We start from the raw sequence: 57,368 nt of genomic DNA on the forward strand, positions 1-57,368 counted from the left end.
CGGACCTGCCACCAGCCGCGTTTGAGACACTGCACCAAGCCCGCCTCACCGAGGCAGGCCCCCAACCCGTTTAGCCGCTACCAAACCCGGGGCGGTTCAGGACGACCCCACCATCATGGCGTGGGAGCTCATGAACGAGCCCCGCTACGAGAACCAGACCCCGAACGAGAACGTCAGCGGCACCACCCTGCGCGCCTGGGTCGACGAGATGGGCGCGTTCGTCAAGGGCATCGACCCCAACCACCTGCTCGGCACCGGCCTGGAGGGCCACGAGACCCGCTACGGCTTCGGCGGCGACGACGGCAACCCCTTCGTGTACATCCACCAGTCGCCGTACATCGACTTCACCCCGGCGCACCCGTACCCGTCGGAGTCGTGGGCGAACCTCAGTCTGGAGCAGACCAAGACCCTGGTCCGGGCCTGAATCAACGACTCGCACAACGTCGTCGGCAAGCCCTTCTTCGTGGGCGAGTTCAACGTCCACAACGTCGACCGCACCGCCTGGTTCAGCGCCCTGTTTCAGCGACTTCGAGGCCGCCGGCGGCGACGGCAGCGCCTTCCGGTGGTACTCCGACACCAACGTCGACGGCAAGTTCGGCGTCATGAAGGGCGCCCCCGAGCTCGCCCCGTTCCGCACCCACTCCACCAACATGATCGCCAAGAGCGGCGGCGTCCTGCCCAGCGCGTCGGTGTCGCCCTCGACCGGCACTTCCCCAAGCGCGTCGGCCTCGGCTTCGGGCAGTCCCGTTCCGCCGGGTGCCTGCAGTGTCCATTATGGACTTTCCGGCTGGGGCACCACCTTCAACGGTGACGTCACGATCCGCAACACCGGCACCACCCCGATCACCGGCTGGGCGTTGCGCTGGACCTTCCCCGGCAACCAGGTCGTGACGAACATGTGGAACGCCGTGCCCACCCAGTCCGGCAAGCAGGTGACCGCCACCAACCCGGCCGGCTACGACACCACCATCGCGGCCGGCGGCAGCCTCAACTTCGGCTTCAGCGCCACCTCGGTCCCCGGCACCAACGGCATCCCGGCCACGTTCACTCTGAACGGGCCGCGCCCGCCCGCCTGCGCGACGACGGGGCGCCACGGCTGCTCGCGCGGCGCCCCGCCCGAGCCCTCGACCGGCGCCACCGGCGCGCGGTCGCAGGACGACAGGCCACGCGGTCGCCTGCGTCCCTCACCGTCGACGCGCCCGGGCACCCTCACCACAGCCGGCACGCCCGGCCGGAGCCGGCGGCAGGTGGGGCGTCGCGGTGCGGGGCGCGACGGGTGTCAGGGGCCGAGGACCTCGGTCAGGTCGCGGAGCAGCTCCGACGCGGTGATGTCGTCGAGTGCGGCGAACGTGCGGCTCAGCTGCCGCGGCCGCCAGTCGCCCCAGGGGCGGTCGTTGAGCCAGACGGTGGTGACCTCCTGGTCGGGGGCGTACTGGTGGGCGCCGATCGGGATGCCCGGGTTGAGGTCGAGCACGACGGCGTGGCCGGTCGGGGTGGCGCGCCAGATCCAGCCCTGGACGCCGGCGTCCTGCGGGGTGCCGCGCTGCCAGCCGCGGCGCTCCAGGCCCAGCAGGGTCGTCGTGGGGACCTTCCGGCCGGCGAAGCGGGCCAGCTCCGGCGCGGCCTGCTCGTCGGCGGTCAGCTCGTGCACGGGGCGGCCCAGCTGGGTGAACGGCTGCAGGATCTCGTAGTCGGCGAACACCGCGGACCAGGTGGCCAGCGAGGCGCCGAGCCGGCGGGGGTGGGCGACGCCGACCATGGCGTCCGGTGGCAGCTCGTAGGTGTCGTCGTCGGCGTCGGCGTAGGTGCCGTCCTCGGCGACCCGGAACGCGACCGGTGCGACATCCGCGGCGGCGCCCGAGGCCGAGTCCCGCACGGTGGCGGTCCAGACCAGGCGCCGGACGATCTGGCCGAGCAGCGGATGCGTGACCAGGTGGTCGTGGAACGACGAGGCGGTCCAGCGGCGCTGGGTGACCATCGCGGTCTCCAGGCGGTGGATCTGGTCGGCGGCGATCGTGCGCACGTCCTTCTTCAGGGCGGTGTAGCGCTGGTACGCCGCCGGCGCCAGCTCCTGGTCGTCGCGGGCGCCCGGCTTCGGCAGGTCCTTGCGGCGGGCGCCGGTGCCGTCGATGACATACGGCTTGAGCTGCTCGTCGAAGCGGATCACGAACTGGCGGGGACCGTAGTCCAGGCGCAGCGAGCCGGTGGAGTCAAGGCCGAGGTCGGGCACGAGCCGGTCGGCGAGCTGCTCCGCGGTCAGGCCCAGCCGGGCGGCGACCTCGGCGACCTTCTCCGTCGCCCGCTCCTTGAGGCCCTTGAACTTGGCCTTCTGAGCGATGCCGCTCAGGTGGGTCAGCGCCAGGTCTGAACCGATCCCGGCGAGCACGTCGAGCCCGGTGACGGCCTTGGCGTGGCCGCCCTCGCCGGGCCAGGCGCGGATCACCGGCGACAGCCGGCGCACGGTGTCGTCGTCGCCGAGCCATTCCAGCGCCTGCAGCGGCCACGGCTCCTTCGGCGGCGCGCCGACCGCCTGCCACTGGATGAACACCGCCCACCCGAACTCGGCCAGTGAGCGCCGGTCGAGCGCCGCGAGGGCGATCGGCACCCCGGCATACACCTCGCCGGGGCGGGAGATGGCCAGCATCGTGCACAGGTGCCGGGCCGGCTCGTCGCCGAGGGCGGCGGTGCGGTCCTTGAGCAGGATCCGGGGCAGCAGGCTGGGGTCGGCCCACGCCGGCAGGTCGGGGATCTTCGCCGGCAGGGTCTGCAGTGCGCTGCCACCGACCAGGGTCCGCACGGCGGCGGCCGCGTCCGGGCCGTGCTCGGCGGCAGCGGCGAGGACCTCGTCGCGGTGCCGCTGCGCGATCGTGCGCAGCGACTCCTCGGCCGCGCGGCGGGCGGGGCCGGCCGGGCCCAGCGCCGCCGGGACCAGCGCCAGGGCCGCGTCCGCGGGGTGCCGGTCGAACCAGGCCAGGACGACGCCGCGCAGCGACTTGAGCCGCACCAGCGTGGCGGCCATGTGCGTGGCCACCTCCGGGGCGGCGAACGGCAGCAGCAGCTCCGTGCACCCGGCCTGGTCCTCGGCGGCGAGGTGCACGGCGGCCGGCAGCGCCAACAGCTCATGGCGGGCCACGAGCTGCGGGAACCACTGCGGGCTGTCCCAGACCCGCTTCGGCCGCCAGCCGGGCAGCAGGGACCGCACGACGTCGTTGGGGGCGGTGAGCATGAGCGTCACCTCGTGGTGGCCCTCCAGCGAACCGGACCGGTAGTGCTCGGTCGCCTCCTCGATCGACGTCTCCAGCCGCCACCAGTCGGCGGGCCGGGCCCGCATGGCGGCCCAGGCGTCGCGCTCGCCGGGCGCCCACCGGATGACCGGCGCCGCGGTGCAGGTGAGCCCGGGCAGGACGACCGGCTTCGCCGGCTCCTGCCGGACCGTCCACGGCGGGGTGACGAGGACCTCGGGCAGCGCCGACGGCGGTGCGTCCGGCACGGCGCTGAGGTCGGCCAGCAGCGCCTCGACCCGCTCCCGCGCCGGCGTCGGCAGCGCCGGCAGCTCCCCGGCGACCAGGTCCCGGTTAGCCAGCACGTGCACCCGCAGCAGGTCGGCCGCGTCGCGCCGGTCGGTGCCGGCGAGCAGGCGCAGGGCCCGCCGGGGGAAGCGGCGGGCCGCGTCGAGGGTGGCCAGCGGCACGTACTTGCGGTCGAGGCGCTCGACCAGCGCGCCGAACGCCTCGTCGGTCGGCAGCTGCGCCAGGATGCCCAGCAGGCGCTGCTGCGTCTCGGCGTCGAGGTGGCCGGTGTCCAGCCACGCGATGACGTGCGGGGTGACGGCGGTGCCGGCGCCGTCGATCGCGGTGGCGAGCGCCTCGGCGTCCCGGGCGAGCCACGGCGTGCCGGACGGGGCGACCTGGTCCAGGTGCGTGCCGGTGGCGGCCGCGCACCACAGCAGCTTGCCCACATACTGATCGGCGCGGCCGCCGGCCAGGGCCGCGCAGTCCTCGTCGACCCAGGCGCGCTCGCCGGGCGCCAGGAACGTCGTGGCGACGCGCCGCTGCGGCGAGTGCTGCCGGTGCCCACGCAGCGCGGCGACGGCCGCCGCGTGCTCGTCGTCGGTGGCGACCGCGAGCGCCGCCCGGACCCGCCCGGCCAGTGCCACCCAGTGCGGGAAGTAGGCCCAGCCGTCCAGGGCGCGCCAGACCAGCCGCGGCGGGACCTGCCGGCCGTTGTGCCAGTAACCGCCGCAGTCCAGGCCGACCGCGCCGACCGCGGCCTCGGCCGCGAACACCACGCCACGGGTGGCGGTCCACAGGTCCGCGAGCTTGGCGAGCCGGGCGGTGCGGTCCCAGCCGACGTCGTACGAAACCAGCGCGGCGAGCACACCGGCGCCCGCGGCCGGGCCGGTGACCGGGTCGGCCAGGTAGGCGCGGGCGGCCGCGACCAGCTCGGGGTCGCTGTCGGGGTGCGTCAGCCGGGCCTCGATCGCGTCCGACGCGGCAGCCAGCACCTCGGCGCCGCGGGCCCGGTCGAGCCTGACCGCCGGGCCGGGCGCCCCGCCGCGGCGCGGGATGAACACCTTGCGCCACGCGGCGGAGAACACCAGCAGGTCCTCGTCGTCGGTCACCGCAGCCTCCTCGTCCAGTGCGACGCGGCCACTCTAGCGACGACCACCGACAAAAATTCAGGCGCCGACGTACGCCGCCAGATGCGTCCCGGTCAGCGTCGCCCTGCGCTCGACGAGGTCCCGCGGCGTGCCGGTGAACACGACCCGCCCGCCGTCGTGCCCGGCGCCCGGCCCGAGGTCGATGATCCAGTCCGCGTGCGCCATGACCGCCTGGTGGTGCTCGACCACGATGACCGACTTGCCCGCGTCGACCAGCCGGTCCAGCAGACCCAGCAGGTGCGCCACGTCGGCGAGGTGCAGCCCGGCGGTCGGCTCGTCCAGCACGTACACGCCGCCCTTGTCCGCCATGTGCGTGGCCAGCTTCAACCGCTGCCGCTCACCGCCGGACAGCGTCGTCAGCGGCTGGCCGAGGCTCAGGTAGCCGAGCCCCACGTCGTCGAGGCGGCCGAGGATCGCGTGCGCCGCCGGCGTGTGCGCGTCCGACCCGGGACCGAAGAACGCCAGCGCGTCCGTCACCGACATGGCGAGCACCTCGCTGATGTCGCGCCCGCCGAGGTGGTGCTCCAGCACCGACGCCTCGAACCGCTTGCCCTCGCACACCTCGCAGACGGTGGCGACGCCCGCCATCACGACCAGGTCGGTGTAGATGACGCCGTTGCCGTTGCAGTTCGGGCAGGCACCCTCGGAGTTCGCGCTGAACAGCGCCGGTTTCACGCCGTTGGCCTTCGCGAACGCCTTCCGGATCGGCTCCAGCAGTCCGGTGTACGTGGCCGGGCTGCTGCGCCGTGAGCCGCGGATCGGTCCCTGGTCGACCGAGACGACGCCCGCGCCGGGCGGGATCGAGCCGTGCACGAGCGAGCTCTTGCCGGAGCCGGCCACGCCGGTGACCACGCACAGCACCCCGAGCGGGATGTCGACGTCCACGTCGTGCAGGTTGTGCAGGCTCGCGCCGCGGATCCGCAGGGCGCCCTTCGCGGCGCGTACCGCCGGCTTGAGCTTCGCCCGGTCGTCGAGGTGGCGGCCGGTGACCGTACCGCTGCCGCGCAGGCCTTCCACGGTGCCCTCGAAGCAGATGGTCCCGCCGCCCGCACCCGCGCCCGGGCCGAGGTCCACGACGTGGTCGGCGATCGCGATCACCTCCGGCTTGTGCTCCACGACCAGGACCGTGTTGCCCTTGTCCCGCAGGCGCCGCAGCAGGTCGTTCATCCGCTGGATGTCGTGCGGGTGCAGGCCGATGGTCGGCTCGTCGAACACGTACGTGACGTCGGTCAGCGGCGAGCCGAGGTGCCGGATCATCTTGACCCGCTGCGACTCGCCGCCGGAAAGGGTGCCCGACGCGCGGTCCAGCGACAGGTACCCCAGCCCGATCTCCACGAACGAGTCCAGCGTGTGCCGCAGCGCGGCGACCAGCGGCGCGACCGACGGCTCGGCGAGCCCGCCGACCCACTCGGCGAGGTCGCTGATCTGCATGGCGCACGCGTCGGCGATGTTACGGCCGTCGATCTTCGACGAGCGGGCCTCCTCGCTCAGCCGGCTGCCGCCGCACTCGGGGCAGGTCGCGAAGACCACCGCCCGCTCCACGAACGCCCGCACGTGCGACTGCAGCGCGTCGACGTCCTTGGACAGCATCGACTTCTGGATCTTCGGGATGAGGCCCTCGTACGTGAGGTTGATACCGTCGACCTTGATCTTCGTCGGCTCCCGGTGCAGCAGGTCGTGCAGTTCCCGCTTCGTGTACCTGCGGATCGGCTTGTCCATGTCGAAGTAGCCGCTGCCGCTGAAGATGCGCCCGAACCACCCCTCCATGCTGTAGCCGGGGACCGTGAGGGCGCCCTCGTTGAGGGACTTGCTGTCGTCGTACAGCTGCGAAAGATCGATGTCATTGACCTTGCCGCGACCCTCGCAGCGCGGGCACATGCCGCCGGTGATGCTGAAGCTGCGGCGCTCCTTGATCGTCTGTCCGGCCTTCTTGACGGTGACCGCGCCCGCGCCGCTGATCGAGGCGACGTTGAACGAGAACGCCTGCGGCGAGCCGATGTGCGGCTGGCCCAGCCGGCTGAACAGGATGCGCAGCATCGCGTTGGCGTCGGTGGCGGTGCCGACGGTGGAGCGCGGGTCGGCGCCCATCCGCTGCTGGTCGACGATGATCGCGGTGGTGAGCCCTTCGAGGACGTCGACGTCGGGCCGCGCCAGGGTCGGCATGAACCCCTGCACGAACGTGCTGTACGTCTCGTTGATCAGCCGCTGCGACTCCGCGGCGATCGTGCCGAACACCAGCGAGCTCTTGCCGGAGCCGGACACGCCGGTGAACACGGTCAGCTGCCGCTTCGGGATCTCGACGCTGACGTCCTTGAGGTTGTTCACGCGCGCGCCGCGCACCCGGATCAGCTCGTGGGTCATCATCGCTCCGTCCTCGTGCCGTTGCCGTCCACGCTATCGGCCGCCGCTCGGCCCGCGCTTCTCGATTCCTGATCATCCACGGGGGCACCGGCGTCACCGGCGGAGGCGGCGGCCAGCAGCCGCGAGCCGACGGCCCCGACGGTGTGCCGCAGCTCGGGGCCGCCGACGACGCGGAACGGCACCGGCAGCGCGGCGAGCTGCTCGGCGTACCACCACGGGTTGCCGGTCGAGCCCACCAGCCGGCACCGGTCGCCGTCGACGGCCTGGAGCCTGCCCAGCGTCGGCGGTACGCGCAACGCCAGCGTCTCCAGCGGCGCCTCGATGACCAGCTCGACGGCGTACTCCCAACCCACGGCGAGGTGCTCCTCGAGGACCGCGACCGCGTCGAACGGCGCCGGCGGGTCGAACGCGGCGTCGAGCACCTCGACCTGCCGGATCCGGTCGATGCGGTACGCCCGCCGCGCCGCCACCCGGTGCGACCAGCACACCACGTACCACCGGCCGTGCCGGACGACGACCGCCCACGGGTCGACCTCGGCGTCCCACTCGGTGCCGGACTCGCCGCGGTACCGCATCCGCAACCGCCGCGCATCGGAGCACGCCTGCACCAGCGTGGCCGTCACCTGCGGGTCGGGGCGGGCGGCGGCGCGGTCCGGGGCCGACGCGGCGGCCCGCCGCACCGCGTCGGCCTGCGCCGCGACCTGCTCGGGCAGCGCCCGCACCAGCTTGCCGAGGGCGGCGCCGACCGGGCCGGCCGGGTCGCCGGCGTCGTGGTGCCCGTCGAGGACGGCCATGACCAGGCCGAGCGCCTCCGCGGCGGTGAATGTCAGCGGCGGCAGCCGCAGCCCGCGGCCGACGCGGTAGCCGCCGTACGGCCCGCGCACCGACTCGATCGGGATGCCGGCGTCGCGCAGCACCCCCACGCAGCGCCGGGCGGCCCGCTCCGACACGCCGAGCCGCGCCGCCAGCCGGTCGGCGGTGATCCCCGGGCTCGCCTGCAGGATCTCCAGCGCGAGCAGCGCCCGCGCGGCCGGACTCTCCACAGGCGTCCTTCCCGGTTCCGGACGCGAAACGTCCGGAATGCAGCCTAGCGTGACCGGCATGATGTTGCAGGAGCCGTCGGCGACCGCCGGCGAGGCCGAGATGCTGCTGTTCGCCCTGGAGCGGTCCCGCGCCCAGTTCGCCTGGAAGAGCGGCGGCCTGGACGCCGCCGGGCTGCACCGCCCCCAGCCGCCGTCCACGCTGACCATCGCCGGGCTGCTCAAACACCTGGCGCTGGTCGAGGAGGCGTACACGATCGACTTCACCGGCCGGGCGCCCGGCCCGCCGCTGAACACGCCCGAGGCGGCCACCGACGTCAACTGGGTGTGGCGCAGCGCCGCCGACGACCCACCCGAGTACCTCTACGCGCTGTGGCACGGCGCGGTGGAGCGGTCCCGGGCCGCGATGGCCGCCGCGCTCGCCGACGGTGGCCTGGACCAGCCGGGCAAGTACCGCACCGACGAGCACGGCGTCGCGCCGAACCTGCGCCGCCTCATCGTGGACCTGCACGACGAGTACGCCCGCCACGTCGGCCACGCCGACCTGCTGCGTGAGGCCATCGACGGGCTGGTGGGGGAGGACCCGCCACGTACGTGAACCGTTGGTCCCGCAGCGACACGGCTCAGGTCTTGGCGTGCTCCGGCGGGTCGTAGCACGAACGGTCGCCTGGTACCACGGCATGAAACGGCTCCGCGTCCGCTGGGAACGCCGCGACGACACCCGATTGTGTCCCGCACCGGCGCGGTCGACAGATCCCGTTCGGGACCCGACGTCGGTCGGACGAAGTGCCGGACCGGCCGGTGCGGGACGTACCTGCCCTCAGCCGACGGGCCGGGCCGGCCAGGTGCTCAGGTCGATCAGGTTGTCGCTGAACACCGCCGCGGCCGCGAGGGCCAGGGCGTCCTGCTCGGTGACGCCGTCGCCGCGGATGCCGACGAACAGGTTGCGCCCGTCGCCGTCCGGCACGGCCAGCTGCCAGGCCTCGCCCTGGTACCACATCGCGGGCCGTCCGGCGACGGTCCGGTTCGGCACGAAGTTGGCGCCCTCCACGGCGGCGTCGCTGAAGTTGCCGTAGCTCAGCTGCAGCGTGCCGCCCGCGGCGGTGCGGAACGACAGCGAACCCGTCTGCCACGACCTGGCGTTCGCCGCCGCCGGCTCCATCGCGGTGGTGCAGCTCTCCCATTCCGTGCCGGCCGGTGGCGAGTCGAGGCGGATCGGCACCGCGCACCGCTGCGACCGGTCGAACCGGACACCCTCGGCGGCCGTCACCACCGCGTCGACCGGGTCGCCCGCGGCGGCCTCCATCGTCACCACGGCCCACAGCCCGTCCACCGGCTGCCACCACAGCGTCCACACCGTCGTGCCGGCGCCCCACGCCTCGGGGAACGCCTGCGTCTGCCCCGGCCGGCCCGCGACCGTGACCTCGACCGGCGTGGTGTCGGTCTCGCCGCCCGGCCCGCCGGCCCGCGCCGTGTCGAGGCTCTGGCTGATCACGACCGTCGCGGTGTGGCGGTAGTCGCCGGCTCCGCCCGGCCCGGTCCAGACCTCGCCCCGCTCGACGCCGCGGCCCGACCGCCACCAGGTGCCGGTGCCGTGGAACGCGGCCAGGTCGACGTCGAAGTGCAGCACGCCCCGGTCGGTGCCCACGGTGTCGGGGCGCTGCGCCGCCCCGGGCGCGTCCGACGACGGCAGGGCCGCGGCCCGCACCACCGGCCGGCTCGGCGCGGCCGACACGCTCGGCGGCGCGCCCGGCTCCGCCCCCCGGCCGCCCTCGGGCACCAGCCGCGGCACGGTCGCCACGACCACCCCGAACGCCGCCACGGCCGCGACGGTGACGAGCGCCGCCCGGCGCCGGCGGGCGGCCCGGACCCGGGCCATCGTGCCGGCCCGCAGCGCGGCCACGTCGACCTCGCCCTCGCCGTGCGGGCGCAGCGCATCGGCGATCACGTCGGTGAAATCCACGTGCTTCATGCGGTCCTCCCCGTCAGTACCGCCTCGGGCACACCCAGCCGGAGGCGCAGCGTCTGCAGTGCCCGGGCGGCGTGCGTGCGCACCGTGACCTGGCTGCAGCGAAGGATTTCGGCGATCGTCGCGTCGTCGAGGTCCTCGTAGTACCGCAGGACCAGCACGGCGCGCTGCCGGTCGGGCAGGCGGCAGATCTGCCGCCACATGGCGTCGCGCTCCACGGTGTCGGTGCCGTGGTCACCGGCCGCGGGCCCGTCCACCGGCTCACCGACCGGTGGCTCCCGGTTGCTGCGCCGCCGCCACCACGAGTGCGCCGCGTTGGCGATCACCCGCCGCACGTACACGTCGGGCTGGTCGTCGCGCAGGATCCGCCCCCACCGCGGATACGCCTTCGCCAGCGCCTCCTGCACCAGGTCCTCGGCGCGGTGCGGATCGCCGGTCAACACCCGCGCGAACCGCAGCAGGCTCGGGCCGCGAGCCGCGATGTACTCCTCGAACGTCACGCTGGGATCCCCCTCTCCCCGGTCCAGACGCCGCCCGGGCACCAGTCTGTTGACACGACTTCACGACACCGCCGGGGCGGCACCGCGCTGCGGCTATCGTGTCGGGGTGGGCCACCCGATCATGTTCGACGACGCCGACCCGGTCCTCGGCCGGGTGCGGGCGCTCGCCCTCGCGTTCCCCGACGCCGCGGAGAAGATCTCCCACGGGCATCCGGCGTTCTACACGACCAAGGTGTTCGCGTACTACGGCGGATCCGTGAAGGTCGACGGCGTCTACCACCAGCACGAACAGTCGGTCATCGTGCTGGTCGACCCGGCTGAGCGGGAGGCGCTGCTGGAGGACGCCCGCAGCTACGTACCGGCGTATCTCGGCCCGTCGGGGTGGGTCGGCGTGGACCTCGACGGCGACACCGACTGGGCCGAGATCGGCGAGCTGCTCGACGCCAGCTACCGCCTCACCGCCGGCCGCCGCCGCGTCGCCGCCCTCGACGCCCGCGGGTGAGCGGCACCGGACCGGGTGCCCTGCACCGCTGTCCCGCGCGTTCGGCACCGGATGAGCGGCGCTAAGGTACCGGCCATGGATCGAGCCACGGACCGGCTGGAGCGGGTGACGGTGGGCGTCGCGCTGGCCTGGGTCGTGGCCGTGATCGCGTGCGGCGTCGCGGCGCCCGACCTGCGCGGCCCGGGCCCGGTCCCCGCGCCGGTCTGGATCGGGGCGCCGGTCACCGTGGCCGGTGCGGTGCTCGTCGCCGGATGCCTGCTCGCCTGGGCCGTGGCCGGGGTGCGCGGCCGGCGGCAGCCGTCGCCCTCGTCGCGCGGCAGCGCGTCCGGCGCGGTCCCGGTCGGGGACGCGCCGCGGCGGGGCGCGATGGCGCGCGGCGGTCCGGCGCTGGTGCTCCTGCTGCTCGGTATCGGTCTCGTGTACGGCGCAGGCAAGCTGCTGTTCCCGCTGGACGAGCCGGGGCGCACGGCACCGGCCGGCGTCGCACCGCTGGGCCGGCTGTGGCACGCCGCCCAGCTCACCGGCCTCGTGGCGTTCGCGGTCGCGATCCTGATGGCGGCGGTGTGGGCGGCGGCGACCACCCTGACCCGCGCCGGTGCGGCGGCCCGCCGCGACACCGGCTGACCGCCGCGACACCCGGACGGCCCGCCGCGACACCGGCTGGACCGCCGCGACATTGGCTGGCCGCCGCGGCACCCAGCGGCCCGCCGGGTCACAGCCAGCGGACCTGGCGGCTCTTCGCGATCCGTCCGGCGGCAGGTTCCCGGCGACCCGCACCGGTGCCCCGCTGCCGTCCCGGGGCAGGCGGAGCCAGCCGTCGGCGTACGTGCGGACCAGCAGCTGCGTGCCGTCGGGCGACACGACGGCCGCCGTCACGTCCTGCCTCGACTCGGGCATGACCTGCTGCAGGCGCACCGTCAGCCGCGCGAGGTCGACGGTGGCGAGGGCCAGGTTGCCGAACGGCTGCGCCATGCCGTCGGTGACCGCCGCCGCGCAGAGCAGGCGCGTGTCGTCGACGGGCATGTCGCAGCGGTAGCCGGACGCCGGGCCGCTGCCGGTGACCTGCATCGAGGTGGCCCGTCGCGGGTTGAGGTACAGCCGCGCCACGACCGTGCCGGGGTAGCCGGTGACCGTCACCAGGTCGTTGCTGACGGCGCTGATCGGCTGCTCCTGCCGCAGCGTCTCCGGCGCCGCCGGGTCGAGGGTGAACCACGGGTTGCGGTCGGCGGGCTGCCGGCTGCTCTCGCGCCTGGTCTCGACCCGGAACCGGCCGTCGCGCAACCGCGCGGCGTCGAGGCACAGCCCGGCCGGGCGCGGGTGCTCCTTGACGGCGCTGAACGTCCTGCCGGTCCAGCGGAACACCACCAGGTCGCAGTCCTTCACCCCGACCGTGGCGGTGCCGCCGTCCGCGACGGTCAGCGTGCGCAGGCCGCAGGTCGGGTCCGACCACGGTCACCCGGGGGTGGTCATGACGCGGGCGGGCGGCGGGCGACGAGGTGCCGGGCGCGCGGCCGGTGCCGCCACTCACCCTGCGGGCTGTGGCGCAGGAACTGCGCCCGCAACCGGTCCGTGAACGCCGCGCCCCGCGCGGTGACCAGCGGCCGCATCGGACCGGCACGGGTGTGCGCGTCGAAGAACGCGGCGGCGTCCGGGTGGGACATCGGGTGGGCCGCCAGCTCGTCGCGCTCCACGACGGTGCCCGCCGCCGTCAACGCCGGCACCAGGCGATCCTGCCACGTGTCGTCCCCGGCCGGTACGTGCCACCGCACGACCTCCGCGATCCGCGCGAACGGCCCGTCGTCCTCGGTGCGCCGCGGCCAGAACACCACCGACAGCACGCCCCCCGGCCGCAGCGCCGCCGCCCACGACCGGATCGCGGCGTCGGGCTCGGGCAGCTGCTGCAGGCCGAACACCGACACGACCGCCGCGCAGCGCCCCGGCCAGCGCCCGCCGAGCGTCGAGGCGTCACCCTGCTCGACGGAGGCGCCGGGGTGCCGGGCCGCCCTGCCCCGGGCCAGGCGGACCATCCCGGCGGACAGGTCGACGCCGGTGACGGCCCGGCCGGGCAGGACCGCGGCGAGCGCGTCCAGCTCGGGGAACGTGCCGCAGCACGGCACCAGCACCGGCCCGTCGGGCAGCGCGGCGCCGCCGACCGCGTCCACCGCCGCGGCGACCCACGGCGCGAAGCGCGGCACGTAGTACGCCTCGTATCCGTCGGCGGCCTCGTCCCAGCCGCGTGCCGTGCGTGCGAGCCGTTCATCAGTCACCCGTGCGAGGATCGCACGCCCGGCCCGCCGCCGCGGGGCCGGCCGGCGGTTCAGCGGTTCATCCTGCCCCCCGCCCGCATCCGGGCCGGTCCGGTCGCGCCGCGGGTAGGCTGGTCGGCGGGGGCCCGGCACGATGGGGGAGCAGCATGGGATTCTTCGACCAGCTTCGCAGCCGCACCGCTGAGATGAGCGGACAGCTCAAGACCAAGGCCGGTCAGTTCAAGAGCAAGGAGTTCGCCAACGCCAGCATGGCGATGTGCGCGCTCATCGCCGCCGCCGACGGCAGCATCGACCCGGTCGAGCGCCAGCGCACGGAGGGCGTGATCACCAGCAACGAGGTCCTGTCGGTCTTCCCGCCGGACGAGCTGCGGCAGAAGTTCGCCTTCTACGCCGACCGCCTGGTCCGCGACTTCGAGTTCGGCAAGGTCGAGGCGATCGGCACCATCGCGAAGCTCAAGTCGAAGCCCGACCACGCCCGCGCCGTGATCCAGATCGGCATCATCATCGGCGGCGCCGACGGCAACTTCGACGACAACGAGAAGAAGGCCGTCCGGGAGGCCTGCTTCGCCGTCGGCATCCCGCCCGCGGAGTTCGACCTGTAGCGCCGGCAAGATCAGTCCAGGGCGCACCCGTCGCCGACGGTGACCCGGCCCGGGCGCTGCACGGCGGCGAGGACGCCGAACGTCATGCCGTGCCGGGCGGCGAGCAGCTTCAGCAGGTCATCGCGGTCGCATGCGCCGTCCTGCGCCATGTCCACCATCACGCAGCGGGTGAGCGGGCGGATGACCCGCAGCACGACCTGCGGTCCGGCCCGCAGCAGCCGGCCATGCCAGCCGTCCTCCGGGAAGCCTGTGCCCGGCACGTCGAGCAGCAGGTTGGCCCGGAAGCGGCCGGGGTCCAGCGGCCCGCCGCCCGGTTCGCCGCCGCCGAGCCCGGTGAGGTGGCGCAGGGCGGCGGTCGTGACGATGCTGACCGGGCCTTCGTCGTGGTGCGGGACGTCCGCCTCCGGGGCGAGCGTCACGTCGCGGCCCAGCACCGCACTGACCGCGCGGTGCCCGGCGGGGTCGTCCGCGGCGAAACGGCGCCCGTCGGGCAGCTCCACGACCGGTGCGCCCGCGGCCGCCGTCGCGCGCATCGCGAACAGCCCCGGCATCCGGCGGAACCGGCGGGTGCTCTTGCCGCTGCCGAGCTTGCCGTCCGCGTCCCGCACCGCCCACAGCCGGTCGCCGTCCAGCCCGCGGGCACCGACGGCGGCGGCCGGCAGGACCTCGCCGAGCAGCGACTTCACCGGGTACCGGCGAATCTCGACGATCTTCACCGGCCAAGCCTAGAAGATCTTCTCGCATCGACGATGTACGCTGCAATCGTGGCGGCGACGGGGGAAGCGGCGCGCAAGCGACCGCGCTGGATGGCCAATCTGATCACGCTCGCCGTGGTGGCGGTGGTGGCGTTCGTCGTGCGCACGTACGTGGTGCAGACGTTCTACATCCCGTCGGGGTCGATGGAGCAGACACTGCTCGTCGACGACCAGGTCATCGTCAACAAGGCGGTGTACCGGTGGCGGGGCCCGGCGCGCGGCGAGATCGTCGTGTTCCGGCCGCCGGCCAGTTGGTCGGCCGGCGACGAGGACTTCATCAAGCGGGTCATCGGCGTCGGCGGCGACCGGGTGATCTGCTGCGACGACCGGAACCGGATCACCGTCAACGGTGTGGCGCTGGACGAGGACTACCTGTACCCGGGCGACGTGCCGTCGACGTCGCAGTTCGACGTGATGGTCCCCGACGGGCGGCTGTTCGTGATGGGTGACCACCGCAGCGCGTCCGCCGACTCCCGGGCGCACCTGCGCTCCGTGGACGGCACGGTGCCCGTCGACCGCGTCGTGGGCCGGGCGTTCGTCATGTCGTGGCCCGTGAACCGCTGGCGTTCCCTCGGTGTCCCGGCCACCTTCGCCGCGGTGCCGGACTCGCACTGAGACTCCACTGAGACTCCTGAACCGGTCCGGCGGTTGCCTGCCGCCCGGCCGAGTCGGGTGTTGATCAGTTCCGTGACAGCGGTCCGGGCGGCTCGTACGGTGGCGGGCTGAACCACACGGACCGACAGAGGAGTACGACATGCACCGTAGATGGGCCCGTATCGCCGCCGTGGCACTGGCCGCCGCCGCGGCCTCGGCACTGCTCGGCGCCGGCACCGCACAGGCGTCCGGCAAGGTGTCCCTGCAGGACTTCCACTTCGTGATCGCCAACTGAGGCAGGCAGGTCGACGGTCATGACCCGCCGCGGCGGCTCGGTACGTGAGCCGCCGCGCTGGTTTAGGCGGCACGGTGCCGCCGGCCGGTCACGGGTCCCGCCGGTGGAACGCGGCACCGGCGACCAGCACCGCGCCCACCGTCCACACCAGGCACGCCACCGCGCCGCGCGGCGGGTCGAGGGCGGCGGTGTCCGGCAGGGCGGCACCCCACCGGTCCCGCAGCAGCGGGAAGGCGACGAAGTACCCGGCCAGCAGCAGCACCACGGCCGCCTCGGCCCGGCGGACCAGGGTGCCGGCAGCGGCGGCGAGCAGCGCCGTGAGCGTCAGGTAGGCCGTCGCGGCCGGCACCCGCCCCGCCTCGCCGGCCGGCACGGCGCTCGTCGCGGCCACCGCGGCGGCGAACGGCAGGGCCACCACCGTCAGGGTCAGCGTCTTGGCACCGTACAGGGGCAGCCGGCGCGGCATCGCGAGCAGCGTCGTGCGGATCTGGTCGCCGCCCTGGTGCTCCGACGCCGCGGCCAGCGCACCGAACACGAGGAACCCGGCCTGCGCGTAGCCGACCGGGCCGAGCCCGGAGCGCTGCCCGGCCGCCGCGTAGGCGTACGCGAGCAGCGCCGTCCCGGCGAGCGTCAGCAGGGCGGTGAGCGCCAGCGACGGCAGCGTGAGCAGCTTGCGCAGTTCGGCGCGCGGCGCCGTCACGCGTCGCGCCGGTGGAACAGGGCGGCACCGATCGCCAGCAGCACCGCGATCCAGCCGGTCATCACCAGCCCCGCGGTCACCGGCGCGACCCGCACCGGGAAGTCGGCGGTGCGGATGAACATCTGCGCCCCGACGATGTCCGGCAGGTACACGGCGAGGTCGGTGACCTTCGTCAGCAGGTACGACACCGACACCACCGTGCTGTTGACGATCAGGAACGTGAGCGGCACGACGCCGTTGCGGGTGATCAGCGTGACCGCGTAGGCGAGCAGCGCGATCAGCACCCAGTACAGGACGGCGGCGGCGATGCGGGCGGGCGAGGGCACCGGCACGTCGCCGCCGTGCAGGACGTGGACGAGGCCGAGCGTGGCGGTGGCGACGAACCCGGCCTGGCAAGCCGCGACGAGGACCAGCGCGGCGGTCTTCGCGGCGAGCAGCCGCAGCCGGTCGGGCATCGCGGTCAGGGTCGCGGTCAGCTGGCGGGCGCGCGGGGCGTCCGGACCGGTCGACGTGTACTCGCTGCTGACGATGACGACCCCGAGCACCATCGGGCCGATGAGCCCGATCCCCAGGTCCTGCAGCCCGATGTCGGAAGGGTCGGCGATGGTGCCGTCGGCGATGGCCCGTCGGGTGTACCCCGCGTTGAGCAGCACGATCGCGGGCGCCAGCAGGGACCCGACGACCAGCCCGATCCACGCGGTCGGCAGCCCGAGCAGCTTGCGGACCTCGGCGCGGACCCCGTGCCGGAACGCGGTCACCACGCGCCGCCGGTCTCGGTGGCGGTGAGGGCGAAGAACGCGTCCTCCAGGGTCGCGTGCCCGCCGGTGACCTCGGCGAGCCCGCCCTGCGTGAGGATCCGGCCCCGGTGGATGACGACGACGTCGTCGGCGACCTCGGCCAGCTCGCCCATCAGGTGGCTGGACAGCAGCACGGTGCGGCCCTGCGCCGCCTGCGCCCGCAGGAACCCGCGCATCCACCGGATCCCGGCCGGATCGAGGCCGTTGACCGGCTCGTCGAGGACCAGCACCTCCGGCTCGCCGAGCAGCGCCGCGGCGAGCCCGAGCCGCCGGCTCATGCCCAGCGAGTAGCGCCCGGCCCGCTTGCCGGCGTCGCCGGTGAGGCCGACGACGTCGAGGACCTCCTCGACGCGGGCGGCGGGCAGGCCGTTGCTGGCCGCGACCCAACGCAGGTGGGCCCGGGCGGTGCGGGCCCGGTGCGCGCCGCTGCCGTCCAGCAGGGCGCCGACGACGGTGAGCGGGCGGCGCAGGTCGCGGTACCGGCGGCCGCAGACGAGGGCGGTGCCCTGCTGCGGGCGGTCCAGGCCGAGCAGGACCCGCAGCGTCGAGGTCTTGCCGGCGCCGTTCTGGCCGAGGAACCCGGTGACCCGGCCCGGCCTGGCCTGGAGGGTCACGTCGTGCAGGATCCGGGTCCTGCCCTTGCGTTTGCTGACGCGATCGATGGTGATCATAGGGGGAGTCAACCGGCGCGGGCGGCGCGGTGCATCGGCCCAGGCTCGCAACGCCGCCGCCGGCTCCGACCGTGGGCTCTCAGACCCTGGTCTGAGCACTACAGTCGGCGTGGTGAACGCCCACCCGCGCCCGTCGGGGCGCTCCAGCGTCCTGCCGGTGCTCGTCATCGCGGCCCTGGTGCTGCTGATGGCCATGTGCACCGTCGGCGGGGAGGGCCCGGCCTCGACGGTGGTGCCGTGGGCGATGGTCGCCGGGGCGGTCGCCGCCGCCGGGTGGGCGGTGCGGCGAGCCCGTGCCGACCGCCGGGCGTACGAGGCCCGGCTGACCGCGTGGGCGGCGTCGGAGGCGGTGCTCGCCGAGCGGCTGCGCATCGCCGGCGACCTGCACGACATCGTGTCCCACGGGCTCGGGCTGATCACGGTCCGCGCGGCGGCGACCCGGCACCTGCCGAAGCCGCCCGAGGTGGCGGCGGCGCTCACCGACATCGAGGACGCCAGCCGGCACGCGACCGCGGAGCTGCGCCGGATGCTCACCGTGCTGCGCGAGCCGCGGACCGCCGTGCAGCGCGCGCCGCTGGACGGCCTGGACGACCTGCCCCGCATCGTGGACGGCGCGACGGTCGCCGGCCTGCGGACCCGGCTCACCGTCGACCCGCTCGGCGAGGTGTCGCAGGGGGTGCAGGTCGCCGTGTGCAAGACGGTCCGCGAGGCGCTGAACAACGCCGCCCGGTACGCCGGCCCCACCGACGTGCGGGTCGACGTGCACCGCGACGGGCCGCACGTGGTGGTCGCGGTGTCCGACGCCGGGCCGGGGCGCGACGGCTGGCACGCCTCGCCGGGCGCCGGCCACGGCCTCGCCGCCCTGCGCGAGCGGGTCGGCAGCCTCGGCGGCACCCTGACCGCGGAGCGCGTCGACGCCGGTTTCCGCGTCACCGCCCGCATCCCGGACGTGCCGGCGTGACGGACCTGCCGGAAACCATCCGTGTCCTGCTGGTGGACGACCAGGCGCTGCTGCGGCACAGCCTCGCGATGATCATCGACAACGAGCCCGACCTCGCCGTCGTCGGTGAGGCCGGCGACGGGGCCGACGCCGTCGCGCGGGCCCGGGCGACCCGGCCCGACGTGATCCTCATGGACGTGCGGATGCCGCACCTGGACGGCCTGCAGGCCACCCGCCGCATCTGCGCCGACCCCGCGCTGTGCGCCGCGCGCGTGCTGGTGCTGAGCATGTTCGAGCTCGACGAGTACGTCTACGAGGCCCTGCACGCCGGCGCGTCCGGGTTCCTGCTCAAGGACGCCCGGCCCGAGGAGCTCATCGAGGCGATCCGCCGCACCTACCGCGGCGAGTCACTGTTCGCGCCGTCGATCCTCACCAGGCTGGTCGCGCACTACGTCGCCGCGCCGCGCCCGGACCGCCCGACGCCGGCGCTGCGGCGGCTCACCGGCCGGGAGGTCGACGTGCTGACCCTCATCGGCGGCGGCCTGTCCAACGACGAGATCGCCACCGCCCTGATGATCTCGGTGAAGACCGTGAAGACCCACATCACGCACCTCATGGCGAAGCTCGCGGCCCGCGACCGGGCACAGCTGGTCATCGCCGCCTTCGACGCGGGTCTGGTACGGCCACGCCCCTGAACGAACCCGCGGAAACCGCCTCGCGCACGCTGGTCTGTAGCGGTACAGTCGGCGCATGACCTTGGCCGCTCCGCCGCGCCAGCGGCCACTCAGTCGTGCCCTGCTCCCGCTCGGCCTGATGTTCCTCGCCGTCGGCATCTCCGTCGCCGTGGTGTTCCCGTTCCTGGCGCTGTTCCTCAGCACCGAGGTGCACGCCGGGCCGGCGCGGGTCACCGTCTTCCTCATCGTCTCCCCGCTCAGCGGTGTGCTCCTGTCCTCGCTCGTCGCGCGCGCGTCGGACCGCTGGCCGATCCGTCGGCGGATCCTCATCGCGGCCGCCGCGGCCGGCCTCGTCGGCAGCCTGGTCACCATGTTCGTGCGCGACTACTGGGTGCTGCTCGCCCTGGCCGTCTCCGCGACCGCGTTCGCCGGCGCGCTGTTCCCGCAGTCGTTCGCGTACGCCCGCCAGATCCTCGAACGCGACAACCCCGGCCGCGCGGCGATGGGCATCAGCGCGATGCGCACCGTGTTCTCCCTCGCCTGGGTCGGCGGCCCGGCCCTCGCCGCGGTCCTGCTGGACGTCGGTGGTTTCCGTCTCGTGTACGGGCTGGCGGCCGCCATGTACGCGCTGGCCATCCTCGTCGCCGTGATCTGGCTCGACGAGGTCGGCACCCCCGAGCCCGGGGCGGCCGAACCCGAGGCCGGCCCGGCCACCGCCGTCGCCGCGCCGGCCCGCTGGGTGCTGCCGGTCACCATCGTCGCGTTCGTGCTGGTGCAGGTGCCGATGACGCTGGTCGTGCAGGCCCTGCCCCTGTTCATCCGCGAGGACCTGCACGGCGACCCGTCACGGGCCGGGCTCATCTTGGGCCTGTGCGCCGCCCTGGAGATCCCGCTCATGCTCGCCCTCGGCGCCCTGACCACCCGCTTCAGCCTGCGCCTGCTCATCGTCCTGGGCAGCGCGTGCGGGATCGTCTACTATGGCATCGGCCTGGTCGCGCCGAACCTGTGGGTCCTCGCCGCCGCCCAGGTCGTCAACGCGCTGTTCATCTCCGCGATCTCCGGCGTCGGCATCTCCTACGTGCAGGACCTGCTGCCCCACGAGCCCGGCCGGGCCACCACCCTGTACACCAACACGTTCCCGATCGGCGCCATCGTCGCCGGCCCGCTGCTCGGCCTGGCCGCCCACTTCGGCTACCGCTCCGCGTTCGGCATGGCCACCGCCCTGTGCGCGGCCGGGTTCGTGCTGCTGCTGGTCACCGCCGTCCGCCGCCGTACCGTCGCCGCCGCCACCACCGCCGCCGAGCACGCGGTGCGCTGACCGTCCGGCCGGACGGCCGTGTCCCCATCGGCACCACGGCTCCGGACGGCTCACCGGCGAGGTCGTCGCCGGTTGACGGGGGACTACCGACCGTGAGCGTCACCAGTTCAACCGACACGGTAATGCGGGACGAGCATGGGCGCGCTACCGTTCCGAGCCATGAGTTCCGTTGCACTGGCGGAGGAGCTGCTCCTGCTCGCCTACGATGACGAGTCCGGCAAGGCCACCGGCTCCCACATCGGCCTTGACCTGGCCATGGCCGCCGGGATGCTGGTCGATCTGGCGCTCGCCGGCCGGTTGGCGTACGCCGGCGGGATGATCGTGGTCGTCAACCCGGCGCCGACGGGGGAGCCGATCGCGGACGAGGTCCTCGCCCGGGTCGTCGCTGACACCCCGCACACGCCGGCGTCGTGGCTGCAGCGGCTGCGCCACGGGCTGCGCGACCGGGTGCTCGCCGACCTGTGCGGCCGGGGCATCCTGCGCGACGTCGACGAGACCCAGCTCGGCTTCATCCACCTGCACCGGTACCCGACCGCCGACCCGACCGTCGAGGACGAGCTGCGCGCCCGGCTGGGCCGCGCCCTCACCGGCGACGACGTGCCCGACGAGCGCACCGCCGCCCTCGCCGCCCTGGTGGCCGCGGCCCGGATGGAGCCGGCGCTCTACCTCAGCGGTGACGAGATCGCCGCCGCGCACCAGCGGCTGCAGGAGATCAGCGACCACGCCGGCTTCACCGGGACGGTCAGCATGGAGGAGTCCTCGATCCGGCCGTCGGTGGCGCTGGTGGTGAGCGTGCTGGTCAAGGCGATCCAGACCGCGCTCGGCACCGCCCGGCCCGTCGCGACGCCCACACCCGACGCCGTCAACTGACGCCCGGGCCCGCGGCGGGTGCGAAGCCCGCGCCCGCCGCGCGCCCGCCACCAGCGCCGTCGAGGTGCCGCCGGGAGCACCGTCAGTAGCGTTGCCCGATGCGCCACGTGAGCGACCAGCGGCGCCGCGCCCGGCTCGCGGTCCGGCACGCCTTCGCGCCGGCGCACCGGGCGCGGACCCCGGAGGCGGTCACCCGGGCGATGACCGTGCCGCCCGCCACCGAGCCCGTCACCGTCCACGCTGTCGTGCTGGGCCCGGTCGCCGCCATCGAACGGGCCCGCCTGGCGCGAGACGTCGTGCGGTCCGGCCTCGCGCCCGGTTCCGCGTCCCCAGCGTGTGATTGACCGGCGCGACTGAGGCCCGTACGTTGCCATCAGTGGAACTGCGTTTCTATCAGTGAAACGGGTGGGCCGGTGATGGTGTCCGTCATCTTCGCGGCGCTGGCGGTCGCGGTGCTCGGCGTCGGCGCGGTCGCGGTGCGGCTGCGGGCGTGGCTGGTCGTGGTGGTCGCGACGGCGCTGGTGTACGACAACACGGTCGTCGCGCTCGGGCGGGTGCTCGGCGAGGGGGATCCGCTGCGCTGGCTCAACGCCGGGCGGTTCGTCGGGCACGCGCTGTTCACGCCGCTGCTCGTGCTCGTCGCGGCGCGGCTGGCCCGGGCCGGCAGGGCGGCGCTGACGGGTGCCACCCTGCTGGCCGCGGCGCTGGTCGCGCTCGGGGTGTACGTGGACGTGATCCGGCTGCGCCTGGTGCCGGAGCGGTACGCGGACACCCTGCGCTACGTCAACGACGCCGCGGCCGGCCCGCCGGTGCCGGCGGTGGTGGCGATCCTCGTACTCATCGGCGCCGGTGCCGTGCTGTGGCGGCGCGACGGGTGGCCGTGGCTGTTCGCCGGCGCGGTCGCCATGTTCGCCGCGGCCGCCGGCGGGTTCGCCGTGCCGTGGCTGGGCAACCTCGGCGAGCTGGTGCTGCTCGGCGGCGTCGTGGCTACCGTCCGCCGCACCGCATCGATGAGCAAAAATGGCGCATTTGCCAAACAGAAAAGTGTTACAGGTTGAGCGGTGTCGAGGTCGCGCGGAACATACATTGTCAGTAGGCGATGACATGGTGTCTGAGAGTGGCGTCTAGCTGGTATTTCATGACCTGATTCGGTCCATCGGCGGCCAAGTCTTGAATGTGGAGAACTGATCTGGCAGCCTTTGCGGCGACATCATGTGAGCGCTAACACCGCCGTAGCGCCCGGATGTCGCTGTGCTTTCAGGAGGTTCTCGTGTCTTCCGTATCTTTGAACCGGCGTCAGTTGCTGCAGGCAACCGGTGCCGGAGTGGTGGCCGGCGCCGCCGCGACCGCCGGCGTCGTGGACGTCCACAGCGCCGCGGCGTCGGTGCCGCCGGCCCGGGCCGACATCGGCGTGTCGGCGTACGCGTTCGACCTGGGGCAGGTGCGGCTGACGTCCAGCCGTTGGCTGGACAACCAGAACCGGACGCTGTCGTACCTTCGGTTCGTCGACGTCGACCGGCTGCTGTACAACTTCCGGGCCAACCACCGGCTGTCGACCAACGGCGCCGCGGCGAACGGTGGCTGGGACGCCCCCAACTTCCCGTTCCGCACCCACGTGCAGGGCCACTTCCTGTCCGCCTGGGCCCAGGCCTACGCCGTGCTCGGTGACACGGTGTGCCGGGACAAGGCCAACTCCATGGTCGCGGAGCTGGCGAAGTGCCAGGCCAACAACGGCGCCGCCGGGTTCAACACCGGCTACCTGTCGGGTTTCCCCGAGTCCGACTTCAACGGGCTGGAGGCCGGCCGCGCGGTCAGCGTGTCGTACTACTGCATCCACAAGACCCTCGCGGGCCTGCTGGACGTGTGGCGCTACGTGGGCAACACCCAGGCCCGCGACGTGCTGCTGCGGCTCGCCGGCTGGGTCGACTGGCGCACCGCCCGGCTCAGCTACGCGCAGATGCAGACGGTGCTCGGCACCGAGTTCGGCGGGATGAACGCGGTCCTGACCGACCTGTACCAGCAGACCGGCGACGCCCGTTGGCTGACCACCGCCCAGCGCTTCGACCACGCCGCCGTGTTCAACCCGCTCGCGTCCAACACCGACCAGCTCAACGGGCTGCACGCCAACACGCAGGTGCCGAAGTGGATCGGCGCGGCACGCGAGTACAAGGCGACCGGCACCACCCGCTACCGCGACATCGCCGTGAACGCGTGGAACTTCACCGTCAACGCCCACACGTACGTCATCGGCGGCAACAGCCAGGCTGAACACTTCCGGGCGCCGAACGCGATCGCGGGCTACCTCGCCAACGACACGTGCGAGCACTGCAACTCCTACAACATGCTCAAGCTGACCCGCGAGCTGTGGCTGCTCAACCCGAACAACGCCGGGTACTTCGACTTCTACGAACGGGCCCTGCTCAACCACATCATCGGCGCGCAGAACCCGGCCGATCCGCACGGGCACGTCACCTACTTCACGCCGCTGCGCCCCGGTGGCCGGCGCGGTGTCGGCCCCGCGTGGGGCGGCGGCACCTGGAGCACCGACTACAACAGCTTCTGGTGCTGCCAGGGCACGGGTATCGAGGTCAACACCGCGTTGATGGACTCGATCTACTTCTACAACGGCACCACGCTGACGGTAAACCTGTTCATGCCCTCGGTGCTGAACTGGAGCCAGCGCGGGATCACGGTCACGCAGAGCACCGCGTACCCGGTCAGCGACACCACCACCCTGCAGCTCACCGGTGACGTCTCCGGGTCGTGGTCGATCCGCGTGCGCATCCCGTCCTGGGCCAACGGCGCCACCCTCAGCGTCAACGGCGTGGCCCAGAGCGTCACCGCCACCGCCGGCAGCTACGCCACGATCACCCGGACGTGGGCCTCCGGCGACACAATCACCGTCCGCCTGCCCATGCAGGTGGCGTTCAAGGCGGCCAACGACAACCCGAACGTCGTGGCCGTCACCTACGGTCCGGTGGTCCTGTCCGGCAACTACGGCAACACCGCGCTGTCGTCGCTGCCGACGCTGACCACGTCGTCGGTGACCCGCACCTCCAGCAGCGCGCTGGCCTTCACCGCCACCGCGAACGGCTCGTCGGTCAACCTCGGCCCGTTCTACGACGCGCAGGGCTTCAACTACACCGTCTACTGGACCGGCAACGGCCAGACGCCGGGCGGCGGCAGCTACCGCCTCGTCAACGCCGGCAGCGGCCTCGTGCTCGGCGTGCAGAACATGTCCACCGCCGACGGCGGCCGCGCACTGCAGTGGACCGACAACGGCACCGCCGACCACAACTGGGAAATGATCACCGACGGGAGCGCGGTCCGGTTCCGCAACGTCAACAGCGGCAAGGTGCTCGGCGTGGAGAACATGTCCACCACCGACAACGCGGCGGTCCTGCAGTGGGCCGACAACGGCACCGCGGACCACCGGTGGACCCTGCTCGACCAGGGCGACGGGACGTACAAGATCCGCAACGTCAACAGCGGCAAGCTGCTCGCCATCCAGAACAACTCCACCGCCAACGGCGCCCTCGCCGTCCAGGACTCCGACAACGGCACCGCCGACAACCGCTGGCGGCTCGTCCGCAACGCCTGAGCACCGCAACCCCGCCATGGTGGCCGCCGCCACCGGAAAGGACGTGATCGAACGTGGAGCGAAGACTCGGCCGGCTCCTGGTCGCCGCGGCGACCTCGGTCGGCCTCACCGCCAGTGTCGGACTCGGCGTGCTGGTGAACGCGCCGGGTGCCAGTGCCGCGGCCTCCGGGCCGTGTGACCTCTACGCGTCGGGCGGCACGCCGTGCGTGGCCGCGCACAGCACGACCCGGGCGCTGTACGGCGCCTACAACGGCGCCCTGTACCAGGTCAGGCGCGCCTCGGACAACACCACCCGGGACGTCGGCGTGCTCAGCGCCGGTGGGGTGGCCAACGCCGCCACGCAGGACGCGTTCTGCGCCGGCACGACCTGCCTCATCACGATCATCTACGACCAGTCCGGCCGCAACAACCACCTCACCCAGGCACCCCCCGGTTACTGGCCCGGACCCGCCGCCGGTGGCTGGGACAACCTCGCCGACGCGAAGGCGGCGCCGGTCACGGTCGGCGGCCAGAAGGCGTACGGCGTCTACATCGCGCCCGGCACCGGGTACCGCAACAACCGCACCAACGGCGTCGCGACCGGCGACCAGCCCGAGGGCATCTACGCCGTGGTCGACGGCACGCACTACAACCAGTGGTGCTGCTTCGACTACGGCAACGCGCAGACCGACGGCCAGGCCGACGCTCCGGCGATCATGGAGACCGTCTACTTCGGCGCCAACAAGCAGTGGGGCTACGGCGCCGGGGCCGGCCCCTGGATCATGGCCGACCTGGAGTGGGGGCTGTTCTCCGGAGTGAACGCCGGGTACAACAACATCGCCCCCATCAACCAGCGCTTCGTGACGGCCATGGTCAAGGGCGAGCCGAACCACTGGGCCATCCGGGGTGGCAGCGCCCAGTCGGGTGGCCTGACGACGTACTTCGATGGCCGGCGCCCGAACGGGTACAACCCGATGAAGAAGGAAGGCGCCATCCTGCTCGGCATCGGCGGCGACAACAGCGTCTCCGGCCGCGGCACCTTCTTCGAGGGCGTGCTGACCGCCGGCTACCCGTCAGAGGCCACCGAGAACGCCGTGCAGGCCAACATCACCGCCGCCGGTTACGCTCCGGCCGGCGGCGGCAACCCGCAGCAGAACGTCCAGCTCGTGGGTGGCCAGTCCGGTCGCTGCGTCGACGTCCCCAACGGCAGCACCACCAACGGCACCCAGGTGCAGCTGTGGGACTGCATCAGCAACAGCACCGCCCAGCGCTGGACGTACACCGCCGCCAGGCAGCTGCAGGTCTACGGCAACAAGTGCCTGGACGCCAGCGGCGGGGGCACCAGCAACGGCACCCAGGCGATCATCTGGGACTGCCACGGCGGCACCAACCAGCAATGGAACCTCAACGCCAACGGCACCATCACCGGCGTGCAGTCGGGGCTCTGCCTCGACGCCAACGGCGCCGCCACGGCGAACGGCACGAAGCTCATCCTCTGGTCCTGCAACGGCGGCACCAACCAGCGCTGGACCCCGCGCACCTGATCGCCCGGCAGCACCCGATCGGCCGCGTCGCCGTCGCACCCACCGCGACGGCGACGCGGCGACCTGCCGGATCCGGTGCGGTCAGCGGGGTCGGGTCTGCCAGGCCGGCCGCCGCGGCTCGTCGTTGTGCACGACGACGTCGGCCAGCCGGGCCGGCCGTACCGTTGCGAAGTACAGCTCCTGGGAGGGGATGTACCGCTCGCGCCAGCGCCGCTCGACGTCGGCCCGTGACGAGAGCCGGCCCTCCCGGACGACGGCGCGCTCCACGATCGTGCCGAGCGCCGTCGACACGAAGATGCGCAGGTCCCACCGGTCGATCAGCTCCGGGCGCAGGAGGAAGACACCGTCGAAGAGCAGCACGGCGTCGGCCGGGGCGGTCGTGACCGGCGGCGACAGCACCGTGTCCGCGGCGTGGTCGTAGACCGCGGGTTGGAAGCGTCGATCTCCGCCCGGGCCGAGCGGGTCGAGCAGCACCCGGTTCAGCGCGTCGTGGTCGTGGGCGTCGAAGTAGCAGCCCTCGGCCGAGAACTCGCCGCGCGGATAGCGCCGCGCGCGAGGGAAGACGAAGTCGTCGATCGTCGCGCGGATCACGTGGCGGCCCCGGGCACGCAGGATCGCGGCCAGCTCGTCGGCGAGGGTGGTCTTGCCCGTGGCGGGCGCCCCGTCCACGGCGACCCGCGTCGGGTGCGCGACCGTGACCGACGTGATCGCCGCGGCCAGGCGGTCGAGCAACTCGTCGCGGCTGCCCTGCTCCATGTCGCGTCCCTTCCCGGTGCCGCGCAGGCCGCCGTCCGGGCCGTTCGCACCTGCCGACCCCAAGTGTGCGCGATCGCCGCATGCGGGCCCGACGCGCCGATCCGGTCAGGACTGGCAAAACAGCCGATACCGCTACCGATGCCCGAGCCGCGCCGACCGGGGCACACTGCAACGCCAGGCCCCGCTCTCGGAGGTTTCCATGCATCCAGGCACAGGCACGTCGCAACGTCGCAAGGGCCGCCTCGCGGTCGCCGTCGCCACGGCGATCTCGCTGGTGGTGGTGCCGCTCGCGACGATGATCGCGGGCGCCGGGCCGGCGGCCGCCGCCGTCGTCCGCCCGGTGATCTTCGTCCACGGCGCCGCCGGCTCGGCCGCCCAGTTCGAGACCCAGGCCAAACGCTTCGCGAGCAACGGCTACCCGGTCACCAGCATCGACGCGATCGACTACGACTACACGTTCACCGCCGAGTCGAGCACGGCCGTGCTCAACCGCCTGGAGCAGCGCATCAACGCGCTGCTCCAGCAGACCGGCGCGGACAAGGTCGAGCTGGTCGCCCACTCCCTGGGCACCTTCCTCAGCCAGAGCTACCTCGGCAGCCCCTCGCGGGCGGCCAAGGTGGCGCACTACGTGAACCTGGACGGCTCGACCGCACTGTGGCAGCCCGGCGGGGTGCCCACGCTGGCCATCTGGGGCGAAGGCTCGATCCTGCGCCGGATCGGGGGCGCCACCAACGTGTACCAGCGCGACCAGTCACACACCCAGACCGTCACGTCGACGCAGAGCTTCACCCAGATGTACCGGTTCTTCACCGGCACCAACCCGGCCACCACGGCGGTCACCGCGCAGACCGGCACGGTGCAGCTGTCCGGCAAGGTGGTGCTCTTCCCGAGCAACGCGGGCGCGTCCGGCATGCGGGTCAGCGTGTACGAGGTGGCGGCCGCCACCGGCCGGCGGACCACCGGCCAGGCCGTGGCGACCTTCCAGCCCGCCGCTGACGGCTCGTTCCCGGCGTTCCCGGCGGACCCGGCGGCCCGGTACGAGTTCGCCGTCGAACAGGGCGGGGGACAGGTGCAGCACCAGTACTTCCAGCCGTTCCAGCGCACCGACCGGCTGCTCCGCCTGCTCACCAACCGCCCCGGCGAGGGCATCGGCGCGCGGGTGCCGGTCAGCCCGGCGCACAGCGCGCTGGCCATCACCCGCTACAAGGAATGGTGGGGTGACCAGGGCTCGACCGGCAATGACGTGCTGGCCGTCAACGGCACGAACATCCTGAACCCGGTCACCGCGCCGCGGGACAAGCGGGCCATCGGCATCTTCGCGCACGACCAGAACACCGACCAGCGGACCGACCTCACCACCCGGCTCGCCGACTTCGACGAGACCTTCATCACCGGGGCCGACATCTACATCCCGGCCAGCCCGACCGCGTCGGGCACGATCAGCCTCGACATCACCTCACGGGCCGGCGGCGGCGTCCAGCGGTTCACGGTGCCGAACTGGCCGTCCGACACCGACCGCATCTCCATCAACGTCCTGGACCTCTGACGGCACCGACGCCGGCGTCACGAAGGTGCCCTTCCTGGACGACACCCGCCAGGAGGGGCACCTGCGCGGCGTCACGGGCGGGCGTTGCGGGACTTCAGCCAGTCCAGCATCTGCGGCAGGATCTCCATGGCGCCGAAGTGCGCGGCGCCCGGCTGGACCTGCACCTCACAGTGCGCCAGCTGGCGCGCCAGCCACCGGGTGTGGCTGACCGGGGAGAAGTTGTCGTCCTCGCCGTGCCACAGCCGCACCGGTGCGGTGACGTCACGCAGGTCGAAGCCCCAGTTGCCGCGCAGCGCGAGCGCGTCGTCGATCCAGCCGTCGGCGCCGAGCCGCAGCGCCTCCGCGTACGTCTCGGCGAGCAGGCGCCGGATGGACGAGTCGTCGACGATGCGCCGGTCCGGGCCGCGCAGCTCGTCGCGCAGCACCTCGATGAGGCTCTCCGGGTCGCGGCGGATGCGCTCGGCCCGCAACCGGATCCGCTCGGCGAGCGTGGTCGGGCTGGCGTCGGCGATCGTGTACGCCTCCACGTTGGACTCGGCCATCCCGCCGAACCAGTCGAGGTCGGGCGCGTCCGCCGGGGCGACGCTGACCAGCACCGCGGCGGCGATGACCTCGTCGGGGCGCTGCGCGGCGACGGCGAGGGCGTGCGGCCCGCCGCCGGAGCGGCCGACGACGCCGTACCGGTCCAGACCCAGGTGCTTGACCAGGATGCCGACGTCGTCGGCGGCGTCGGCGACCCGCCGGTCGGGCAGCCGGGTCGAGCCGTTGTAGCCGGGGCGGTCGTAGGAGATCAGGCGGATGCCGAGCCGGTGCAGCACGATGCTGCGCGGCCGCGGGCCGCTGCTGCTGCCTGGGGTGCCGTGCAGGAGGAACACCGGCAGACCGTCGTCGGGACCGGCGACCTGATAGGTCAGCACCCGGTTGCCCGTGCGGACCTCCAGTCTCGACCGTTGTTCGGGCACCGCAGTCCTCCTGTGTGCTCGCCGCGTGTCCGAAAAAGATACACAACGTGGATCCGCGATCGTCACCGGTTGGTGGCAGTCGGTGACGGTATCAGTACGGGTGCGGATCCAGGACCCGGTAGAGGTACCGGCGCTCCTCGAACGCGGCCACGGCCGGATGCGCGACGCCCAGCCGGGCCCGCAGCCGGGTCAGGACCTGGACCCCGTCGACGTCGGTCGGCTCGTCCCCGAACGGCCGGTGGCGCAGCAGCAGCGCGACGTTCGCCGCGCACCGCAGCGTGTCCGGGTGGTCCGGGCCGATGCGCTGCCGGAGCCGCTCCAGCAGCAGCCGCAGGTCGCCGAGCGGGGTCGGGCCCGGCTCCAGCTCGGCCGCGCAGACCGCGACGTTCATCCTGCTCACCAGCACGAACGGGTGCTCCGCCGGCAGGACCTCGGCGAAGCCGTCGGCGGCGTCGGCGGCGCAGCGCAGCGCGTCGGCGAGGACCCCGGCGCCGCGGTCGACGGCCGCCAGGTTGCTCAGGCACGCGATCGTGTGCGGGTGCCGGTCGCCGAGCCGGTGCCGGTACGCCTCGTGCACGCCGGTCATCTCGCGCCGGGCCGCCTCGAGGTCGCCCAGGGCGTAGATGTTGACCGCCCGGCTCAGCCGGCAGGCGAGGGTGTCGGGGTGCTCCGCGCCGAACCCGTCCAGCAGCCGCTCGTAGGCCGACTCGAGCAGGTCCTCGGCCTCCCGCGGGCGGCCCGCGCTGCGCAGCGACACGCCGAGGTTCGCGCGGGTGTTGAGGGTGATGCGGGCGTCGTCGCCGTGCGCCCGGATCGCGGTCTGCAGCACCTCGCGCAGCAGCTCCGCGGAGCGGTCGTAGTCGCCGGCGTCGCGCAGGTCGCGGGCCAGCGTCGCGGCCGAGTGCAGGGTCGCGGCGTGGTCGGGGCCGAGCACGACCCGCCGGCGCTGGTGCACGTCCTCGTCGTGGCGGCGGGCCGCGCGGAAGTCGCCGAGCAGCCGGTGCGAGGCGGCGAGGTCGCCCTGCGCGGCCAGGGTGCGCGGGTAGTCGTCGCCGTAGTCGCTGGACCACGTGGCGCAGGTGCGCTGGTCCAGCCGCAGCGCCTCGGCGTACCGGCCGAGCGCCCGCAGGTCGGCGGCCAGGCCGCCCGCCGTCATCAGCGTGTACGGGCTGGTCTCGCCCAGCAGGGTGCGCTGCTCGGCGAGGACCGCCTCGTCGATGGCCAGCGCGTCGCGGAACCTGCCCTGCTCGCGGAGCAGGTTGGCGAGGCCGGCGCGCAGGCTCAGCAGCTGCCGGCGCAGCACGTCGCGCGCCCCCGGGTCGCCGGCCAGCGGCGGCAGCGGCTCCTGCCAGCGTGCCGCGATCCAGGCCGCGGCCTGCTCGCCCTGCGCGTAGGCGTCGCGCAGCCACAAGGAGCGGACCCAGTCGACGAGCAGCTCGCGGACCGCCTCGTCGGTGCAGTCCACGGCGCCGCAGATCTCCAGGTGCGGCCACAGCATCCGGAACCCGGCGGCGTGCCGCGGGTCGTCGACGTCGCCGCTGGGCCGGACCGCGGCCAGGATCAGGTGCACGTCGTGCCGGGCGGCGGCGAGCTCCTGCGCCGACATCCGCTCCCGCACCACGTGTTGCAGCAGCCGGTGGACGTGGACGCCGGCGCGCACGTCGAGCTTCAGCAGCGCCAGCCGGTTGATCTGCTGCACCAGCCGGGCCCGGTCCATGCGGTCGGCGGCGCGCGGGTCGTACGGGCGCAGCGCCTCACCCATCGCGTCGCTGTAGATCAGGTCCGGCGCGATCTGCGGTGCGAGCACCGAGCACAGCTGCAGCAGCCGGTACGCGCCGGGCGAGCGCTGCCGCAGCACGGTGAGCGACAGGTCCCAGGTCTTGCCGATCTGCCACGAGCTGGGGTCGTCGTCCGGCAGCACCCGCGCGTCCTGCTGGAAGACCTGCCGCAGGTACCGCTCGACCGGCATGCCCGTGTCGGCCAGCCACGCCCCGGCGGCGGCGACCGCGACCGGCAGGTCGCCCAGCGCGTCGGCGACCCGGTGCGCGTCGTCGGTGGAGATCGTGCCGAGCCGGCGGCGCAGCAGCGTGATGCTCTCCCGGCGGGCGAACACCTCGACCGGCATGGTGTCGACCGTGTCGCGCCACTGCAGGTTGCGCGAGGTCAGCAGCACGTGCCCGGCGCCCTGCGGCAGGAACTCGCGCAGCGCGCCGATCTCCTCGGCGTTGTCGAACACGATGAGCCAGCGCAGCGGCGGGAAATCGGAGCGGGCCAGCGCCGCCAGCACCGCCTGCGGGGTCTGCACCGCCCGGCCGTGCAACCGGCCGCCGAGGTCCATCAGCTGCGTGTCGATGAACTGCGGCGGGTCGGCGTTGATCCACCACACGATGTCGTACGCGGTGCGGTACCGGTACGCGTACTCCATCGCCAGCTGCGTCTTGCCCACGCCGCCCATGCCCTGCAGCACGACCGGGTACGACCCGGGCAGCAGCGCGGTGCCGTCGAGCTCCAGCAGGCGCTGCCGCAGCTCCCGCAGCTGCTCCTCCCGGCCGGTGAAGCGCAGGTTGCGGGCCGGCCCGTGGAAGATCGCCGGCGGGGTGCCCGGGTAGCGGCCCACCTGGACCGCGACCCGGGCGACGACCTCCTCGTCGCGGCGGCCGACCAGCCGCAGGACCGCCTCGACGGCGTCGTGGTGCTGCTGGCCGTGCAGGTGCGCCGACAGGTTCGACGGGTAGCGGGGCAGCGGCGCCAGGTCCGTCAGGTACACCGCCAGCGGCGGCCGGACGCTGCCGTCGTCGCGGGGCAGCACGCTGCTGTCGGCGCCGCTGTAGGACCGCGACAGCAGCACCATCGTGCGGGCCCGGACGGTGCCCTGCTCGCCGGGGCGCCGCCACGGGTCGTTGACCCGCACGTCGACGCGCTGCAGCACCCGCTCCGCCCACTCCGCCCAGACCTGGTCGGCGGGCGCGTACCGCAGCGTGATCTCGTCGTCCTGGGTCACCACCTGCCGGCGGAAGCGGTCCAGCACCCGCACCCGGTCGGCCTCCGGCTGCTCCGCCAGGGCGGTCACCCGCTGGTCGGTCAGGTAGCCGGTGAGCCGCTCGTAGGCGGCGAGCAGCGTGTTGCGGGCGCCCGGCGGGTCGCCGAACGTGGCGAGGGTCTCCTCGAACGCGTAGAAGGCGCTGTAGGGCACCTCGACGTCCGACCAGTACCTCGCCCGCTCCGGCTCGGCGAGATGCTCCGGGAACTGCGCGAAGCGGTGCATCGCCATCGCCCGGCCCGCGTCGAGCTTCGGCTGTTCCGCCAGGTGGTCGACGCGCACCGGCACCGGCAGCACCCGGATGTTGCGCGACCGGTAGGTCCGCGCCACCCGCCGGGCGATCATCGCCGCGCCCTCGATGCCGTGGTCGCTGAGGGTGAAGCAGTCCACCAGCGTGTCCGGCAGGTGCAGGGTGCAGATGTCGGCGAAGTCGCTGAGCCCGGCGCGCGCGTTGATCAGCGTGTAGTCGTAGTCGCGCTTCATGCTGGCCCGCAGCGCCTCGAAGAACAGCGCCCCCTCGCGGGCCTCGAAGAACGCGTCCCAGTCCAGGCCGCCCACGCTGACGCGGTAGTCCTGGTTCTGCCGGCCCGCGGACAGGAAGTGCAGCTCGCCGCCGGAGCGCAAGCCGGTGTCCAGCGGGAACGCCAGCCGCCTGGCCCGTGCCTGCTCCTCGTGCCAGTCCGGCGGCCGGCGCGGGTCCTGGCGGGCGCTGATGTCCTCGTACTCGCGGATCAGGTCGATGACGCCGCCCTGGTTGTCGAACACGTCGGCGTCCATGAACGGGTGGAAGAACCGGTGCAGGCCCGGCGACTCGAGGTCCCAGTCGGCGGCGAGCACCTTGTGGCCGGCGGCGGCGAGGATCCACGCGACGTTGGCCAGGGCCATCGTCCGGTCCCCGCCGCCGGTGAACGAGTAGAACGTGACGACGTGCCCGCGCCGGTCGTCACCCATCGCCACGCTTCCACGGTCGCTGCGCGCCGGCCGGCGCGGTGCGCTCCGGCTCCATGATGAACACCGGCGCCTGCCGCAGGTGGCGCCGGCGCGCCTCGGTCACGAGCACGGGCACCGCCTCCAGGAAGTGCCGCAGGTCGCGGGCCTCGACGACGCGCGGCGCGACGGTCTCGCCGGCCAGCCCGGCGATGCGCCCGGCGAGCTCGGCGCCGACCTGGAACTGCGGGTCGCGCCGGTCGACCACGACGACCGGGACCACCCACGACGGCAGCGCCGACAGGGCCGCCCGGATCCGCGCCGCGCCGCCGTCGTCGGCGGCCACCCACGGGTCGACGAGCAGCACCGCCGCGCTGTCCCCACCGGCCGCGGCCGGCGCGGCGACGGCGGTGGCCGCCGCGGGCTGCGTCACGGCGAGGGATGCGGTGCGGGCCGGCAGCCCCAGCCGCTCGGCGGTGATCGCGACGTAGTCGGCCAGCGGCCTGGCCTGCGGCTCCGCGAACGGCCGCCACTGCCCGGCGTCGGCGCCGTACACGTGCCCGGCGCGCCCGTGCGGCGCGTCGTCGGCGGTGCGGGCCAGCACCGCGACGACCAGCTGGGCGGGCGCCCCGGCCGGGTCCTCGACGTCCCGCGGCGCCGGCGCCCAGGACGGCCCGATCGGATGGTGCTCGGCGACCTCGACGATCCGCGCGGCGATCCGCCGGACGATCTCCCGGTACTGCCCCTCGTAGGAGCGCAGCATGCACAGCGCGCGCAGGCCGTTGTCCGCGTACCCCGGCACGCCCTCGCCGATGACGAGCGCCTCACGGATCTCGGTGCGCCGCTCCCAGGTCAGCAGCGGCGACCACAGCACCGGCAGCAGGTGCCGCTGCCGGTCGGCGCCGTCGCGCAGGTGCCGCAGCCGCCGCTGGAAGGAGGTGCGCTCGCGCAGCGGCCACGCCCGCTTGAAATACGCCGGCGAGTACAGCGCGACGAAGACCTCGGCGGATCCGAGCGCGCCGGCGAGCGTCTCGCCCCAGTCGGTGCCCGGCCGGACCAGGTCGTCGACCAGCCCGGCACCCGCGTCGACGTCGGGTCGGGCGACCTGCCGGACCGCGGCGGTGAGGTCGTCGTGGAACACCCGCACCCAGTGGTCGGTGTCCACCGGCACCTCGTCGAGGGCCGGGGCCGAGTGCGCGTAGCTCAGGAAGAAGTAGGAGCCACGCCGCGCCGGGGATGCTGCGGTCACGGACCCACCTCGATTCGCGTGCTCGCGACCCCTCCAGCATAGCCACCGATGTCGATGCGATGCGATCGCCGGCCGCGGTGGGTCGCGGGTACGGGCGAGGTACGGGTACCGAACCGTGCGCCGCCGGACAGCGCCGCACGACACGATCGTCGGGTCAGGTCCACGCGTTGCCGAGGGATGCACCACAACGGGGGAACGACGTGCGGCGAGGTCGGCGGGTGCCACGGTGCCCGCCGACCCGGCTGGCCCGGCCCCGGTCCCCGGCCGGCCCGCGGACAGGACGGCCGGGTCGTGGTGGTGCGGGTCAGCCGCGGATCACGTTGCGGGGCTCGAGGGAGCGGCCGGCGACCAGCAGGCTCTCGTGCTTGCTGATGTCCAGGTTGGAGCCGTCGATGAAGGCGCCCTGCAGTCGGCCCGGGTAGACGAGGGTGTCGGCGCGGGTCAGGCGGCAGTTCACGGCCATCCGGCGGCGGTCGGAGTTGTTCGGCGGCGAGCCGTGCATGGTGCGCTCGCTGAAGATGACGAAGCTGCCCCGGGGCATCACCATCGTGGCGACGGTGCCCGGCGCCGGCTCGAAGTCGGTGAACTTCGCCAGCAGCTCGTCGAAGCGGCCGTGCAGGTACGAGGTGAGCTCCTCGAGGCTGGCCGCGTCGACGTCGAACCCGTCGAGCCAGTGCGCCGTGTCGATGTCCAGGACCAGCTCGCTGCGCCTGGTCCGGTCGGCGACCTGCTCCTTGGTGAGCCCGACGAACGGCTCCTCGTAGAACGCCGACTGCGTCATCGGCACCTTCACCCACGGCACCTTCGTGGTGTTGGTGCCGGCGGCGAACTGCAGCGGCCCGTTCTCCGGGGTGACGTCGTCGAGGGCGACCCAGACCGTGAGGTCCCAGACGTCGTCGCCGTCACCGACCGGCTGCAGGGAGGGGGTCGAGTTGCCGATCTCCTCGCCGTCGAACTTGCCCCACTCCTGGTGCCAGCCGATCGCGTCGGCGCCCGGCGGCTTGTAGAAGATCTTCGAGCGCCACAGCAGCAGGTCGGGGCCGAGCAGCTCGACGACCCGCCCGACGATGGCCTCCTGGGTGAACACGCGCTCCAGGTCGGGATCGACGAGGTGCCAGTCGCGCAGCGCGTACCGGCCGTACAGCGGCTGGGTGTGCCGCTCTTCGACGATGCGCTCGCACCGGTCGGCGAGCTCGGCCAGCTCCTTGTCGGGCAGGCCGAGCGGGAACGGGCCCGCGAAACCGTCACGCCAGAACCTTGCCACCCCGTCGGGGCCGAGTGTGCCCGGCCCTTCGGTTGTCAACGTGTTGGTGCTAGTCACCTAGCTCCTCCTGATCATCATTGATCTGCAGAGGCGTGCCCCCGTGCGGTCGCCAGGGGCTTCAGACCTCCCAACGTGCCTCGCCGCAGACTACGGCACAGATCCATCGACGGCTGCCCCTTCGCGGGGCGACCGCACGTCGTCGGCGATCAATGCGGTGGAAGATTCGGTTTTGTCCGGCGTCGATGCGTTCGTTTCGTTGCGAACGGTGTCGACGGTCTTGATGCCGGCGAGCACGGCGAGCACCGCCGCGGCCGCGAGGGCGCCGCAGATCCAGAAGACGGCGCCGCCGACACCGGCGAACAGCGCGGTGCCGATGACCGGCCCCACCGAGTAGCCGATCTGGTTCGCCACCGTCGTCGCCGCGATGTACCGGGCGCGCAGGTGCGCCGGCGCGATCACACCCGGGTACGCGAACATCGACGGGCTGGCGACGACCTCACCCATCGTCCACACCAGCGTGGCGACGACGAGGCCGGCGATGCCCATCTCCACGCTCCACAGGGCCAGGCCGATCCCGGTCAGCGCCATGCCGGTGGCGACGGCGGTCCGCGGCTGCCAGCGCTGGGTGACCTTGGTGACCGGCACCTCGAGGCAGATGACGGTGAGCGCGTTGAGCGAGACCAGCGCGCCGAACACCTCAGGGCGGTAGCCCAGGGCGTCCAGGTGCAGCGACAGCGTGGCCGGGCCCTGGATGTACACGATGCCGTTGACCAGCAGGGCGAACAGGAACAGCACGAAGGCGCCGTCGCGCAGGACCCGGCCGTAGCTGGCCGGCGGCGCGGCCTCGTCGGTGGCCGCCGGGGTGTCCGCGGCCGGCGGCACCGACCGCAGCGCGGTGAGCACCAGCAGGCCGAACAGCGCCGAGGAGCCCGCCTCGACCCAGAACAGCAGGTCCCACGAGACCCGCGACAGCAGCGCGCCCAGCACCGGCGCGACCAGCACCCCGACGTTGAACGCGAGCCGCCAGAACGCCATCACCATGACCAGCTGCTCCGGCGGGGTCGCCTCGGTGATCATCGCCTGGGCGGGTGGGCGCCAGATGCCGTTGAGCGACGCGGCGGCGAGCGCGGCGAGCACGACCAGCCACGGGTTGCCGATGTTCGCGGCGCCGATCAGGGCGGTGATCAGGGCGGCGGTCGAGAACATCGACAGCGCCATCGCGAAGCGGTACCCCATCCGGTCGGCGATGGTGCCGCCGATGAACGCGCCGGCGATGCGGCCCGCGCCCCACGCGCCGAGCGCGAGCCCGGCGTGGAACGGCTGGAACCCCTTCTGGGTCAGGTACAGCGTCAGGAACAGCATCAGGAAGCTGCCGACGGTGTTGACGAGCGTGCCGATGAGCAGCACCCAGACCGGGAACGTCATGGTGCGCACGGTCCGCATGACCGTCGGTGGAGCCGCTGAGGTCATGACGCAAAACTCCATTCGACGGAAGGATTCACGGGGGTCACCTCGTGAAGATGATCGGCGTAGTCTGTGGACCGTCTCGCATTGTGGAGGATGATCGATGCGTATTCCACCCCGTGCCAATGTCGCCCGTCGATCGTTGCGGGCATGAACCGGGTCACCGAGGCGTACCTGGCCGCGTTCCAGGGCGCGTCGCCGCCCGTGCCGGCGTACGGTCGCAGCCTGCCGCTGGAGGCCGCCTACGCCGACGCGCACGGCGCCAGGCTGCTCGGCCGGCCGCTGTTCCTGCCGGAGTCGGCGCTGCGTCAGGTGGCGGCCGACCTGCGCACCGTCATCGACCTGGTCACGTCGCTGCCGGACCGGCTGTTCGACGGCGACCGGCGGCGGCTGTGCGAGTGGCTCGGCATGGACGCGCGGGCCACGGACCTGGCCTGCGCCGTGCCGGCGGGTGCGGGCACGCCGCTGTTCGCCCGGCCCGACCTGTACTTCGACGGCACCGGCTTCCGGCTGCTGGAGCTCAATGCGGGCAGCGAGCTCGGCGGCGTCGACTGGTCCGCGATCAACGAGGGGTACCTGCGGCTGCCGCAGTTCCGCCGCTTCGCCGAGGAGCACCGGCTCGGGCACGTCGACACGGGCCGGGAGATCGCCGCCTACCTGCGGCGGCTGGCCGCGCCCGTCACCGGCGGCGCCGACCCGGTCGTCGCCCTGACCGACATCTCCAAGAACATCGCCCGCTACCGCGCCTGGTACGAGTCGTTCGTGCACCACATGGCGGCGCGGGGCATCGACATGCGCATCACGCACATCGCCGACCTCGTCGAACGCGACGGCCGGCTGCACGTGGACGGCACCCCGGTCGACGTCGTGATGCGCTACTTCACCCTCGAGGAGTACTGCGCCGAGCCGCAGGCGCAGGAGTGGCTCGCGCCCGTGCTGCGGGCCCAGGACAAGGGCACCGTGGTGTTCTTCGCGTCGTTCGACCACGGCATCACCGCCAACAAGGGCAACCTCGCGCTGGTGTCGCAGCTGCGCGACGAGGGCCGGCTGGCCGAGGCGGAGGCCGCCGCCGTGGACCGGGTCCTGCCGTGGACCCGGCGGCTGACGCCCGACCTGGTGCCGCACTGCCGGCAGGAGCAGCAGCACCTGGTGGTCAAGCCCGGCTCCGGCTCCAGCGGCGACGGCGTCACCATCGGCTGGGAGGTCACCGCGGAGGCGTGGCAGGACGCGCTCGCCACCGCCGCCCTGGACGGCCGCTACGTCGTGCAGGAGCGCGTCGACGGGGCCCTGGAGGTGGTCCCCGACGGCGACGGGACCTCGCAGTGGCTGCCCGTGTGGGGCGTGTTCGTCTTCGAGCAGGGCTACGCCGGCACGTTCATGCGAGCGTCGCGGGCCGGCGCCGGCTCCGTCATCAACGAGGCCACCGGCGCCGCGTTCACCTGCTCGTTCACGTATCCGGACCCGCAGTGACGCGGGTGGGAGGGGAAACCATGGACCGACCCGTCGTCGTGCTCGCCGAGCCGTTCTCCTCGGCGAGCCTGATCCCCGCGGCGTTGCGCGAGGCCGGGATCACCCCGGTCGCGCTCATCGACCCGTCCGTCGCCGGGATCGGGGTGCTCACCGCGTTCCGCGACGACGAGTACGCGGCGGTCATCGAGCACCACGGCGACGACGCGGCCACCGCCGAGCGCATCCGGGCCCTCGGCACCGTGGTCGGCGTCGTGCCCGGCACCGACCGCATCGAGGGGCTCTGCGGGCGGCTCGGGCAGATCCTGACCCCGGACCGGATCAACGTGCCGGAGCTGGCCGCGGCGCGGCGCAACAAGTACCTGTCGCACCAGGCGGTCGCCGCGCACGGCCTGGACATCATCAAGCAGACCTACGCCGCCGACCACGCCGAGATCGCCGCCTGGATCGAACGGGAGGGCCTCGCCGGCCGTGACCTGGTGGTGAAGCCGGCCACCAGCGCCGGCACCGACGGCGTCGGCTTCGCCCTGGGCGGCAAGGGCTGGCAGGACCTCGTCGACGGGCTCCTCGGCACCGTCAACCGGTACGGCGCGGTCAACGACAAGGTGCTGGTGCAGGAGTACATCACCGGCATGGAGTACGCGATCGACACCGTCAGCTACGAGGGGCGGCACTCGCTGACCGACATCACCCGGTACCGGAAGGTGCAGAACGCCAACGGCTGGGCCATCTACGACAACGTGGAGTGGCTGCCCTACGACCTCGACGAGTACGGCCACGTCCTGGACTACACGTTCGGCTGCCTGGACGCGGTCGGCTTCCGGTTCTGGGCGGCGCACACCGAGGTCATGGACACCGAGCACGGCATGCGCCTGGTGGAGATCAACCCGCGCCCGGCCGGTGCGATGAAGCCGCTGTGCAGCGAGGTGGCCACGGCGGGGGAGAGCAGCCAGGTCTCGCGCATCGTCGACATCTGCGCGGGCCGCGGCGCCGGCCTGCCGCCCGGGTTCAACCTGCACCAGCGGGTGATGGCGGTGTTCCTCATCGCCGAGACGTCCGGGGTGGTGCGCAACGCGGAGATCTTCGACCGGGCCCGGGACCTGCCCAGCTACAACCGGCCGGTGTTCCTGGTGCGCACCGGCGACCGCGTCGAGGCCACCACCGACCTGGTGTCGAGCATGACGATGGGCTACATCCTGCTCGCCCACGACGACGTCGAGCAGGTGTACGCGGACCGCGAGGCGATCCGCGCCCTGGAGAAGGAGCTCGTCATCGAGCCGGACTGACCGCCGGCCGCGCGGACACGGTCGCGCTCGCGGAGGCCGCCTTCAGCCCGTGCAGGCGGCCCCGCGGCACGAGCAGCGCGTCGCCGCGGCCCAGCCGGTGCGGCCGTTGCGTGGCCCACCCGTACACGTCGACCTCGCCGTCGTGCACGGACAGCAGCGTGTCCTCGTCGTACACCCGCGTCACGAACGGCGACCCGGGCCGCAGGATGCTCGGGGAGCCACCGTCGGCGGCGCCGCCGGGCGTGGTGTGGGTGTCGAGGTTGTCCGCCCAGCGGATCTGGGCGAGGAAGTCCTCGTCGCCGAGGCGCATCAGCACCTTGGTCTCCTCCACGCCGCGCACCAGGTCGGGGATGACCGCGTCGCCGTGGGTGCGGGCGAAGCCGAGCAGCAGGTGCTCGAACGTCATCCGGCCGTGGTGGACGTCGATGTGCGCGTGCTCGTCGCAGTAGCGGGTGTCGACCCGGTCGCCGAAGACGGTGCGCAGCATGGCGCCCATGTCGGCGAAGCCCTGCGCGAACAGCCACTCGAGGTAGGTGACGGCGCCCATGTACCGGAACATGCCGGCATGGTTCTCGCTCACGTGGTTGAAGTAGCTGGTGCCGGCCAGGGAGCTGGTGAGGTAGAAGTTCCAGTAGGCGTGCACGTCCGGGTGCAGGCCGATGCTGCGCAGCAGCCCGCGGAAGATGGTGCTGTGCTTGGCGGAGTGCACGCCGTAGCCGAACTCGTCGACGAAGATCTTGAACAGCGCTGACTGTTCGGGTCCGTACGAGCCGCCGAGGTTGCGGGCCATCGCCGACGCCTCGGTGAGCGCGTCGAGACCGAGCTGGAACAGGTACAGCGCGGCCGCCTCCTCCGCGTGCCGGCACTGCGTGATGGCGAGCATCGTGCCGCGCAGCGGGGCGGCGGTCACCTCGGGGTTGTTGCCGCTGCCGTCGGCGGGCGCGCCGACCGCGTCGACCTCGGCCATGAACCAGGCCCGCAGGTCGTCGAGGGTGCGCACGTCCGGCGTCGCGGCCGCCTCCCTGAGGAACCCGAACGAGCACCGCTCCAGGTCCGGCCAGATCGCGTCGCGCAGCCGGCGCGCCTGCTCGCCGTAGAAGGCGTCGAAGTCCGCCTTGACCGGGCCGAGGCTGCCCTCCGGCAGCAGGATCATGCTGCTCTCGTACGCGGTGCACAGGATCCGGCTCACCACGAGGTGCCGCTGGGACAGGAAGTCGGCCTCGGTGACCGGCCGGGCGAAGTCGCGGTCGGCGAGGTCCTCCAGGCCGATGGTGCGCCGGTACGGGTTGCCCACGACGACGACCTCGGGGCCGGCCTGCAGCAGCCGCTGGGCGCAGTACCGCTCGACGGCCTCCTGGATCGTGGTGTGAACGGTGGGCTGGATCGTCGCGGTCATGCCTCGTGCTCCTTCGTGATGCCCGTGAAGCAGATGCGCAGCCCGTCGTGGCGCACGTCCACGACGAGCGGGTCGCGCGGGTCGACCGCGACCGGCTGCGGCAGGCACTGCACCGCCTGCTTCCAGTGCGTCGTGGGGTGGTCCGGCGCGTTGGTCACCACGATGCCGGGCACCAGCTCCAGCTCGAACCAGAACACGACCGCGTGGCCGGTCCCGGCGGTGGTCGGCACGACCGGCAGCGTCGCGTGCCGCGGCTCGGGGCCGTCGCGGTGGAAGTCGAAGCGGAACACCTCGAACGGCGCGGACAGCACCCGGTGCTCGTGCCGGCGCAGCCGGGTGTCGAAGTACTCCAGCGACGCCAGCTCGTTGAAGCCGGACAGGTCGAAGCCGTACAGCTCGCCGACGGTGTTCTTCTGGTGCAGCGCCCGGCTCTCCACCAGCTGGGCCAGGACCCTGGCCCGGCCGGGCACGATGATGGCCTGGTCGGTCAGCAGGTGCTCCCGCGCGTGGCTGAGCGAGACGAGGATGCCCTCGCCGAGCAGCCCGCAGTCGACCGTCTCGGTGATGAGCACGTCCGCGCGGCGCGGCAGGTCGCCGGGCACCACGAGGTCGGTCGACATCTTCGGCACGACGTCGACCTGGCCGGCGTACCCGGCACCGTCGACGATCCGCATGGCGGTCTCCGCCACGACGCGCTGGCCCTCGCACGCGACGACCCGCTCGGCACCGACCCGGGCCGCCATCAGCGCCAGCATCCCGGAGCCGGTGCCGACGTCGAGCACGAGATGGTCGGCGGTGACGACCTGCTTGATGGCCGCCTCGTACTGCAGGGCCCGCTCGTGGTCGTGCATCATCTCGAAGTGCCAGCGCGGGACGATGCGGCGGATCGCGCGGTTGTACCCGGTGACCGCCCGCCAGTCCTGCGGGTCGCGCTCACGGGCGGAGCGGTAGTGCTCGGCCGCCTCCTCGTAGCGCCCGTCGTGCAGCAGCGCGTCGGCGCGGGCGAGCGGGTCGTCGCCCGCGCTCCCGTCGGGTAAGCGCCCGTCGGCGCCGGTGAGCGGTCCGGCTGCGGAATGTGTACGGCTCTTCATCGTCCCCCGAATCTGTGCCGGCGGGCGATGTGGCTGGTGGCCGTCGCCCGCGCGGGCCTCGTCTCTACGCTGTCGCGTCGGTGGTGCCCTCGCCGCCGGCCTCCGGTGGGAGGTTGGCCAGGATGTGCCGGTGGATGACGGTGACCGGCACCCCGTCCCCGCCGGCCGGCGGGTCGGGCAGCACGGCCGTGGCGGTGTCGCCGGTGCGCACCATCGGCAGCGCGGTGCGGCACAGCGCCGCCACGCCGACCCTGGTGCCGTGCCACGGGCAGGTGAGCCGCCGCCCGTCCGCGGTGCGCCGGCCGAGGCTCAGCGGGCCGCCCCGGTGCGGGCAGTGGTCGTGCACCAGGCGCGCCCGTCCGTCGTCGTCGAACACGAAGTACCGGTCGTCCCCGGCCAGCACGGTGTTGTGCCGGCGCAGGTCGATGGTCACGATGCCGATGGGGTCACCGCCGTGGTGTCGGAGCCGGCGGCGCGGACCGTGTAGGTGCAGTCGCCGCCGGTGGGCCGGATGCCGTACAGGCGGCCGGCCGGGACGAGCACCGCCTCGCCGCGTGCCAGCGGTGCGGGTGTGGCCGTGGGAGCGGTGACCAGCGCCGCGGTGCCGTCCTCGACGGTCACCACCACCGCCTGGTCATGGCTGCGGGTGCCGAACGGGCTGGCCGCCGTGACCCGCACGCGGCGGGCGTCGTGTGCTGGTGCCGGCGGGCCGTCCATCCGGTAGGCGTCCAGGTCGTCGCTCCAGCGGATCTGTGCCGCGGTGTCCCGCTCGAACCAGTCGCCGAGCAGCCTCGCCTCGGCGATGCCGCGGACCAGCTCCGGGATGACGCCGGCGCCGTGCCGTTCGGCGAGGGCCAGCAGGATCTCGTCCCGGGTGATTCGGCCGTGATGGGCGTCAATGTGCGCGTGTTCCTCGCAGTAGTGCAGGTCGACGTCGTCGCCGAACACGCCGCGGTACGTCTTGATCATATTGACGAAGCTCGGTGCGAAGACGCGTTCCGCGTAGGTCACCGCGCCGATGTACCGGAAGAAGTTCGCGTGGTCGCGGGAGACGAAGTAGTAGTAGTTGTTCGTCGCCAGCGGGCCGGCCAGATAGAAGTTCCAGTAGGCGTGCACGTGGGTCTGCAGGCCGCGGCTGTGCAGCATCTTGCGGAAGATGGTGGTGTGCTTCGCGTCGTGCACGCCGTAGCCGAACTCGTCGATGAACACCTTGAACAACGCCGACTGTTCGGGGCCGAAGGCCCCGCCGAGGTTCTTCGACATCGCCGAGGCCTCGGTCAGCCCGTCCAGCGCCAGCTGCACCAGGTAGGTGTCGGCGGCCACCTCCGGCCGGCGGGCCGCCGCGATGGCGGTCAGCGACTCCGCCTCGCCGGCCTCCGCCTCCGCCGCGGCGTGCTCGAAGTAGGCGGCGAGGTCCTCCACGCGCCACGCCCCGGTCACGTCGACCTCGTCGTCGAGCAGGGCGAACGCGAAGTGCTCCAGGTCCGACAGCGACGCCTCGCGCAGCCGCCGCAGCCCGTCGCCGTAGAACCGGTCGAAGTCGCCGCGCAGCGCGCCCAGCCCCTGCTCCGGCAGCAGCACCGTGTCGGCCTCGTAGAACGTGCCGAGCAGCCGGTGCGCGACCAGCGCCCGGTGCCCGGACGCCTCCGCCGCGCTCAGCGGCCGGGTGAAGTCCACCTCGGCGACCGCGTCCGGCACCAGCATCCGCCGGTACGGATTGGGCGGGTGCAACAGGTGCGGCGCACCGGTGAAGAGGAAGTCGTTGGTGAATGCGGCGACCCGCCCGCCGAGATCATCCGCCGGCCTGGGACGAACAATGTCCGTATCGATCGCCATATGTACCCAACTTCCCCGTCGAAGTTGCCGCAAGGTCGAGCACGAGGAGTGTACATATTTATCGCGTCCGCTGTGATCCCAAACAGTGGACCTTGATGGCGGTCAGCTCTGGGCGAAGAACGTCAGATCCTGCCAGTACTGGCGGCTGTGGGCGACGTGGCTGGGGTACGCGCCGTGCACCGTCTCGGCGCGCGGATCGGCGCCCTCGGCGAGCAGCCGCCGCATCAGCTCCGGCGGGCCGCCGTTCATCACCGCGAGATACAGCGGCGTGCGGCCGATGCGGTCCCGGGCGTCGACGGGCACACCCGCGGCGAGCAGCAGCGGCAGGACCCGCTCGAAGTCCACCCACATCACCAGGTGCAGCAGCGACCAGCCGTTCGCGTCGCGCATGTGCGGGTCGATGACGCCGCGTCGCAGGCCGTCGAGCAGCCAGTCGGTGTCGCCGTGCTGCATGCGGTGCTTCACCTCGCGGCGCCGGTCGGCCAGCGCGCGGGGCAGCCGCCCGGCGCCGGTGGTCCAGGCCGCCTGCACGGCGTAGCAGCCCGAGCTGGTGCCGCCGAGGGTGCGCAGCATCCGCTCCCGCAGCTGCTCCTCCTCCGTGTGGTCCAGCAGCCGCAGCGTCCCGCCGGTCACCTCCATGCGGTGCCAGACGCCCTGGCAGCGCACCCGGGCCGGATCCGCGGCGGTGGCCCCGACGGTGCGGGCCGGCACACCGTGGTCGGCGACGGACCCCGGGAACAGCGCGTCACGCACCAGCGGGTGCAGGTCCGCGGGGCGCTGCCGCCCGGCGGCGAGCAGCGCCAGGTCCGGTGGCACCGACCCGGTCAGGATCCGCGTCGGTACCTCCAGGTACTCGCTCACGTCGAGCGCCTCGGCGGTCATGCCGTCGACGGTCAGCGTGAGCGAGGCACCGTACAGGGTGCTGACCTGCGCGACGCCGAACGCGGCCGCGGCGGCCCGGGCCTCGGCGGCGACCCCGACCGGCAGCGTCGGTGGCGCCGTGGGCCGTTGCAGCGCCTCGGCGTCGACCCCGGCGACGTCGATGCCGCCCGCGGCCCACGCGCCGACCAGGTCCCCGGCCACGAGCCGCTGCCAGATCCGCTCGGTGTCGGCGGCGGCGTCCGTGCCGGTCCCGAGCGCCTCCGGCGGCAGCGGCAGCCCGTCGGGCGTGAGGAACGGCATGCGGTGCGCGGAGCCGCCCCACGCCTCGCGCACGCCCGCGGCCTCCCGCACGTCCCAGGTGTACCGGGGGGGCGACGTACCAGCGCTCGTGCTCCAGGTCCGCCATGGTGGTGACGGTCAGCCGCAGCCGCTGCGGCCCGGTCGGTGACTTCGGCAGCCGCACCTTGAGCAGCGGCGCGGTGTCCGCGCCGGCCCGCGGGGCGAGGACCGCGCTGACCATCGGCTGGAGTGTGCTCATCCCGCCGCGGTGCCGGGGCAGGTGCCAGCGCAGCAGGTCGAGGCTCAGGTGCCGCAGGTCGTCCTCGAGCGCGGCGCCGTCCACCGTGACGTCCACGTCGCAGCCCGCGAGGGCGGCGGCGCCGCGCCAGTCCCCGGCGGCCCGCGCCTTCGCCGCGGCGCCCACGACGTCGTGGGGCAGTGACTCGGCCCGGATCCGGCGCCACTGCGGCAGGTCAGGACGCAAGACGGTGACCACCTCCGATGTGGGGTGGTAGGCCGGCCGGATTCGAACCGGCGTCTTCCATCTTCGCAAGGTGGCGTGACGACCTCTGCACTACGACCTACCGCGGCAGAGCGTAGGCCATGCACCGCCGGCGGAAAAATGTCGTACCCGCCGACTACCTTCTGCGGCATGACGAACGCCGTGCAGTCGCTGAGCTATCTCGCCCCGTCGGCACTCCACGACGGCGGCCTGCAGCTGCAGACCGCCGGGGGCGTGGCGCAGCGGGCCGCCACCGCCAACCCGCGGTTCTTCACCGGGTTCCTGACCACACCCGCCGCGGCGGCGGCCGGGCTGCTCGCGGTCGCCGAGGTGGCCCGCACCCGCTATTTCCAGCCGCTGAGCCCGGCCAGCCTGGACCCGGTCGTCACCGGCAGCCGTGACCGGCTGCGGTTCGAGTCCTTCTCCGGCTGCTGCGGCGTCTATGCCCGCCTCGACGTGCTGCCCGCCGGGCTCGACGGCGACATCGTCGACCACGGCACGACCAACGTCGACGTCAACGCGCCGCTGCGCCAGGCGCTGCAGCGCCTCGCCGGGGCCGACCCGCTGCACGTGTCCGTCGGCCCCGAGGACCTCACCGTGTCCACGATGGACGGTGCGGTGGTGGAGAAGAAGGTGCCGCTGCCGGCCCGCTGGCTGCGCGGCTTCGCCGAGGTGCAGGTCATCGCGTCCGGCTTCGACCCGCGCGCGGAGCTGTCCGCCGCCGACGCGACCACGTTCTTGCGCCGGCTGCCCGCCGGCGGCGACCGCTCCGTGCTGTGGGCGGTCCCCGCCGGCCGGTCGCTCCGCCTGACCTCGCGGCCCGCGCCCGGCGCTGTCTGCCTGCCCGGCCCCGGCCGCCTCGCCGCGCTGAAACCGGTGCTGCGCCATGCCAGGAGCCTGCGGGTCTACGGGCCGCCGGTCACCGCCGGCAGCGGGCCCGTGTCGAGCACGTGGGAGCTGGACACCGGCGAGCTGCGCCTGTCGCTCACCCTGTCGCCGCAGCCGAGCCGTGGGTTCTCCGGCGAGGGCGCGGTCCTCGCCGCCCTCGCCGGCGATGACGTCACCGACGACGCCGAGGTGATCAGCACCCTGCTCGCCTGGGACCCGACCGTCGACGTCGACGCGCTCGCCGAGCAGGCCGCGATGCCCGCGGCGCGGGTCAGGGCGGCGCTGACCCAGCTCGGCACCGCCGGTCAGGTCGGGTTCGACGTGTCCGAGGCCGCCTATTTCCACCGGGTGCTGCCGTATGACGCGCAGCGCGCCGAGCGGCACAACCCACGCCTCGTCGGCGCCCGGGCACTCGTGGAGACCGGCGCGGTCAGCCTCGACGCGACCGGCGCGACCGTGCGCAGCGGCGAAGAGGTCTACCGGGTCCGCGACACCGGCGACGCGCTGCACTGCACGTGTCCGTGGTGGGCGAAGTATCGCGGCGGCCGCGGCCCCTGCAAGCACGCCCTCGCCACAGAGCTCGCCCGCGCCGCCGCCCCGGCGGTGGCCCGGTGAGCCTCTTCGGCCGGCGCCGGTCCGGCCCGATCGACTGGCCCGCGCTGCACAGCTTGCTGCGGCGGGGCAAGTTCGCCGCCATCGTCGACGCGCTGCGCGACCTCGACGAGCCGCAGCGCGTCGAGCTGGGCAGACAGCTCGTCGCGCTGCCCCGCTCCGGCGACTGGTTCAACGAGCAGGAGGCCACCGCCTATGCGGTCGCCGCCGTCGGGTGCGCGTCGACGGCCGCCAAGGCCGTCACCGTCATCGCCCGGCACGGCTTCCCCTGGTCGGCGGTGCTCACCCCGCCGGTGCTGCGCGCCGCCGCCGACCGTGCCGTGCCGTGGCTCGGTGAGCTGGGCACCCGGCTCGCCGACCGGCTGCCCCGCGATGCCACGTTCGGCTCGTGGCGGCTCACCGCCGACCTGCTGCTCGCCGCCGGCGCGCCGGTCCCGACCGGCGAGCGGTTCGTCGACGGCTGGCTGCTGGCCCTGCGGGTCCGCCGGCACGACCGGACCGTGCTGGACGAGCTGCGGGCCAGCCCGTTCACCGACACGCTGCTGCCGCTGGCGTTCGAGCGCGACGACGTCGCCGCGTCCGTCGGCGCCCACGACCCGGTGACCCGGCAATGGACGACCAGCCCCGCGATCCTGCTCGCCGTCGCCGCGCTCGTCGCGGAGGGCCGCGTCGAGCGGGCCTGGGCCCTCGACCGGTGCCTCGACGCCCTGCTCGGCACCCGCCCCAAGTCGGTGCTGCACGGCTTCACCCGATTCCACGACGTCCTCGCCCCGACCGGCGCCGAGGTCGCCGACCGCGCGACGATCTATCTCAAGCTGCTCACCGACGCGGCCGGTTCGGTGGCGACGATGGCGCAGAAGGTGCTGCGCACCGCCGACGAGGCCGGCACCGTGGAGCTGGAGCCGGTGCTCGACGCGTCCCGCACGGTCCTCGGCCGCAGCGAGAAGGGCCTCGTCAAGGCGCAGCTGATCTGGCTGGAGAGGCTCGCGAAGCGGCACCCGGACCGCGCCGCCGAGGTCGCCGAGACGGTCGCCGTCGCCACCGACCACCCCGACGTGCAGCTGCGCGACCGGGCCGCGGCGTTCGTCGCCAAACACGCGCCGGCCGTCGCCGTGCCGGTGGCCGCGCAGGTCACCGAGCCGCAGCCGGACCTGTTGCCGGGGCCGCTCCCGGCCGCCGAGCTGCCCGAGCCGATCGCCACCCCCGACGAGCTGGCCGAGGAGGTCGCCGCGCTCGACCAGACCCCATGGCAGACGGTCCCGTTCGAGCGGGTCCTGGCGGCGCTGGTGCGCCTGCACATCACCGACCCCGACGGGCTGCGGGCCGCGCTCGCCCCGGTCATGCCGCGCGTCGGCGACCGGCTCGGCATCCGCTGGTGGGTCAGCGACGCGCACCGGGAGGCCGGGGCCCTGTTCACCGCCGCGCTCAACCAGGCCGCCGGCCTGCCGTATGAGCTCGCCGAGGCGACCAGGATCCTGCGGGGCGCGCCGGCGGACGTGCGGGTCGGCAACCCGTATGCGAAGCTGCACGGCGTCCTCATGCTCCGGCTCGCCGAGGTCGTGGTCCGGCTGCGCACCGAGCCGGTGCCCACGCTCGTGGCGACCCCCACCCGGGTCAACGGCCTGCTCGACCCGGCCGCCCTGGTCGAGCGGCTGGCCCGCGCCGAGCGGGAAGGCTGGCGGCCGTGGCAGCGGGACCTGCGCCAGGCGCTCTACCGGCTGCCCGCCGACGTCGACCCCGACGTGCTGCGGCAGGCCCGCACCCTGCGCTCCGACGCCGGCTCGGCGCTGGTGGAGTGGCTGGAGGCCGGCGGGACCGGCCGGCCGGCCGTCGACGTGGTCCGGGTCCACCGCCAGCGCGCCGAGCGCGGCCGCTACCTCGACTGGCTGCCCGAGTCCCGCTTCTACGCCGCCGCGCGGCCCGATCCGTCGGCTCTGGATCCGTATCGGCTGACCGAGCTCACCCCGCCGCCCGTCGTCAACGCCGACCTCGGCTCGCACAGCTGGGCCGCGGTGTGGCCGTCGGTGCTGCCGGCGCAGCGCGAGATCGTCGCCGCCTGCCTGCTGCCGATCATCGCCTCGGCGACCGACCTGTCCAGCGGGCGCGGCGACGCCCGGCTCCTGCCGCTGCTCGCCGAGCTGGACGGCCCGGTCGGCACGGCGACCCTGACCGCCATCGCCTACGGCCTCGCCGCCACCCAGCCGGACGAACGCATCGCGGCCCTCGACGCGCTCCTCGCCGTCGGCGGCCTGCCGAGTTTCGCCGGCGCGACGCTCGGCAGCCAGCTCGCCCGCCTGACCTCGACCAAGCTCATCGTCCTGGGGCGGGCCGTGACGCAGCTGGAGGAGGCGGCGCGGATCGCCCCGGGGATGACGTGGCAGGTCGCGGCGGGTGCCTTGGGCGGGCTGCTGCCCGCGGAGCACACGGGCCGCGCCCCGGTCCCGGCGGTGACACCCACGCCGGCCGCGTCTTCGTCCGCCTCGTCGTCCGCGTCGTCTTCCGTCTCGTTGGCCGCGTCGTCCGCGTCGTCGGCCGCGCGGGCTGGGGGCACGCAGGGTGGTGGCGACGGCCGTTCGCCCGGTGGGAAGGGACGTGCGGTGCATGCGACGCCGCGTGGCCTGCCGGACCTGCTGACGGTCGCGTCGACCGCGGCGGCGGCTTCGGGTTCCCGGGGTGAGGTGCCGGGACTCGCCGACCTGGCCGCCCGCTCCGGTTCGACGAGGCTGGTCGTCGAGGCGCGGCGCCTGCGGAGGACGCTGACCGGCTGACTCCGGCTTGCCGGCTGCTGCCTCCGGCCGCCTCCGGCTTGCCGAGCGGGGGCGTGTCGCGAGGGACTCACGCGCCTCGACATGACCGACATCGGGCCGGTCGGCCTCTACGAGCTGCTCGTCGCGGTGGGCCCGGGTCACACATGACCGACATCGGGCCGGTCGGCCTCTACGAGCTGCTCGTCGCGGTGGGCCCGTATCACATAGGCCGTGTCGCGTTGGCGTCCGACATGGGCCCATGTCGCACGGCCCATGTCGCGTGGGGCCGTCGTGCGGGGCCGTCGCGTGGAGGGCTGTCGCGTGGAGGGCTGTCGCGTGGAGGGCTGTCGCGTGGAGGGCTGTCGCGGGCTGTCCGGCCGGCTGCTGCGGCGGCGTGTGCGCCTGGCTGGCTGCCTCTGCGTGCCCGGCTGGCCTGCCTGTGGCTGGTCCTGCCTGGCTGGTCCTGCCTCTGCGGCTGCCTGCTGTTTTGGCTGGCTGCCGCGTGTGCCGGCACCGGTGCCCTCGTGTCTCCGGTGCCGGCCTTGCTCCGTCCATCGTGGCGGACGCCCGGGCGTGGCTCCAGGACGTTGGCCGGAACTTTGTCGGAACTTGTCATACCGAAGGCGTACGGTGGCCCGCATCAGCACGTGAAGGTCAGGGATGGCGATGCAAGAGGACAGCGGCTCCGGGGCGTTCGGTGCGCTGGTGCGTGCCCACCGGCGGCGGCTGGGCCTCACGCAGGAGGAGCTGGCGACGAAGGCCGGGCTGAGCGTGCGCAGCATCGTGAAGCTGGAGGGCGGGCGGATCGCGGTGCCGCGGCCGCCGACGGTGCGGCTGCTCGCGGAGGTGTTCGGGCTCACCGGCGCCGACGCGGACGACTTCCACCGGTGCGCGGCCGGTGTCGGCGCCGGCACCGTGGCCGGTCCGCCGGTGCCGGCGGGGCGGGTGCCGGCGCAGTTGCCGCCGGACGTGTCGACGTTCACCGGGCGGGCGGCGGAGCTGGCGGCCCTCGACGCGATGGCCGCCGAGGCCGCCGACCAGCCGACCGCGGTGTTCGTGGCGGTCATCACGGGGCCGGCCGGGGTCGGCAAGACCGCCCTCGCGGTGCGGTGGGCCCATCACGTGCGGGACCGGTTCCCCGGTGGCCAGCTGTATGTGAACCTCCGCGGCTATGACCCGGCCCAGCCGATGCCCGCCGCCGATGCCCTGGCCCGGTTCCTGACCGCGCTCGGGGTGGCGGCGCAGGACGTGCCCGTGGACGTGGACGACCGGGCCGCCCGGTTCCGCACCGAGGTCGCCGACCGGCGGGTCCTGCTGCTGCTGGACAACGCGTCGTCGGTCGAGCAGGTCCGGGCGCTGCTGCCCGGCACGGCGTCGTGCGCGGTGCTGGTGACCAGCCGCGACACGCTGCCCGGGCTGGTCGCCGTCGACGGTGCGCGGCGGGTCGAGGTCGACCTGCTGCCGGCCGGTGACGCCGGTGCGCTGCTGCGGCGGCTGGTCGGGGTGCGGGCCAGGTCCGAGCCGGTGGCCGCCGCCACCCTCGCCGAGCAGTGCGCGCGGCTGCCGCTGGCGCTGCGGGTCGCCGCCGAGCTCGCGGTCTCCCGGTCCGACACCACCCTCGCCGACCTGGTCGCCGAGCTGCACGACCAGCGCGGCCGGCTGGCGCTGCTCGCCGCCGGCGACGACCCGCGGGCCTCGGTGTCGGCGGTGCTGTCATGGTCGGTGCGGCACCTGCCGGCGGCCGCCGCCCGGGCGTTCCGGCTGCTCGGTCTGCACCCGGGTCCGGACTTCGACGCGTACGCCGCCGCCGGCCTCACCGGCGCCACCCTCCCCGAGACCCGGGCGACCCTGGCCGTCCTGGCCCGCGCCCACCTCGTGCACCGCACCGCCCCGGGCCGTTACGGCATGCACGACCTGCTGCGTGCGTACGCCGCCGAGCGGGCCCACACCGCCGAGCAAGCGGACGAGGCGGGGCGGGCGGACGAGGTGGGGCGGGCGGACGAGGTGGGGCGGGCGGACGAGGTGGGGCGGGCGGACCAGGCCCGGCTCGCGGACCAGGCCCGGCTCGCGGACCGGACCGGGCGGGAGGCGGCCGACGCGCGGACGCGGATGTTCGACTTCTACCTGGCGGCCGCGAGCGCCGCGACGGATGTGTTGTTCCCCAACGGCCCAGCCATCCACCCGGCGACACCGACGCCGGTCGCTGCCGCGGCGGTGGCTGCGACCACGGTGCCTTCGGCTGTCGTGGTGCCGCCGGTGCCGGTCGACCGGGCGGCGGCGCGGGCGTGGCTCGACGGTGCACGGGCGGCGCTGCTCGCGATCGTCGCGCAGACCGCCACCGAGGGCTGGCCGGCGCACGCCGTGCGGCTGTCGGCGGTCCTGACCCGGTATCTCACCGGTGGGCAGCCCGCGGACGCGGTCGCCGTGCACGGGCACGCCCTCGAGGCGGCCCGCGTCCTCGGGGACCCGGCGGGAGAGGCCGCGGCCGGCACCGCGCTCGGCGTCGCGCTGCTGCGGCTCGGGCGGACCGACGACGCCACCGGGCACCTCGAGCGGGCGGTGCGGCGGTATGCGGACCTCGGCGACGTCGCCGGTGAGGCCCGGGCCGTCACGGGGCTGGGGCTGGTGGCCGGCAGCCTCAGCCGGCTCGCGCCGGCCGTGGCCTGCTTCGAACGGGCGGTGCGGCTGTTCCAGCAGGCCGGTGACGTGCCGGGCGAGGCGCGCGCCCTGAACAATCTCGGTCTCGTCGAGGAGCGCGCCGGCGACTACGGTCCGGCCGGCGAGCACCTGCGGCGGGCGCTGCTGCTGTACCAGCGGCTCGGCAACCGGCTGGGGGAGGCGAGCGCGCTGACGGACCTCGGCATCGTCGAGCACCGGCTGGGGCACCACGAGCTGGCGGCGGAGCGGCACCGGCGGGCCCTCGCGGTGTTCGTCGACGGGCAGGACCGCATCGGCGAGGCGTGGGCGCGCAACGGGCTTGGCGAGGCCGCGCGGGCGCTCGGCGACCCGGCCGGGGCGCTGTCGCACCACGTGGCCGCCCTGGCCGCCGCGATCGTCGCTGACGCCCGGGACCAGCAGGCGCGCGCCCACCGCGGGCTCGGCGACGCCCACGAGGCCCTGCACGACCTGGCCCGCGCGGGGGTGCACCACGAGCACGCCGTGTCCCTGTACGCGGAGCTCGGCATGCCCGAGGCCGGTGAGCTCCGGGCCCGCCTGACGAGGACCACGCAGGAGGACGCTGCCCAGGAGTGACACGACGGCCGTGCCGAGACGAACCTCCATGGCACCCCCGCTACCGGCGGCTGCGGGGACGGCTCGCTGCCTGTGGTGTGAGGTGGCGGCCCAGCACCTCCAGCGCGGCGAGGACCTCCGGCAGCCGCGAGGGCTCGCCGAGAGCCGTGGCGACGGCCGGGCCGATGTCGACGGCCGCGACCTCGCGCTGGCGGGCGGTCGGGGACGGGTTGCGGCGCAGCAGCTGGCGGCGCCGGTCCGCCGGATCTGGGTCGGCGAGCACCGAGCCGGCCTCGCGCAGGCGGGCCACGGCGCCGGAGACCGCGCTCTGCGGCAGGCCCGTCCGGTCCGCGATCTCGCCGACGGTGGTGCCGGGGTGCTCGTACACGTCGCTCATGACGATCACGACCGTGCGTTCGCCGCCGGCGGGGGTGGCCGGGAGGGCCTGCTCGCCGAGCTTCATCAGGGTCCTGCCGAGCAGGATCAGTTCCACGGGGCCCATGTGTGCCACGATACATCACTCTTGATGCATCAGAAATGATGCATTAGCATCCGGTCACATGGAGAACCTGGTGAGTGTCGACGGTGCCCGCATCCATTACGAGGTCGCGGGGCGTGGTCCCGTGCTGCTCGTCGCGCAGAGCGGCGAAGGCGACGCCGGCCGGAGCGTCGACCTGGTCGGCCGGCTGGTGGACCGGTTCACGGTCGTGACGTACGACCGGCGCGGCCTGTCCCGCAGCCGCCCCGACGACCCGGCCGCACCGGTGACGGTCCGGCAGCACGCCGACGACGCGGCGGCGGTCCTGCGGCAGGTCACCGGCGAGCCGGCCGTCATGCTCGGGCTCAGCCTCGGTGCGGCGATCGGGCTGCACCTGCTGGCGGCGCACCCGGGCACCGTCGGCACCCTGATCGCGCACGAGCCGATCGCGCTGCGGTTCCTCCCGCCGGCGGAGGAGGCCGACGCCCGCGCGCGGCTGGAGTCGGTGCGCGCGGTGCACCGGCGCGACGGCTGGCGGGCCGCGGCCGCCCGGGTCGCCGCCGTGCTGGGCATCGACCCACGCGGGCAGGAGACCGAGCCGGGGATCACCGCGTTCCCGTTCACCGCGCAGCGGGCGGCCAACTTCGAGTACTTCCTCACCAACGACCTGGCCGCGGTGCTGGCCGACCCGCTCACCCTCGCCGACGTCCCCGGCGGCGCCCGCATCCTGCCGGCCGTCGGGCGGACCAGCCCGCCCGACGGCTTCGACTTCCTGGCCGCGCAGGCGCTCGCCGCCCACCTCGGCGTCCCGGCGCACCGGTTCCCGGGCGGGCACAACGGCAACCTGACCCACCCGGGCGCGTTCGCCGACGCGGTCCGGCGGCTGGCCACCGCGTAACACCGCGAGCCCTCACACCAGGGACAGTGCCCGGTCGCTCACCACGCAGTGCATGCCGAACAGGGCGGCCCGGCGGCGGGCGAAGTCGGCCAGTCCAGGCGTGTCGGCGTAGTCGAGCGCGAACAGCTCCAGGTCGTAGCGCGGCAGGTCCTCGGCGACCCTCGCGTGGCCTTCCAGGATCTCCGGCGGCCAGGGGCCGTACCCGTCGTCGGTCCAGCGCGCGGAGAAGGACTCGAACAGAATCCCGTCGACGTGCTCGGCGAGGTCCGGCAGCATGCCGAAGCCCCGGTTGGCCAGCACGTAGCCGGAGCCGGCCACCGACCGGACCGCGGCCACGAGACGCAGCAGGTCGGGCAGGTCCTCCGGGAACGTCAGCTCGACGTTGAGCGTGTCGAGGAACAGGCCGGTGAACCCGCCGTCGATCGCGGCGCGGGCCTGCCCCAGGACGTGGTCGAACCAGCCCGGATGGCCGACGTGGACGAACGCGCCGCCCCAGTCGGGGTTGCGTTGCGGCCGCTGCCAGGGGGCCGGCGGGCCCTGGTCCTCCGACAGCGACAGGTAGGCGAGCGGCTCGGTGCCGTCGGCCCGCAGCAGCGCCAGCTCCTGCGGGCCGTAGAACTCCGGCTGCAGGATCGCCCGCCGGTACCGGCGCAGGCTCGCGAGGCGCCCGGTGCCGTAGTAGAAGACGATCGGGGCCTTGGCGTTCACCGGGCCGCCCACCCTCGGTACCACTCGACGGTGCGCCGCACGCCCTCCTCCAGGTCGACGGACGGGCGGTAGCCGGTCAGGGCGCGCAGCAGCCCCAGGTCGGGGCAGCGCCGGGTGACCGATCCCGGGGCACCCTCGACCGGCTCCAGGGCCGCGTCGGCGCCGGTGACCCGCAGGACCAGCTTGGCGAGGTCCGCGATGTTGGTCTCGGCGGTGTCGTCGCCGATGTGCACGATCCGCCCCGCCGCGTCCGGGCAGGCCATCAGCCGCAGGATCGCCTCGACCGCGTCGTCGACGTAGCAGAACGCCCGGGTCTGGTCGGCGCCCGGGACGCTGAACGGGGACTCGCCGCGCAGCGCCCGCAGCGCCATCTCCGGGATCGCGTGGTCGGTGCCCATCCGCGGGCCGTACACGTTGTGGAACCTGCCGACGACGGCGTCGAACCCCTTCGCCCTGGCGCCGTGGATGAAGGCGGCCTCGCCGAGCAGTTTGCTCACGGCGTACGCGTAGCGGGGGGCGGTGACGTCCCCGACCGTCACCGGGGTGGTCTCGCCGGTCGGCACCGGGGCGATCCCGGCGTCCACCGAGCCGGCGTAGACCTCGCTGGTCGAGGCGAAGAACACCCGGTCACCCGGCAGCAGCCAGTCGAGCAGGTGCAGCGCGCTGAAGGTGTTGACCCGCACCACCCTGGCCGGGTCCGCCTCCACGTTGCGGACACCGACCACGGCGGCCAGCAGGTAGACCTGGTCCCAGCCGTGCGGCAGCCGCTGCCAGGTGGCCGGGTCGGTGAGGTCGCCGGGGCGGACGTCGACCAGCGGGCTGCGGGACAGCTCGGCCAGCTCCACGTCGTCGCGGCCCCGGGAGAAGTCGTCCACGATGCAGACCTCGTGGCCGTCCCCGGCCAGCCGGCGGGCCAGGTGCAGGCCGATGAAGCCCGCACCGCCGAGCAGCAGCGCCTTCATCCGGCCGCTCCCTGACCGAGGTAGCCGATGCCGGCGTAGCGCACGCCCGCCGCGGTCAGCGCGTCCTCGTCCAGGATGCGCCACGAGTCGAAGACGATCGCGGGCCGCCTCGCACCGAGCACCGCGCCCATCTGGATCGCGCGGTAGTCGGGGTGGTCGTTGACGACGAGGACGGCGTCGCTGTCGCTGAAGGCCTTGTCGATGCTGGTCGGTTCGCCGCCGTACTGGCGCACCACACTGTCGGGCACCATCGGGTCG

At 73.8% G+C, this 57,368-nt stretch carries 48 protein-coding genes, 1 tRNA gene and 2 pseudogenes (1 of these 51 running past the window's edge); 24 read left to right on the plus strand and 27 right to left on the minus strand.

Annotation, left to right across the window (positions count from 1 at the left end):
• Nucleotides 1-106: 106 nt before the first annotated feature.
• Together OP18_RS28130 and OP18_RS62625 are read left to right on the plus strand one after the other, a co-directional pair.
• Nucleotides 107-424, plus strand: a pseudogene (locus OP18_RS28130) (hypothetical protein); the annotation flags it as partial.
• 226 nt (nt 425-650) lie between these two features.
• A pseudogene (locus tag OP18_RS62625) lies at nt 651-998 on the plus strand (cellulose binding domain-containing protein); the annotation flags it as partial.
• Here the strand turns inward: OP18_RS62625 and OP18_RS59205 are convergent.
• The 4 genes from OP18_RS59205 to OP18_RS28150 all read right to left on the minus strand — a co-directional run bounded on the left by OP18_RS59205 (nt 956) and on the right by OP18_RS28150 (nt 8,064).
• Entirely contained in the window at nt 956-1,138 is a 183-nt protein-coding gene (locus tag OP18_RS59205) for a hypothetical protein (RefSeq protein ID WP_033362095.1), read from the minus strand. The pseudogene OP18_RS62625 and the gene OP18_RS59205 sit on opposite strands and share 43 nt — an antisense overlap.
• Before the next feature lie 141 nt (nt 1,139-1,279).
• The gene (locus tag OP18_RS28140) at nt 1,280-4,621 is read right to left on the minus strand and encodes a DUF4132 domain-containing protein (RefSeq protein WP_052387472.1); all 3,342 of its coding nucleotides are present in this window, start codon (nt 4,619-4,621) and stop codon (nt 1,280-1,282) included.
• A gap of 57 nt (nt 4,622-4,678) precedes the next feature.
• On the minus strand, nt 4,679-7,021 hold the full coding sequence (locus OP18_RS28145) for an ATP-binding cassette domain-containing protein (RefSeq protein ID WP_245635547.1): 2,343 nt from the start codon (nt 7,019-7,021) through the stop codon (nt 4,679-4,681).
• Nucleotides 7,021-8,064, minus strand: a complete 1,044-nt coding sequence (locus OP18_RS28150; RefSeq protein WP_063745617.1) for a helix-turn-helix transcriptional regulator — start codon at nt 8,062-8,064, stop codon at nt 7,021-7,023. The genes OP18_RS28145 and OP18_RS28150 overlap by 1 nt, the downstream gene beginning before the upstream one ends.
• 58 nt (nt 8,065-8,122) lie before the next feature.
• On the opposite strand from OP18_RS28150, the gene OP18_RS28155 reads away from it, so the two are divergent.
• On the plus strand, nt 8,123-8,659 hold the full coding sequence (locus tag OP18_RS28155) for a mycothiol transferase (RefSeq protein WP_033362149.1): 537 nt from the start codon (nt 8,123-8,125) through the stop codon (nt 8,657-8,659).
• Nucleotides 8,660-8,881: 222 nt separating this feature from the next.
• Here the strand turns inward: OP18_RS28155 and OP18_RS28160 are convergent, their stop codons facing one another.
• Both OP18_RS28160 and OP18_RS28165 read right to left on the minus strand, forming a co-directional pair.
• Complete coding sequence (locus OP18_RS28160; RefSeq protein WP_033362097.1) at nt 8,882-10,033, minus strand: hypothetical protein; 1,152 nt, start codon at nt 10,031-10,033, stop codon at nt 8,882-8,884.
• The gene (locus OP18_RS28165; RefSeq protein ID WP_033362098.1) at nt 10,030-10,530 is read right to left on the minus strand and encodes a SigE family RNA polymerase sigma factor; all 501 of its coding nucleotides are present in this window, start codon (nt 10,528-10,530) and stop codon (nt 10,030-10,032) included. The genes OP18_RS28160 and OP18_RS28165 overlap by 4 nt, the downstream gene beginning before the upstream one ends.
• A gap of 106 nt (nt 10,531-10,636) precedes the next feature.
• On the opposite strand from OP18_RS28165, the gene OP18_RS28170 reads away from it, so the two are divergent.
• Nucleotides 10,637-11,032, plus strand: coding sequence for an MmcQ/YjbR family DNA-binding protein (locus OP18_RS28170; protein WP_033362099.1), 396 nt, complete (start codon nt 10,637-10,639; stop codon nt 11,030-11,032).
• A 75-nt stretch (nt 11,033-11,107) separates the two neighbouring features.
• Complete coding sequence (locus OP18_RS28175; protein ID WP_033362100.1) at nt 11,108-11,656, plus strand: hypothetical protein; 549 nt, start codon at nt 11,108-11,110, stop codon at nt 11,654-11,656.
• Between the two features lie 842 nt (nt 11,657-12,498).
• Here OP18_RS28175 and OP18_RS28185 read toward each other — a convergent pair.
• A complete protein-coding gene (locus OP18_RS28185) occupies nt 12,499-13,299 on the minus strand; it encodes a class I SAM-dependent methyltransferase (protein WP_211273706.1) in 801 nt (266 codons plus the stop codon).
• Between the two features lie 146 nt (nt 13,300-13,445).
• Between OP18_RS28185 and OP18_RS28190 the strand changes: the two genes are divergently transcribed.
• A complete protein-coding gene (locus tag OP18_RS28190; protein ID WP_033362102.1) occupies nt 13,446-13,901 on the plus strand; it encodes a tellurite resistance TerB family protein in 456 nt (151 codons plus the stop codon).
• A gap of 11 nt (nt 13,902-13,912) precedes the next feature.
• Here OP18_RS28190 and OP18_RS28195 read toward each other — a convergent pair whose 3' ends face one another.
• Complete coding sequence (locus OP18_RS28195; protein WP_033362103.1) at nt 13,913-14,617, minus strand: MOSC domain-containing protein; 705 nt, start codon at nt 14,615-14,617, stop codon at nt 13,913-13,915.
• A 90-nt stretch (nt 14,618-14,707) separates the two neighbouring features.
• Between OP18_RS28195 and lepB the strand changes: the two genes are divergently transcribed.
• Together lepB and OP18_RS61970 are read left to right on the plus strand one after the other, a co-directional pair.
• The gene (gene lepB, locus OP18_RS28200; RefSeq protein WP_052387474.1) at nt 14,708-15,271 is read left to right on the plus strand and encodes a signal peptidase I; all 564 of its coding nucleotides are present in this window, start codon (nt 14,708-14,710) and stop codon (nt 15,269-15,271) included.
• Between the two features lie 139 nt (nt 15,272-15,410).
• A complete protein-coding gene (locus OP18_RS61970; RefSeq protein WP_260710595.1) occupies nt 15,411-15,545 on the plus strand; it encodes a hypothetical protein in 135 nt (44 codons plus the stop codon).
• An 88-nt stretch (nt 15,546-15,633) separates the two neighbouring features.
• On the opposite strand, the gene OP18_RS28205 is transcribed toward OP18_RS61970, so the two are convergent.
• From OP18_RS28205 to OP18_RS28215, 3 genes are read right to left on the minus strand one after another with little or no spacing between them, the layout of a single operon-like run.
• Nucleotides 15,634-16,245: a hypothetical protein gene (locus OP18_RS28205; RefSeq protein WP_033362105.1), complete on the minus strand. Its 612-nt coding sequence runs from the start codon at nt 16,243-16,245 to the stop codon at nt 15,634-15,636.
• Complete coding sequence (locus OP18_RS28210) at nt 16,242-17,006, minus strand: ABC transporter permease (protein ID WP_052387475.1); 765 nt, start codon at nt 17,004-17,006, stop codon at nt 16,242-16,244. Before OP18_RS28210 ends, OP18_RS28205 begins: the two co-directional genes overlap by 4 nt.
• Nucleotides 17,000-17,713, minus strand: coding sequence for an ABC transporter ATP-binding protein (locus OP18_RS28215; RefSeq protein ID WP_033362106.1), 714 nt, complete (start codon nt 17,711-17,713; stop codon nt 17,000-17,002). Before OP18_RS28215 ends, OP18_RS28210 begins: the two co-directional genes overlap by 7 nt.
• Before the next feature lie 112 nt (nt 17,714-17,825).
• Between OP18_RS28215 and OP18_RS28220 the strand changes: the two genes are divergently transcribed.
• The 8 genes from OP18_RS28220 (at nt 17,826) to OP18_RS28255 (ending at nt 26,639) form a co-directional block, all read left to right on the plus strand.
• Nucleotides 17,826-18,674 (plus strand): sensor histidine kinase, encoded by an 849-nt coding sequence (locus OP18_RS28220; RefSeq protein ID WP_033362152.1) that lies wholly within the window; start codon nt 17,826-17,828, stop codon nt 18,672-18,674.
• A 17-nt stretch (nt 18,675-18,691) separates the two neighbouring features.
• Nucleotides 18,692-19,348: a response regulator gene (locus OP18_RS28225; RefSeq protein WP_279327197.1), complete on the plus strand. Its 657-nt coding sequence runs from the start codon at nt 18,692-18,694 to the stop codon at nt 19,346-19,348.
• 55 nt (nt 19,349-19,403) lie between these two features.
• Entirely contained in the window at nt 19,404-20,645 is a 1,242-nt protein-coding gene (locus OP18_RS28230) for a sugar efflux transporter (RefSeq protein WP_052387477.1), read from the plus strand.
• Between the two features lie 159 nt (nt 20,646-20,804).
• Nucleotides 20,805-21,515 carry a GOLPH3/VPS74 family protein gene (locus OP18_RS28235; RefSeq protein ID WP_033362107.1) on the plus strand — a complete coding sequence of 237 codons (711 nt, stop codon included), beginning with the start codon at nt 20,805-20,807 and terminating at the stop codon, nt 21,513-21,515.
• A gap of 98 nt (nt 21,516-21,613) precedes the next feature.
• Entirely contained in the window at nt 21,614-21,859 is a 246-nt protein-coding gene (locus OP18_RS28240; protein WP_033362108.1) for a hypothetical protein, read from the plus strand.
• Nucleotides 21,860-21,928: 69 nt separating this feature from the next.
• Complete coding sequence (locus OP18_RS28245; protein ID WP_156089850.1) at nt 21,929-22,573, plus strand: hypothetical protein; 645 nt, start codon at nt 21,929-21,931, stop codon at nt 22,571-22,573.
• Nucleotides 22,574-22,758: 185 nt separating this feature from the next.
• Nucleotides 22,759-25,116, plus strand: a complete 2,358-nt coding sequence (locus OP18_RS28250) for a beta-L-arabinofuranosidase domain-containing protein (protein WP_081971202.1) — start codon at nt 22,759-22,761, stop codon at nt 25,114-25,116.
• A 53-nt stretch (nt 25,117-25,169) separates the two neighbouring features.
• Nucleotides 25,170-26,639, plus strand: coding sequence for an arabinofuranosidase catalytic domain-containing protein (locus OP18_RS28255; RefSeq protein ID WP_156089851.1), 1,470 nt, complete (start codon nt 25,170-25,172; stop codon nt 26,637-26,639).
• An 81-nt stretch (nt 26,640-26,720) separates the two neighbouring features.
• Here the strand turns inward: OP18_RS28255 and OP18_RS28260 are convergent, their stop codons facing one another.
• Entirely contained in the window at nt 26,721-27,395 is a 675-nt protein-coding gene (locus tag OP18_RS28260; RefSeq protein ID WP_033362111.1) for a nucleoside/nucleotide kinase family protein, read from the minus strand.
• Between the two features lie 199 nt (nt 27,396-27,594).
• Between OP18_RS28260 and OP18_RS28265 the strand changes: the two genes are divergently transcribed.
• A complete protein-coding gene (locus tag OP18_RS28265; protein ID WP_081971203.1) occupies nt 27,595-28,941 on the plus strand; it encodes an alpha/beta fold hydrolase in 1,347 nt (448 codons plus the stop codon).
• A 71-nt stretch (nt 28,942-29,012) separates the two neighbouring features.
• Here the strand turns inward: OP18_RS28265 and OP18_RS28270 are convergent, their stop codons facing one another.
• The 5 genes from OP18_RS28270 to OP18_RS28290 all read right to left on the minus strand — a co-directional run bounded on the left by OP18_RS28270 (nt 29,013) and on the right by OP18_RS28290 (nt 37,808).
• Nucleotides 29,013-29,903 carry an alpha/beta fold hydrolase gene (locus OP18_RS28270; protein WP_052387478.1) on the minus strand — a complete coding sequence of 297 codons (891 nt, stop codon included), beginning with the start codon at nt 29,901-29,903 and terminating at the stop codon, nt 29,013-29,015.
• Nucleotides 29,904-29,994: 91 nt separating this feature from the next.
• On the minus strand, nt 29,995-33,894 hold the full coding sequence (gene fxsT / locus OP18_RS28275) for an FxSxx-COOH system tetratricopeptide repeat protein (RefSeq protein ID WP_033362112.1): 3,900 nt from the start codon (nt 33,892-33,894) through the stop codon (nt 29,995-29,997).
• The gene (locus OP18_RS28280) at nt 33,887-35,119 is read right to left on the minus strand and encodes a TIR-like protein FxsC (RefSeq protein WP_052387479.1); all 1,233 of its coding nucleotides are present in this window, start codon (nt 35,117-35,119) and stop codon (nt 33,887-33,889) included. The genes fxsT and OP18_RS28280 overlap by 8 nt, the downstream gene beginning before the upstream one ends.
• Before the next feature lie 304 nt (nt 35,120-35,423).
• Nucleotides 35,424-36,440, minus strand: coding sequence for a phytanoyl-CoA dioxygenase family protein (locus OP18_RS28285; protein WP_081971206.1), 1,017 nt, complete (start codon nt 36,438-36,440; stop codon nt 35,424-35,426).
• A 90-nt stretch (nt 36,441-36,530) separates the two neighbouring features.
• A complete protein-coding gene (locus tag OP18_RS28290; protein ID WP_162189851.1) occupies nt 36,531-37,808 on the minus strand; it encodes an MFS transporter in 1,278 nt (425 codons plus the stop codon).
• Between the two features lie 189 nt (nt 37,809-37,997).
• Between OP18_RS28290 and OP18_RS28295 the strand changes: the two genes are divergently transcribed.
• Together OP18_RS28295 and OP18_RS28300 are read left to right on the plus strand one after the other, a co-directional pair.
• Nucleotides 37,998-39,317, plus strand: coding sequence for a hypothetical protein (locus OP18_RS28295; RefSeq protein ID WP_052387482.1), 1,320 nt, complete (start codon nt 37,998-38,000; stop codon nt 39,315-39,317).
• Nucleotides 39,318-39,337: 20 nt separating this feature from the next.
• Nucleotides 39,338-40,600, plus strand: a complete 1,263-nt coding sequence (locus OP18_RS28300) for an ATP-grasp domain-containing protein (protein ID WP_033362113.1) — start codon at nt 39,338-39,340, stop codon at nt 40,598-40,600.
• Here the strand turns inward: OP18_RS28300 and OP18_RS53200 are convergent.
• The 5 genes from OP18_RS53200 to OP18_RS28325 all read right to left on the minus strand — a co-directional run bounded on the left by OP18_RS53200 (nt 40,584) and on the right by OP18_RS28325 (nt 46,156).
• Entirely contained in the window at nt 40,584-41,996 is a 1,413-nt protein-coding gene (locus OP18_RS53200) for an iron-containing redox enzyme family protein (RefSeq protein WP_052387483.1), read from the minus strand. The genes OP18_RS28300 and OP18_RS53200 overlap by 17 nt on opposite strands.
• Entirely contained in the window at nt 41,993-43,087 is a 1,095-nt protein-coding gene (locus tag OP18_RS28310; protein WP_052387484.1) for a 50S ribosomal protein L11 methyltransferase, read from the minus strand. Before OP18_RS28310 ends, OP18_RS53200 begins: the two co-directional genes overlap by 4 nt.
• 64 nt (nt 43,088-43,151) lie before the next feature.
• Entirely contained in the window at nt 43,152-43,520 is a 369-nt protein-coding gene (locus OP18_RS57665; protein ID WP_033362114.1) for a Rieske 2Fe-2S domain-containing protein, read from the minus strand.
• Entirely contained in the window at nt 43,517-44,923 is a 1,407-nt protein-coding gene (locus OP18_RS28320) for an iron-containing redox enzyme family protein (protein ID WP_081971208.1), read from the minus strand. Before OP18_RS28320 ends, OP18_RS57665 begins: the two co-directional genes overlap by 4 nt.
• Before the next feature lie 102 nt (nt 44,924-45,025).
• A complete protein-coding gene (locus tag OP18_RS28325) occupies nt 45,026-46,156 on the minus strand; it encodes an ankyrin repeat domain-containing protein (protein ID WP_033362115.1) in 1,131 nt (376 codons plus the stop codon).
• A 208-nt stretch (nt 46,157-46,364) separates the two neighbouring features.
• Between OP18_RS28325 and OP18_RS57670 the strand changes: the two genes are divergently transcribed.
• Nucleotides 46,365-46,526, plus strand: coding sequence for a hypothetical protein (locus OP18_RS57670; RefSeq protein WP_156089854.1), 162 nt, complete (start codon nt 46,365-46,367; stop codon nt 46,524-46,526).
• Nucleotides 46,527-46,595: 69 nt separating this feature from the next.
• Here OP18_RS57670 and OP18_RS28330 read toward each other — a convergent pair.
• Nucleotides 46,596-46,668: transfer RNA gene (locus OP18_RS28330), tRNA-Arg, on the minus strand.
• Between the two features lie 68 nt (nt 46,669-46,736).
• Here OP18_RS28330 and OP18_RS28335 point away from each other — a divergent pair.
• From OP18_RS28335 to OP18_RS61975, 3 genes are all read left to right on the plus strand, one after another.
• Nucleotides 46,737-48,089 carry a DprA-like winged helix domain-containing protein gene (locus OP18_RS28335; RefSeq protein ID WP_033362116.1) on the plus strand — a complete coding sequence of 451 codons (1,353 nt, stop codon included), beginning with the start codon at nt 46,737-46,739 and terminating at the stop codon, nt 48,087-48,089.
• Nucleotides 48,086-50,854 carry a DUF6493 family protein gene (locus OP18_RS28340; RefSeq protein ID WP_043787977.1) on the plus strand — a complete coding sequence of 923 codons (2,769 nt, stop codon included), beginning with the start codon at nt 48,086-48,088 and terminating at the stop codon, nt 50,852-50,854. The genes OP18_RS28335 and OP18_RS28340 overlap by 4 nt, the downstream gene beginning before the upstream one ends.
• Before the next feature lie 639 nt (nt 50,855-51,493).
• Nucleotides 51,494-54,085 (plus strand): ATP-binding protein, encoded by a 2,592-nt coding sequence (locus OP18_RS61975; RefSeq protein WP_052387486.1) that lies wholly within the window; start codon nt 51,494-51,496, stop codon nt 54,083-54,085.
• Nucleotides 54,086-54,125: 40 nt separating this feature from the next.
• Here OP18_RS61975 and OP18_RS28350 read toward each other — a convergent pair whose 3' ends face one another.
• Nucleotides 54,126-54,566, minus strand: coding sequence for a MarR family transcriptional regulator (locus OP18_RS28350; RefSeq protein ID WP_033362117.1), 441 nt, complete (start codon nt 54,564-54,566; stop codon nt 54,126-54,128).
• A 58-nt stretch (nt 54,567-54,624) separates the two neighbouring features.
• On the opposite strand from OP18_RS28350, the gene OP18_RS28355 reads away from it, so the two are divergent.
• Nucleotides 54,625-55,440, plus strand: a complete 816-nt coding sequence (locus OP18_RS28355; RefSeq protein ID WP_033362118.1) for an alpha/beta fold hydrolase — start codon at nt 54,625-54,627, stop codon at nt 55,438-55,440.
• 12 nt (nt 55,441-55,452) lie between these two features.
• On the opposite strand, the gene OP18_RS28360 is transcribed toward OP18_RS28355, so the two are convergent.
• The 3 genes in view from OP18_RS28360 to OP18_RS28370 are tightly spaced (each overlapping or abutting the next) and all read right to left on the minus strand, a layout consistent with a single transcriptional unit that may run on beyond the window.
• Nucleotides 55,453-56,148 carry a hypothetical protein gene (locus OP18_RS28360; protein ID WP_033362167.1) on the minus strand — a complete coding sequence of 232 codons (696 nt, stop codon included), beginning with the start codon at nt 56,146-56,148 and terminating at the stop codon, nt 55,453-55,455.
• Nucleotides 56,145-57,110: an NAD-dependent epimerase/dehydratase family protein gene (locus OP18_RS28365; protein ID WP_033362119.1), complete on the minus strand. Its 966-nt coding sequence runs from the start codon at nt 57,108-57,110 to the stop codon at nt 56,145-56,147. Before OP18_RS28365 ends, OP18_RS28360 begins: the two co-directional genes overlap by 4 nt.
• Nucleotides 57,107-57,368, minus strand: partial view of a nucleotide sugar dehydrogenase gene (locus OP18_RS28370; protein ID WP_033362120.1) — the 3' end only. 1,043 nt of this gene lie beyond the right edge of the window; 262 of the gene's 1,305 nt are visible here — the last part of the coding sequence; its start codon lies beyond the right edge, outside the window; the stop codon is at nt 57,107-57,109. Before OP18_RS28370 ends, OP18_RS28365 begins: the two co-directional genes overlap by 4 nt.

The sequence above is a fragment of the Dactylosporangium aurantiacum genome, assembly GCF_000716715.1.
GTDB classification, from domain to species: domain Bacteria; phylum Actinomycetota; class Actinomycetes; order Mycobacteriales; family Micromonosporaceae; genus Dactylosporangium; species Dactylosporangium aurantiacum.

What these genes read in the sequence shown, in the direction of transcription:
- OP18_RS53200 (WP_052387483.1), bottom strand. Translation starts at nt 41,996, where the DNA reads ATGACCGCGACGATCCAGCCCACCGTTCACACCACGATCCAGGAGGCC.
- OP18_RS28300 (WP_033362113.1), top strand. Translation starts at nt 39,338, where the DNA reads ATGGACCGACCCGTCGTCGTGCTCGCCGAGCCGTTCTCCTCGGCGAGC.
- OP18_RS28250 (WP_081971202.1), top strand. Translation starts at nt 22,759, where the DNA reads ATGTCGCTGTGCTTTCAGGAGGTTCTCGTGTCTTCCGTATCTTTGAAC.
- OP18_RS28355 (WP_033362118.1), top strand. Translation starts at nt 54,625, where the DNA reads ATGGAGAACCTGGTGAGTGTCGACGGTGCCCGCATCCATTACGAGGTC.
- OP18_RS28295 (WP_052387482.1), top strand. Translation starts at nt 37,998, where the DNA reads ATGAACCGGGTCACCGAGGCGTACCTGGCCGCGTTCCAGGGCGCGTCG.
- OP18_RS28230 (WP_052387477.1), top strand. Translation starts at nt 19,404, where the DNA reads ATGACCTTGGCCGCTCCGCCGCGCCAGCGGCCACTCAGTCGTGCCCTG.
- fxsT (WP_033362112.1), bottom strand. Translation starts at nt 33,894, where the DNA reads ATGGGTGACGACCGGCGCGGGCACGTCGTCACGTTCTACTCGTTCACC.
- OP18_RS28145 (WP_245635547.1), bottom strand. Translation starts at nt 7,021, where the DNA reads ATGACCCACGAGCTGATCCGGGTGCGCGGCGCGCGCGTGAACAACCTC.
- OP18_RS28235 (WP_033362107.1), top strand. Translation starts at nt 20,805, where the DNA reads ATGAGTTCCGTTGCACTGGCGGAGGAGCTGCTCCTGCTCGCCTACGAT.
- OP18_RS28215 (WP_033362106.1), bottom strand. Translation starts at nt 17,713, where the DNA reads ATGATCACCATCGATCGCGTCAGCAAACGCAAGGGCAGGACCCGGATC.
- OP18_RS61975 (WP_052387486.1), top strand. Translation starts at nt 51,494, where the DNA reads ATGGCGATGCAAGAGGACAGCGGCTCCGGGGCGTTCGGTGCGCTGGTG.
- OP18_RS28240 (WP_033362108.1), top strand. Translation starts at nt 21,614, where the DNA reads ATGCGCCACGTGAGCGACCAGCGGCGCCGCGCCCGGCTCGCGGTCCGG.
- OP18_RS28320 (WP_081971208.1), bottom strand. Translation starts at nt 44,923, where the DNA reads ATGGCGATCGATACGGACATTGTTCGTCCCAGGCCGGCGGATGATCTC.
- OP18_RS28175 (WP_033362100.1), top strand. Translation starts at nt 11,108, where the DNA reads ATGGATCGAGCCACGGACCGGCTGGAGCGGGTGACGGTGGGCGTCGCG.
- OP18_RS61970 (WP_260710595.1), top strand. Translation starts at nt 15,411, where the DNA reads ATGCACCGTAGATGGGCCCGTATCGCCGCCGTGGCACTGGCCGCCGCC.
- OP18_RS28290 (WP_162189851.1), bottom strand. Translation starts at nt 37,808, where the DNA reads ATGACGTTCCCGGTCTGGGTGCTGCTCATCGGCACGCTCGTCAACACC.
- OP18_RS28160 (WP_033362097.1), bottom strand. Translation starts at nt 10,033, where the DNA reads ATGAAGCACGTGGATTTCACCGACGTGATCGCCGATGCGCTGCGCCCG.
- OP18_RS28335 (WP_033362116.1), top strand. Translation starts at nt 46,737, where the DNA reads ATGACGAACGCCGTGCAGTCGCTGAGCTATCTCGCCCCGTCGGCACTC.
- OP18_RS28365 (WP_033362119.1), bottom strand. Translation starts at nt 57,110, where the DNA reads ATGAAGGCGCTGCTGCTCGGCGGTGCGGGCTTCATCGGCCTGCACCTG.
- OP18_RS28350 (WP_033362117.1), bottom strand. Translation starts at nt 54,566, where the DNA reads ATGGGCCCCGTGGAACTGATCCTGCTCGGCAGGACCCTGATGAAGCTC.
- lepB (WP_052387474.1), top strand. Translation starts at nt 14,708, where the DNA reads ATGGCCAATCTGATCACGCTCGCCGTGGTGGCGGTGGTGGCGTTCGTC.
- OP18_RS28190 (WP_033362102.1), top strand. Translation starts at nt 13,446, where the DNA reads ATGGGATTCTTCGACCAGCTTCGCAGCCGCACCGCTGAGATGAGCGGA.
- OP18_RS28265 (WP_081971203.1), top strand. Translation starts at nt 27,595, where the DNA reads ATGCATCCAGGCACAGGCACGTCGCAACGTCGCAAGGGCCGCCTCGCG.
- OP18_RS28260 (WP_033362111.1), bottom strand. Translation starts at nt 27,395, where the DNA reads ATGGAGCAGGGCAGCCGCGACGAGTTGCTCGACCGCCTGGCCGCGGCG.
- OP18_RS28155 (WP_033362149.1), top strand. Translation starts at nt 8,123, where the DNA reads ATGATGTTGCAGGAGCCGTCGGCGACCGCCGGCGAGGCCGAGATGCTG.
- OP18_RS28310 (WP_052387484.1), bottom strand. Translation starts at nt 43,087, where the DNA reads ATGAAGAGCCGTACACATTCCGCAGCCGGACCGCTCACCGGCGCCGAC.